This is a genomic window from Nocardia sp. NPDC052316 (genome assembly GCF_044547795.1).
Classification (GTDB): Bacteria; Actinomycetota; Actinomycetes; order Mycobacteriales; family Mycobacteriaceae; genus Nocardia.
The window spans coordinates 1,084,924-1,140,268 of sequence record NZ_JBIUBB010000001.1 but is presented as its reverse complement, the minus strand read 5'-3'; the positions used below and the strand labels follow the sequence as shown (position 1 = coordinate 1,140,268).

Annotated in this window: 55 protein-coding genes and 2 pseudogenes (2 of these 57 running past the window's edge); 31 read left to right on the top strand and 26 right to left on the bottom strand. The window is 67.5% G+C overall.

Annotation, left to right across the window (positions count from 1 at the left end):
• From rpsL to tuf, 4 genes are all read left to right on the top strand, one after another.
• Nucleotides 1-84, top strand: the final stretch of a protein-coding gene (rpsL, locus tag ACIHA7_RS05145; RefSeq protein ID WP_019049359.1) for a 30S ribosomal protein S12. 291 nt of this gene lie to the left of the window's left edge; only the last 84 of its 375 coding nucleotides appear in the window; its start codon lies off the left edge, out of view; it ends in the stop codon at nt 82-84.
• 1 nt (nt 85) lies between these two features.
• On the top strand, nt 86-556 hold the full coding sequence (gene rpsG, locus ACIHA7_RS05140) for a 30S ribosomal protein S7 (RefSeq protein WP_040739280.1): 471 nt from the start codon (nt 86-88) through the stop codon (nt 554-556).
• Nucleotides 557-694: 138 nt separating this feature from the next.
• On the top strand, nt 695-2,797 hold the full coding sequence (gene fusA, locus ACIHA7_RS05135; protein ID WP_107659458.1) for an elongation factor G: 2,103 nt from the start codon (nt 695-697) through the stop codon (nt 2,795-2,797).
• A 116-nt stretch (nt 2,798-2,913) separates the two neighbouring features.
• Nucleotides 2,914-4,104, top strand: a complete 1,191-nt coding sequence (tuf, locus tag ACIHA7_RS05130; protein ID WP_135233549.1) for an elongation factor Tu — start codon at nt 2,914-2,916, stop codon at nt 4,102-4,104.
• Between the two features lie 67 nt (nt 4,105-4,171).
• On the opposite strand, the gene ACIHA7_RS05125 is transcribed toward tuf, so the two are convergent.
• The 3 genes from ACIHA7_RS05125 to ACIHA7_RS05115 form a co-directional block, all read right to left on the bottom strand.
• Nucleotides 4,172-4,606 carry a type II toxin-antitoxin system VapC family toxin gene (locus tag ACIHA7_RS05125; protein WP_397285699.1) on the bottom strand — a complete coding sequence of 145 codons (435 nt, stop codon included), beginning with the start codon at nt 4,604-4,606 and terminating at the stop codon, nt 4,172-4,174.
• The gene (locus ACIHA7_RS05120; RefSeq protein WP_397285697.1) at nt 4,603-4,857 is read right to left on the bottom strand and encodes a type II toxin-antitoxin system Phd/YefM family antitoxin; all 255 of its coding nucleotides are present in this window, start codon (nt 4,855-4,857) and stop codon (nt 4,603-4,605) included. The genes ACIHA7_RS05125 and ACIHA7_RS05120 overlap by 4 nt, the downstream gene beginning before the upstream one ends.
• Nucleotides 4,858-4,922: 65 nt before the next feature.
• Nucleotides 4,923-5,588 (bottom strand): hypothetical protein, encoded by a 666-nt coding sequence (locus ACIHA7_RS05115; protein WP_397285695.1) that lies wholly within the window; start codon nt 5,586-5,588, stop codon nt 4,923-4,925.
• Nucleotides 5,589-5,737: 149 nt separating this feature from the next.
• On the opposite strand from ACIHA7_RS05115, the gene ACIHA7_RS05110 reads away from it, so the two are divergent.
• Nucleotides 5,738-6,568, top strand: coding sequence for an alpha/beta fold hydrolase (locus tag ACIHA7_RS05110; RefSeq protein ID WP_397285693.1), 831 nt, complete (start codon nt 5,738-5,740; stop codon nt 6,566-6,568).
• A gap of 31 nt (nt 6,569-6,599) precedes the next feature.
• Here the strand turns inward: ACIHA7_RS05110 and ACIHA7_RS05105 are convergent, their stop codons facing one another.
• The 3 genes from ACIHA7_RS05105 to ACIHA7_RS05095 all read right to left on the bottom strand — a co-directional run bounded on the left by ACIHA7_RS05105 (nt 6,600) and on the right by ACIHA7_RS05095 (nt 8,668).
• Nucleotides 6,600-7,556 (bottom strand): type IV toxin-antitoxin system AbiEi family antitoxin domain-containing protein, encoded by a 957-nt coding sequence (locus ACIHA7_RS05105; protein WP_397285691.1) that lies wholly within the window; start codon nt 7,554-7,556, stop codon nt 6,600-6,602.
• 87 nt (nt 7,557-7,643) lie between these two features.
• Nucleotides 7,644-8,309: a TetR/AcrR family transcriptional regulator gene (locus tag ACIHA7_RS05100; RefSeq protein ID WP_397285689.1), complete on the bottom strand. Its 666-nt coding sequence runs from the start codon at nt 8,307-8,309 to the stop codon at nt 7,644-7,646.
• A complete protein-coding gene (locus ACIHA7_RS05095; RefSeq protein WP_397285687.1) occupies nt 8,309-8,668 on the bottom strand; it encodes an SPW repeat protein in 360 nt (119 codons plus the stop codon). Before ACIHA7_RS05095 ends, ACIHA7_RS05100 begins: the two co-directional genes overlap by 1 nt.
• A gap of 152 nt (nt 8,669-8,820) precedes the next feature.
• On the opposite strand from ACIHA7_RS05095, the gene ACIHA7_RS05090 reads away from it, so the two are divergent.
• The 3 genes from ACIHA7_RS05090 to ACIHA7_RS05080 all read left to right on the top strand — a co-directional run bounded on the left by ACIHA7_RS05090 (nt 8,821) and on the right by ACIHA7_RS05080 (nt 11,669).
• The gene (locus ACIHA7_RS05090; RefSeq protein ID WP_397285685.1) at nt 8,821-10,032 is read left to right on the top strand and encodes an NAD(P)/FAD-dependent oxidoreductase; all 1,212 of its coding nucleotides are present in this window, start codon (nt 8,821-8,823) and stop codon (nt 10,030-10,032) included.
• Between the two features lie 106 nt (nt 10,033-10,138).
• Nucleotides 10,139-10,900 (top strand): glutamate racemase, encoded by a 762-nt coding sequence (locus ACIHA7_RS05085; RefSeq protein WP_397285683.1) that lies wholly within the window; start codon nt 10,139-10,141, stop codon nt 10,898-10,900.
• Nucleotides 10,901-10,928: 28 nt separating this feature from the next.
• Nucleotides 10,929-11,669 carry a DNA alkylation repair protein gene (locus ACIHA7_RS05080; RefSeq protein WP_397285681.1) on the top strand — a complete coding sequence of 247 codons (741 nt, stop codon included), beginning with the start codon at nt 10,929-10,931 and terminating at the stop codon, nt 11,667-11,669.
• 7 nt (nt 11,670-11,676) lie between these two features.
• Here the strand turns inward: ACIHA7_RS05080 and ACIHA7_RS05075 are convergent, their stop codons facing one another.
• The gene (locus tag ACIHA7_RS05075) at nt 11,677-12,732 is read right to left on the bottom strand and encodes a 2Fe-2S iron-sulfur cluster-binding protein (protein WP_397285679.1); all 1,056 of its coding nucleotides are present in this window, start codon (nt 12,730-12,732) and stop codon (nt 11,677-11,679) included.
• Nucleotides 12,733-12,795: 63 nt separating this feature from the next.
• The gene (gene mftR2, locus ACIHA7_RS05070; protein ID WP_397285677.1) at nt 12,796-13,419 is read right to left on the bottom strand and encodes a mycofactocin system transcriptional regulator MftR2; all 624 of its coding nucleotides are present in this window, start codon (nt 13,417-13,419) and stop codon (nt 12,796-12,798) included.
• 375 nt (nt 13,420-13,794) lie between these two features.
• Here mftR2 and mftA point away from each other — a divergent pair.
• The 7 genes and pseudogenes from mftA to ACIHA7_RS05035 all read left to right on the top strand — a co-directional run.
• Nucleotides 13,795-13,857, top strand: a pseudogene (gene mftA, locus ACIHA7_RS05065) (mycofactocin precursor MftA); the annotation flags it as partial.
• 15 nt (nt 13,858-13,872) lie between these two features.
• Nucleotides 13,873-14,067: pseudogene (gene mftB / locus ACIHA7_RS05060) on the top strand (mycofactocin biosynthesis chaperone MftB); the annotation flags it as partial.
• A gap of 51 nt (nt 14,068-14,118) precedes the next feature.
• Nucleotides 14,119-15,426: a mycofactocin radical SAM maturase gene (mftC, locus tag ACIHA7_RS05055; RefSeq protein ID WP_397286520.1), complete on the top strand. Its 1,308-nt coding sequence runs from the start codon at nt 14,119-14,121 to the stop codon at nt 15,424-15,426.
• Nucleotides 15,427-15,656: 230 nt separating this feature from the next.
• On the top strand, nt 15,657-17,057 hold the full coding sequence (gene mftF, locus ACIHA7_RS05050; RefSeq protein WP_397285675.1) for a mycofactocin biosynthesis glycosyltransferase MftF: 1,401 nt from the start codon (nt 15,657-15,659) through the stop codon (nt 17,055-17,057).
• A 33-nt stretch (nt 17,058-17,090) separates the two neighbouring features.
• Nucleotides 17,091-18,584, top strand: coding sequence for a mycofactocin system GMC family oxidoreductase MftG (mftG, locus tag ACIHA7_RS05045; protein ID WP_397286518.1), 1,494 nt, complete (start codon nt 17,091-17,093; stop codon nt 18,582-18,584).
• A 731-nt stretch (nt 18,585-19,315) separates the two neighbouring features.
• Entirely contained in the window at nt 19,316-19,534 is a 219-nt protein-coding gene (locus ACIHA7_RS05040; protein WP_397285673.1) for an MbtH family protein, read from the top strand.
• A gap of 121 nt (nt 19,535-19,655) precedes the next feature.
• Nucleotides 19,656-19,817 carry a hypothetical protein gene (locus tag ACIHA7_RS05035; RefSeq protein ID WP_397285671.1) on the top strand — a complete coding sequence of 54 codons (162 nt, stop codon included), beginning with the start codon at nt 19,656-19,658 and terminating at the stop codon, nt 19,815-19,817.
• A 75-nt stretch (nt 19,818-19,892) separates the two neighbouring features.
• Here the strand turns inward: ACIHA7_RS05035 and ACIHA7_RS05030 are convergent, their stop codons facing one another.
• Nucleotides 19,893-21,239 (bottom strand): helix-turn-helix domain-containing protein, encoded by a 1,347-nt coding sequence (locus ACIHA7_RS05030; RefSeq protein ID WP_397285669.1) that lies wholly within the window; start codon nt 21,237-21,239, stop codon nt 19,893-19,895.
• Nucleotides 21,240-21,497: 258 nt separating this feature from the next.
• Here ACIHA7_RS05030 and ACIHA7_RS05025 point away from each other — a divergent pair, with 258 nt between their 5' ends.
• Complete coding sequence (locus tag ACIHA7_RS05025) at nt 21,498-21,686, top strand: hypothetical protein (RefSeq protein WP_397285667.1); 189 nt, start codon at nt 21,498-21,500, stop codon at nt 21,684-21,686.
• Between the two features lie 50 nt (nt 21,687-21,736).
• Here the strand turns inward: ACIHA7_RS05025 and ACIHA7_RS05020 are convergent, their stop codons facing one another.
• The 3 genes from ACIHA7_RS05020 to ACIHA7_RS05010 all read right to left on the bottom strand — a co-directional run bounded on the left by ACIHA7_RS05020 (nt 21,737) and on the right by ACIHA7_RS05010 (nt 24,247).
• Nucleotides 21,737-22,609 carry an aldo/keto reductase gene (locus tag ACIHA7_RS05020; RefSeq protein WP_397285665.1) on the bottom strand — a complete coding sequence of 291 codons (873 nt, stop codon included), beginning with the start codon at nt 22,607-22,609 and terminating at the stop codon, nt 21,737-21,739.
• Nucleotides 22,610-22,678: 69 nt separating this feature from the next.
• Nucleotides 22,679-23,374: a type 1 glutamine amidotransferase domain-containing protein gene (locus tag ACIHA7_RS05015; RefSeq protein ID WP_397285663.1), complete on the bottom strand. Its 696-nt coding sequence runs from the start codon at nt 23,372-23,374 to the stop codon at nt 22,679-22,681.
• Between the two features lie 51 nt (nt 23,375-23,425).
• Nucleotides 23,426-24,247 (bottom strand): carboxymuconolactone decarboxylase family protein, encoded by an 822-nt coding sequence (locus ACIHA7_RS05010; RefSeq protein WP_397285662.1) that lies wholly within the window; start codon nt 24,245-24,247, stop codon nt 23,426-23,428.
• A gap of 131 nt (nt 24,248-24,378) precedes the next feature.
• Between ACIHA7_RS05010 and ACIHA7_RS05005 the strand changes: the two genes are divergently transcribed.
• Nucleotides 24,379-25,509 (top strand): serine hydrolase domain-containing protein, encoded by a 1,131-nt coding sequence (locus ACIHA7_RS05005; protein ID WP_397285660.1) that lies wholly within the window; start codon nt 24,379-24,381, stop codon nt 25,507-25,509.
• Between the two features lie 69 nt (nt 25,510-25,578).
• On the opposite strand, the gene ACIHA7_RS05000 is transcribed toward ACIHA7_RS05005, so the two are convergent.
• Entirely contained in the window at nt 25,579-26,481 is a 903-nt protein-coding gene (locus tag ACIHA7_RS05000) for an oxygenase MpaB family protein (protein ID WP_397285658.1), read from the bottom strand.
• A 287-nt stretch (nt 26,482-26,768) separates the two neighbouring features.
• Here ACIHA7_RS05000 and ACIHA7_RS04995 point away from each other — a divergent pair, with 287 nt between their 5' ends.
• From ACIHA7_RS04995 to ACIHA7_RS04945, 11 genes are read left to right on the top strand one after another with little or no spacing between them, the layout of a single operon-like run.
• A complete protein-coding gene (locus tag ACIHA7_RS04995) occupies nt 26,769-26,993 on the top strand; it encodes a hypothetical protein (RefSeq protein WP_397285656.1) in 225 nt (74 codons plus the stop codon).
• The gene (locus tag ACIHA7_RS04990; protein ID WP_397285654.1) at nt 26,993-27,181 is read left to right on the top strand and encodes a hypothetical protein; all 189 of its coding nucleotides are present in this window, start codon (nt 26,993-26,995) and stop codon (nt 27,179-27,181) included. The genes ACIHA7_RS04995 and ACIHA7_RS04990 overlap by 1 nt, the downstream gene beginning before the upstream one ends.
• 13 nt (nt 27,182-27,194) lie before the next feature.
• A complete protein-coding gene (locus ACIHA7_RS04985; protein WP_397285652.1) occupies nt 27,195-28,049 on the top strand; it encodes an MlaE family ABC transporter permease in 855 nt (284 codons plus the stop codon).
• Between the two features lies 1 nt (nt 28,050).
• Nucleotides 28,051-28,914: an ABC transporter permease gene (locus tag ACIHA7_RS04980; RefSeq protein ID WP_397285650.1), complete on the top strand. Its 864-nt coding sequence runs from the start codon at nt 28,051-28,053 to the stop codon at nt 28,912-28,914.
• Nucleotides 28,915-28,922: 8 nt separating this feature from the next.
• On the top strand, nt 28,923-30,287 hold the full coding sequence (locus ACIHA7_RS04975; RefSeq protein ID WP_397285648.1) for an MCE family protein: 1,365 nt from the start codon (nt 28,923-28,925) through the stop codon (nt 30,285-30,287).
• A 2-nt stretch (nt 30,288-30,289) separates the two neighbouring features.
• Nucleotides 30,290-31,312 carry an MCE family protein gene (locus ACIHA7_RS04970; protein ID WP_397285646.1) on the top strand — a complete coding sequence of 341 codons (1,023 nt, stop codon included), beginning with the start codon at nt 30,290-30,292 and terminating at the stop codon, nt 31,310-31,312.
• Nucleotides 31,309-32,334, top strand: a complete 1,026-nt coding sequence (locus ACIHA7_RS04965) for an MCE family protein (protein WP_397285644.1) — start codon at nt 31,309-31,311, stop codon at nt 32,332-32,334. The genes ACIHA7_RS04970 and ACIHA7_RS04965 overlap by 4 nt, the downstream gene beginning before the upstream one ends.
• A complete protein-coding gene (locus tag ACIHA7_RS04960; protein ID WP_397285642.1) occupies nt 32,334-33,434 on the top strand; it encodes an MCE family protein in 1,101 nt (366 codons plus the stop codon). The genes ACIHA7_RS04965 and ACIHA7_RS04960 overlap by 1 nt, the downstream gene beginning before the upstream one ends.
• Complete coding sequence (locus ACIHA7_RS04955) at nt 33,431-34,513, top strand: MCE family protein (protein WP_397285640.1); 1,083 nt, start codon at nt 33,431-33,433, stop codon at nt 34,511-34,513. The genes ACIHA7_RS04960 and ACIHA7_RS04955 overlap by 4 nt, the downstream gene beginning before the upstream one ends.
• Entirely contained in the window at nt 34,510-35,688 is a 1,179-nt protein-coding gene (locus tag ACIHA7_RS04950) for an MCE family protein (protein WP_397285638.1), read from the top strand. The genes ACIHA7_RS04955 and ACIHA7_RS04950 overlap by 4 nt, the downstream gene beginning before the upstream one ends.
• A gap of 11 nt (nt 35,689-35,699) precedes the next feature.
• A complete protein-coding gene (locus tag ACIHA7_RS04945; RefSeq protein ID WP_397285636.1) occupies nt 35,700-36,326 on the top strand; it encodes a hypothetical protein in 627 nt (208 codons plus the stop codon).
• On the opposite strand, the gene ACIHA7_RS04940 is transcribed toward ACIHA7_RS04945, so the two are convergent.
• From ACIHA7_RS04940 to ACIHA7_RS04900, 9 genes are all read right to left on the bottom strand, one after another.
• Nucleotides 36,327-37,571, bottom strand: a complete 1,245-nt coding sequence (locus tag ACIHA7_RS04940; RefSeq protein WP_397285634.1) for a TetR/AcrR family transcriptional regulator — start codon at nt 37,569-37,571, stop codon at nt 36,327-36,329. It abuts the gene before it with no gap.
• Between the two features lie 181 nt (nt 37,572-37,752).
• Entirely contained in the window at nt 37,753-38,997 is a 1,245-nt protein-coding gene (locus ACIHA7_RS04935) for a TetR/AcrR family transcriptional regulator (RefSeq protein WP_397285632.1), read from the bottom strand.
• Nucleotides 38,998-39,206: 209 nt separating this feature from the next.
• Entirely contained in the window at nt 39,207-40,547 is a 1,341-nt protein-coding gene (locus ACIHA7_RS04930) for a cytochrome P450 (RefSeq protein ID WP_397285630.1), read from the bottom strand.
• Nucleotides 40,548-40,640: 93 nt separating this feature from the next.
• Nucleotides 40,641-42,590, bottom strand: a complete 1,950-nt coding sequence (locus tag ACIHA7_RS04925; protein WP_397285628.1) for an acetoacetate--CoA ligase — start codon at nt 42,588-42,590, stop codon at nt 40,641-40,643.
• A 29-nt stretch (nt 42,591-42,619) separates the two neighbouring features.
• Entirely contained in the window at nt 42,620-43,432 is an 813-nt protein-coding gene (locus ACIHA7_RS04920; RefSeq protein WP_397285626.1) for an HpcH/HpaI aldolase/citrate lyase family protein, read from the bottom strand.
• Complete coding sequence (locus ACIHA7_RS04915; RefSeq protein ID WP_397286516.1) at nt 43,429-43,887, bottom strand: MaoC family dehydratase; 459 nt, start codon at nt 43,885-43,887, stop codon at nt 43,429-43,431. Before ACIHA7_RS04915 ends, ACIHA7_RS04920 begins: the two co-directional genes overlap by 4 nt.
• 41 nt (nt 43,888-43,928) lie before the next feature.
• Nucleotides 43,929-45,089, bottom strand: a complete 1,161-nt coding sequence (locus ACIHA7_RS04910) for an acyl-CoA dehydrogenase family protein (protein ID WP_107659422.1) — start codon at nt 45,087-45,089, stop codon at nt 43,929-43,931.
• On the bottom strand, nt 45,086-47,173 hold the full coding sequence (locus ACIHA7_RS04905) for an acetyl/propionyl/methylcrotonyl-CoA carboxylase subunit alpha (protein ID WP_397285623.1): 2,088 nt from the start codon (nt 47,171-47,173) through the stop codon (nt 45,086-45,088). Before ACIHA7_RS04905 ends, ACIHA7_RS04910 begins: the two co-directional genes overlap by 4 nt.
• A gap of 5 nt (nt 47,174-47,178) precedes the next feature.
• On the bottom strand, nt 47,179-48,777 hold the full coding sequence (locus ACIHA7_RS04900; protein ID WP_397285621.1) for a carboxyl transferase domain-containing protein: 1,599 nt from the start codon (nt 48,775-48,777) through the stop codon (nt 47,179-47,181).
• A gap of 143 nt (nt 48,778-48,920) precedes the next feature.
• Here ACIHA7_RS04900 and ACIHA7_RS04895 point away from each other — a divergent pair, with 143 nt between their 5' ends.
• Complete coding sequence (locus tag ACIHA7_RS04895) at nt 48,921-49,514, top strand: TetR/AcrR family transcriptional regulator (RefSeq protein WP_397285619.1); 594 nt, start codon at nt 48,921-48,923, stop codon at nt 49,512-49,514.
• A 9-nt stretch (nt 49,515-49,523) separates the two neighbouring features.
• Here ACIHA7_RS04895 and ACIHA7_RS04890 read toward each other — a convergent pair whose 3' ends face one another.
• On the bottom strand, nt 49,524-50,270 hold the full coding sequence (locus tag ACIHA7_RS04890; RefSeq protein ID WP_397285617.1) for a 3-hydroxybutyrate dehydrogenase: 747 nt from the start codon (nt 50,268-50,270) through the stop codon (nt 49,524-49,526).
• Nucleotides 50,267-51,655: an MFS transporter gene (locus tag ACIHA7_RS04885; protein WP_397285615.1), complete on the bottom strand. Its 1,389-nt coding sequence runs from the start codon at nt 51,653-51,655 to the stop codon at nt 50,267-50,269. The genes ACIHA7_RS04890 and ACIHA7_RS04885 overlap by 4 nt, the downstream gene beginning before the upstream one ends.
• A 140-nt stretch (nt 51,656-51,795) precedes the next feature.
• Between ACIHA7_RS04885 and ACIHA7_RS04880 the strand changes: the two genes are divergently transcribed.
• A complete protein-coding gene (locus ACIHA7_RS04880) occupies nt 51,796-52,710 on the top strand; it encodes a LysR family transcriptional regulator (RefSeq protein WP_397285613.1) in 915 nt (304 codons plus the stop codon).
• 16 nt (nt 52,711-52,726) lie between these two features.
• On the opposite strand, the gene ACIHA7_RS04875 is transcribed toward ACIHA7_RS04880, so the two are convergent.
• Nucleotides 52,727-53,461, bottom strand: coding sequence for an ABC transporter ATP-binding protein (locus ACIHA7_RS04875; RefSeq protein ID WP_397285611.1), 735 nt, complete (start codon nt 53,459-53,461; stop codon nt 52,727-52,729).
• A gap of 31 nt (nt 53,462-53,492) precedes the next feature.
• On the bottom strand, nt 53,493-54,551 hold the full coding sequence (locus ACIHA7_RS04870) for an ABC transporter permease (protein ID WP_397285609.1): 1,059 nt from the start codon (nt 54,549-54,551) through the stop codon (nt 53,493-53,495).
• A gap of 130 nt (nt 54,552-54,681) precedes the next feature.
• On the opposite strand from ACIHA7_RS04870, the gene ACIHA7_RS04865 reads away from it, so the two are divergent.
• Nucleotides 54,682-55,345: the 5' portion of a sensor histidine kinase gene (locus tag ACIHA7_RS04865; RefSeq protein ID WP_397285606.1), read on the top strand. The gene runs 533 nt beyond the window's last position; 664 of the gene's 1,197 nt are visible here — the first part of the coding sequence; its start codon is at nt 54,682-54,684; its stop codon lies off the right edge, out of view.

The following is a 55,345-nucleotide window of genomic DNA, read 5'->3' as shown; positions in this document are numbered from 1 at the left end:
ATCCGTGGCTCGCTCGACACCCAGGGTGTGAAGAACCGCAAGCAGGCCCGCAGCCGTTACGGCGCCAAGAAGGAGAAGAGCTGATATGCCACGCAAGGGCCCCGCACCCAAGCGTCCGCTGATCAACGACCCGGTCTACGGGTCCCCGCTGGTCACTCAGCTGGTCAACAAGATCCTGCTGGACGGCAAGAAGTCCACGGCCGAGCGCATCGTCTACGGCGCGCTGGAGCAGGCGCGCGAGAAGACCGGCACCGATCCGGTCGTCACCCTCAAGCGCGCGCTGGACAACGTCAAGCCCGCCCTCGAGGTCAAGCCCCGCCGCGTAGGTGGCGCCACCTACCAGGTGCCGGTCGAGGTTCGTCCGGGCCGCTCCAACACGCTGGCCCTGCGCTGGCTGGTCAACTACTCCCGCGCTCGCCGCGAGAAGACCATGGTCGAGCGTCTGGCCAATGAGCTCCTCGATGCCAGCAACGGCCTCGGTGCTTCGGTGAAGCGCCGTGAGGACACCCACAAGATGGCCGAGTCGAACCGGGCCTTCGCGCACTACCGCTGGTGACGTCTGCCCGGCCCATCGTCTGGGGTCGGGAGGCACACTGTCGGCGCGGCACCAACCTGCCGCTTCCGGCGTTGACATAGAGACGACCACAGGGTCGTCCCCGAAAATCCCATCTAGCTACGAGCGGGGAAGATTTCCGTGGCACAGGACGTGCTCACCGACCTGAACAAGGTCCGCAACATCGGCATCATGGCCCACATTGATGCGGGCAAGACGACCACAACCGAACGCATCCTCTTCTACACCGGCATCACCTACAAGATCGGTGAGGTCCATGACGGCGCGGCCACCATGGACTGGATGGAGCAGGAGCAGGAGCGTGGTATCACCATCACCTCCGCGGCTACCACGTGCTTCTGGAACGACAACCAGATCAACATCATCGACACCCCCGGGCACGTCGACTTCACCGTCGAGGTGGAGCGGTCGCTGCGCGTGCTCGACGGCGCCGTTGCGGTGTTCGACGGCAAGGAAGGTGTCGAGCCGCAGTCCGAGCAGGTGTGGCGTCAGGCCGACAAGTACGACGTGCCGCGAATCTGCTTCGTCAACAAGATGGACAAGCTCGGCGCGGACTTCTACTTCACCGTGCAGACCATCAAGGACCGCCTCGGTGCCAAGCCGTTGGTCATCCAGCTGCCGATCGGCGCTGAGGACACCTTCGAGGGCATCGTCGACCTGGTCGAGAACAACGCCAAGGTCTGGCGGGGCGAGACCAAGCTCGGCGAAGAGTACGAGGTCGTCGAGATCCCCGAGGATCTGAAAGAGCGGGCCGAGCAGTACCGTCAGGAACTGCTGGAGACCGTCGCGGAGTCCGACGAGGCGCTGCTGGAGAAGTTCTTCGGCGGCGAGGAGCTCTCGCTCGAGGAGATCAAGGGCGCGATCCGCAAGCTCACGGTCAACTCCGAGATCTACCCGGTGCTCTGTGGCTCGGCGTTCAAGAACAAGGGCGTTCAGCCCATGCTCGACGCGGTCATCGACTACCTGCCCTCGCCGCTGGACGTGGAGGCCACCACCGGCCACGTGCCCGGCAAGGAAGAGGAGCTGCTGACCCGCAAGCCGAGCGCCGACGAGCCGTTCGCGGCCCTGGCGTTCAAGATCGCGGTGCACCCCTTCTTCGGCAAGCTGACCTACGTCCGGGTGTACTCCGGCAAGGTCGACTCCGGCGCCCAGGTCATCAACTCGACCAAGGGCAAGAAGGAGCGTCTTGGCAAGCTGTTCCAGATGCACTCCAACAAGGAGAACCCGGTTCCGGCCGCCTCGGCGGGTCACATCTACGCGGTGATCGGCCTCAAGGACACCACCACCGGTGACACCCTGTGCGATCCGCAGAACCAGATCGTGCTCGAGTCCATGACCTTCCCGGACCCGGTCATCGAGGTCTCCATCGAGCCGAAGACCAAGTCGGACCAGGAGAAGCTGGGCACCGCGATCCAGCGTCTCTCGGAAGAGGATCCGACCTTCTCGGTCAAGCTCGACCAGGAGACCGGCCAGACCGTCATCGGCGGCATGGGCGAGCTCCACCTCGACATCCTCGTCGACCGCATGCGGCGCGAGTTCAAGGTCGAGGCGAACGTCGGCAAGCCGCAGGTGGCCTACCGCGAGACGATCACCAAGAAGGTCGAGAAGCTCGAGTTCACCCACAAGAAGCAGACCGGTGGCTCCGGCCAGTTCGCGAAGGTCATCATCGCCCTCGAGCCGTTCATCGGCGAGGACGGCGCGACCTACGAGTTCGAGAACAAGGTCTCCGGTGGCCGCGTGCCGCGCGAGTACATCCCTTCGGTGGACGCCGGTGCGCAGGATGCCATGCAGTACGGTGTGCTCGCGGGCTACCCGCTGGTGAACCTGAAGGTCGTTCTGCTCGACGGCGCGTACCACGACGTCGACTCGTCGGAAATGGCCTTCAAGATCGCCGGCTCGCAGGCCCTGAAGGAAGCGGCCCGTAAGGCCGGTCCGGTGATCCTCGAGCCGCTCATGGCGGTCGAGGTCATCACGCCCGAGGAGTACATGGGCGATGTGATCGGCGACCTGAATTCCCGCCGTGGCCAGATCCAGGCCATGGAGGAACGCAGTGGTGCCCGTGTCGTCAAGGCGCTGGTTCCGCTCTCGGAGATGTTCGGTTACATCGGTGACCTGCGGTCGAAGACCCAGGGCCGAGCGAACTACTCCATGGTGTTCGACTCGTACGCGGAGGTTCCGGCCAACGTGTCGAAGGAGATCATCGCCAAGGCGACCGGCGAGTAATACCGATGTCGGGGCAGGTGCAAGACTTGCCCCACATCCGCCGGGCGTCAGTACGACCCCAGTAATAACCGCACTGCTGCAACTGCACGCACCAACAAGTCCAGGAGGACACCACAGTGGCGAAGGCGAAGTTCGAGCGGACGAAGCCGCACGTCAACATCGGCACCATCGGTCACGTCGACCACGGCAAGACCACGCTGACCGCAGCGATCACCAAGGTGCTGGCTGACAAGTACCCGGATCTGAACGCCGCGTTCGCGTTCGATCAGATCGACAAGGCGCCGGAGGAGAAGGCTCGTGGTATCACGATCAACATCTCCCACGTCGAGTACCAGACGGAGAAGCGCCACTACGCGCACGTCGACGCTCCGGGTCACGCTGACTACATCAAGAACATGATCACCGGTGCGGCGCAGATGGACGGTGCCATCCTCGTGGTCGCCGCGACCGACGGCCCGATGCCGCAGACCCGCGAGCACGTGCTGCTCGCCCGTCAGGTCGGCGTGCCCTACATCCTGGTCGCGCTGAACAAGTCGGACATGGTCGACGACGAGGAAATCCTCGAGCTCGTCGAGATGGAGGTCCGCGAACTGCTGGCCGCCCAGGAGTTCGACGAGGACGCGCCGGTCGTGCGCGTCTCCGGTCTGAAGGCGCTCGAGGGCGACGAGAAGTGGACCGAGTCGATCGTTGAGCTGATGAACGCTGTCGACGAGTCGATCCCGGACCCGGTCCGCGACACCGAGAAGCCGTTCCTGATGCCGGTCGAGGACGTGTTCACGATCACCGGTCGTGGCACCGTCGTCACCGGTCGCGTCGAGCGCGGCATCGTCAACGTGAACGAGGAAGTCGAGATCGTCGGCATCAAGCCGACCTCGACCAAGACCACGGTCACCGGTATCGAGATGTTCCGCAAGCTGCTCGACCAGGGCCAGGCCGGCGACAACGTCGGTCTGCTGGTTCGTGGCATCAAGCGCGAAGATGTCGAGCGTGGCCAGGTCATCGTGAAGCCGGGCACCACCACCCCGCACACCGAGTTCGAGGGCCAGGCCTACATCCTGTCCAAGGACGAGGGCGGCCGGCACACGCCGTTCTTCAACAACTACCGTCCCCAGTTCTACTTCCGTACGACTGACGTGACGGGCGTTGTGACCCTCCCCGAGGGCACCGAGATGGTTATGCCGGGCGACAACACCGAAATGTCGGTCGTGCTGATCCAGCCGATCGCCATGGAAGAGGGCCTGCGTTTCGCGATCCGTGAAGGTGGCCGCACCGTCGGCGCCGGTCGCGTCACGAAGATCATCAAGTGATTTCCTGAATCACTGAACTGAACGGCGTCGCTCCGAAAGGAGCGGCGCCGTTCGGCGTTTCGGGAAACTAATCCGCTGGTGCGTTGGTGTCGAAGGTGGCCACGCCCAGGGACTTCCAGGCTGCCAATAGCCGACTGTCGCCTGAGGCGGCGACAGTGTCGGTGTCTTCCATCTGCTCGGCGGAGGCGCAATGGACCGCATCGTATCCACGCAGTGCTAGCTGGTCGGCCAGCTCCGCCGCGCGCAATACCAGCGCATCGTCCACCTCGGTGATCTCGATCTGTGGCCAGAGTTGATCCAGGAGTCGCAAGCAGGCTGCGTGCTCCTCGTCGTTGAGGCGGGTCATTCGATGGGCCTGGGCAAGAGCCGCGGCGGTCTCCACGTAAAGCAGCCGACTCGACACCACGGCATCGGCATCGTCCCAGAACCTACGGCAGGATTGGCTGCTCGACTCGCTGACCAAGAGGGGCACAAAAGCGGAGGTATCGAGGTATCCGATCATCGGCGCTGGTCATCGATGAGTTCACTGACCGAACCGTGTCCCTGGACCGGCTCGGGTGAGGGCTGTTTGCGGGCACGTGCAGGTTGAATCCGGCCTTCTTCCCGGAGTTGCTCCAACCTGGTGAGTCGTCCGACGGGGACGATCCGAGCGATCGGTTGACCATGATCAGTGACCGTTACCGTCCGTCCGGCGCGAACCTCTGCCAGATGACGGCTCAAGCTATCCCGTAGTTCGCGTACGCCGACGTCCACCGCTGCCTCCTAGTGGCTACATTTATATAGGCAATTGTAGCCACAGTCGGTTCGGCTGTGGGCGATCAGCAGGTGTAGGTGCGGCCGACTGAGGAGTCGGGGGTTGGTTGGGTTTCGCGGAGGCAGCCGAAGGGGACTATGGCGTCGTCGCTCATGTGCACGCCGGTGCGGGTGGTGGGGTTGACGCAGGTGAGGCCGTCGGTGGCGATGCGGCAGGTGTAGTCACCGAAGGTGAGTTTGCTGTCGTAGGGGAGGGTTTGGCCGTCGCCGTGGATGAAAAGACCTGGGTCGCCGCGGAATTGGCCGACGGTCAGGGTTTTCGCTGAGTAGTTGACGTAGCCGCCGTCCCAGTTGCCGAAACCCTCGTGCGGCTTGGGGACGGGGTTCTTCAGTTTCACTACACAGTTGAATCCGTCGAGCTGGTAAGCGGTTCCAGTGATGCAGCTGATTTTTCCGGACGGGCTGATGAAGGCGATATCGCTCTTCAGGTCGGCGGCGGCGCCGGTGCCCGTGCTCGCGGAGTGGTAGCGGCTCGCGTCGACCTCGGTGCCCGCCTGTACCCAGGCGATCCGGTCCTTCAACCGGCTTTCCGGGCTCGCCGGCGTCGAGGTCGGCGCGGCCGTGGTCGAGGTCGCCGGTGGTGGTCCGGGGGCGGGCTGTGGTTGACCCGAGGTGGATTGGGAACAGGCGCTCAGCGCCAAGATCAAGGCAGCGAGTGCCGCGATTCGCATGGCTTCCAGACTAGCCATTGTGGCGCAACATGTTCCGGCCACGGTCGGGCAGGGAGGTGATTCGATGACCTCCGAGGTTATCGCGCAAGGTCGGCCCGGTCCGTTAGCGTCGAAAATGTGAACAACACCGGATCATTCGGAGGAACGCGATGAGCAAGTCGAACCTCGCTGAGCTCGACATCGTCGAGGGGGCGCTGCGGCATGGGCTGCCGTACCTGGCGCTGGGTGCCGGGCGGCCGCTGGCCTTCCTGCGCTGGTTCACGCCGGATCACGCGAATCCGAGCGGCTGGATGCGGAATTCCGAGATCAAGATGCTGACGCCGCTGGCCCGGCGCTTTCGCGTCTACGCGGTGAATCGGGCGCCGGGAATGGTCGAGGGCACCACGATGGGTGAGATCGCGGCCCAGCACGCGGACGCGTTGCAGGCGGAGTTCGGCGAACCGGTGGATGTGCTCGGTGTGTCGTCCGGTGGGTCGTTGGCGCTGCAGCTGGCGGCGGATCACCCGGGCACCGTCCGCCGCTTGGTCATCGCCTCGTCCGGTTACCGCTTGGATCCGCTCGCCAAGCAGGCCCAGATCCGCTACGGCGAAGCGGCGTTCGCGGGTCGGCGCGCACTGCATCACATGGCGCCGATCGCCACCTCGTCGCGGGTGCTCGCCCGGCTGGCCGGTGTGGGCATGTGGCTGATCGACCCGCTGGGCCGCCCGAAGAACCCGGCGGACACCCTCGCCTTCGTCCGCGCCGAGGACGGATTCGACCTGTCCGACCGCCTCGCGGAGATCACCGCGCCGACGCTTGTTCTCGGCGGCGAACGCGACGCGGCCTACAGCACCGAGAACTTCCGCCGCACCGCCGACGGCATCCCCAACTCCCGGCTGATCATCTACCCCGGTACCAGCCACATGGGTGTCGTCAAGCATGCTCGCTTCGTTCCGGATGTCAGCGAGTTCCTCACCTCCGCAACCCCTCTCGCGCCCTGACCGCATTGGCGCACGAATCGCCGTGCGCGGCTCAACTCCGCAGCGTCGGAATCCAATGCCCGGTGCGATGCGCCCGTCGCGCGACCTCGGCGGCAGCGCGGATGCGTTCGGCGAGCTGAACAGGATCATCCAGATCGGTCCAGGTCCACCGGACCACGGCCCACCCGAGTGCGCGTAATTGGTCGTCCCGGTCCGGTGCCGCCACTGTCCACTGCGCGGGCAGGCGTGCACCACCCAATGCACTGTGCTGCTCGCTCTGCCCCTCGAATTCACCGATCACACCCAATTCGTCGAACAGAAAGTCGACCCGTCCGACGCACACCGCATCATCGGTGCAGACCCGCGCCTGCAATTCCGGCGCGGGCAATCCGCTCTCCTGAAAGGCCACCCGGCTGCGCGACTCACCGACGCTCTCGCTGCGTCCGTCCAGGAACTCGATGGCCCGAGCGGCTTGGCGCGCGCCGCGGCGGTGTGCCGCTCGCCGGAGATGTTCGCCCAATTCGCCGACGGTGGTGAGCCCTTGGCGCAGCGCGCTGTCGCCACAGACGACCGCGTATTCGAAACCCACTGAGCGCGTGATATCGAAGATCGTCCGCGGCACGGTGGTTACCCGAACCCCATTGATCAGGGTGATCTCGTCCGGTGCTATTTGGGCCGAATGCAGGACCAGCTGTTTCCGGATCCGCCCGCCGGCGATTCTGTCGCGCGTGACGTGTGCCCGTTCGAGCGGGATCGACCAGGTCGGCAGGCCGTGCAACACCAGCGCCGAACAGTGGCTCGCCACAGCGTCATCGGACATCGCCTCGCACATCGCGAGCACCAGCATCAGATGGCGGCCCGCCGGGGTGAGCGCGGGCTGCGGCGCGTTCACATAGTGTCCGGCGCGGATCCGCTGCCATTGTCCGGAGCGGCAGAGGCGCTGCAATTGGCTGTCGGACATGCCGGCGGCCAAGGCCTGCCTGCGCGAGATCAGTTGCGGTGCGTCCATATCGCGATCCTGACCGAAGCCTGCGCTCCGCAATACCCACCATCCGCCGAATGTGGATAACACGCACCCTGGGGATAACTTCGGAGGTCAGCCGAGCTGTGTCATGCCCGCGGCGACCACCTGAGCGACATTCAGAACGTCTTCCGCCGACGGGATGGGCACACCGTCCAGCGCGTGTAACCGGTCGGTGCTCGCGATGGCGAACATGGCCGAGACCCAGGCCGCGGCGCAGGCGCGCAGCGTGCCGGGGCGCACCGGGGCCGGCGCGCTGGCCTGCAGCACCCGCGCGGTGACATCCAGCAATTGGTCACGCAGGTGGCGCAATTGGCGCCGGACATCGGGGTGCGTGTCGGCCTCGCGCCACATGATCACCCGTAGCACCGAGGAGTGGTGGTCGCGCAGATTGAGGGCGGCATCGAGGGCGACCAGACTGGCGGCGGGATCGCCGGGCGCGACCACGGTGTCGATGTCGTCGATCGGGTGCATCGGCACCCGCTCGTCCATCAGCGCCGACAGGATCGAGTCCTTGGTCGGGAAGTAGTAGAAGACAAGGCCTTTCGGGACCTCGGCGGCGCCTGCGATGGCCGCTGTCGCGGTGGCATCGAATCCCTGTGCCGCGAAGAGCTTTTCGGCGGCGTCCAGAATGAGTTGCCGGGCGTCGCCGTCGACTTTCGCACTGCGCCGCCGCCCGGCCCTCGGTTCCTTGCCCGGTCGCTGAGCCGCGGCTCGGCGACCGGGTTTCGGCATCTGCATCAGTGGTGGGTCGCCGCGCCGTGCAGCCGTCCCGACACCGTCGGCAGCGCCGCTACCGCGACCACCGCCGTCACTACCCCGACTACCCATGCGGTCCAGGATGCGCCGCGGTAATCGGTGAAGTCCATGGCCCATGGGGAAATGAACAGCAACACGCCGAAAAGACCCATCGCGTAGTCGGCGCTGGTGCCGAGCGTGGGCCGGTACATCTGCGTGAGGCCGGTGAGCGCGATGAGCACGCCGAGCACGATCAGCGACCACATCGCTTTGTCGGTGGTGACCAGCCACAGGGGTGAGAGCGCGGCGAAGATGCCCAGCACTACGGCGAGCAGGTCCTGTGCGCGGCTTTCGGTGAACATGGTGTGCCTCCTAGGGCTCAGGAATATGTCCTTCCTTCGGTATAGACCTGATTGACCGCCCGATCAATAACTAAATGGCTACGATTGCCTGCCACCGCCGAGTGATCGGGTTCACTCCGGCACTCAACCAAGCAGACGTTAGGGTGAGCTGCGTGTCACCTTCCGCAACAGACGCCGCGCCGATCGTGATCGTCGGTGCCGGGCTCGCCGGTCTGCGCACCGCCGAGGAACTGCGCCGTGCCGGGTACGAGGGCGGGCTGATCCTGCTCGGCGACGAGGCCCGCCTGCCGTACGACCGGCCGCCGCTGTCCAAGCAGTTCGTCCGCGGCGAAACCGACGACACCACCTTGCGCCCCGGCGAGTTCTTCGCGGAGAAGCGGATCGACCTGCGCCTGGACGCCGCCGCGACCGGCGTCGACACCGCCGCGCGGCAGGTACGGCTTGCCGACGGCTCGACCCTCGACTACGACCAGCTGATCATCGCCACCGGTCTGCGCCCGCGCCTGCTGCCCGGCCTGCCCGACGCACAGGGCGTGCACGTGCTGCGTGGTCACGCCGACGCCACCGCACTGCGCGCCGAATTGGCCGAGGCCACAACGGCACTCGTGGTCGGCGCGGGCTTCATCGGCTGCGAGCTCGCGGCCAGCTTCCGCAGCCGCGGCCTCGCGGTGGTGCTGGTCGAGCCGCAACCGACTCCGCTCGCCTCGGTCCTCGGCGAGCAGGTCGGTGCCCTGGTGGCCAGGCTGCATCGCGACGAAGGCGTCGACCTGCGCTGCGGCACCGGCCTGGACACGCTGCTCGCCGACGACGGCCGGGTGCGCGGCGCCATTCTCGCCGACGGCTCCGAGGTGGCCGCCGATCTGGTGGTGATCGGCATCGGCTCGCGCCCGGTGACCGAGTGGCTCACCGACTCCGGCATTGCGCTGGCCGATCCGGCGGCGGGCGGTGGGGTACTGGCCGACGAGGTGGGCCGCACCTCGGCCGACCGGGTCTGGGCCGTCGGTGACGTCGCGGCCTGGCTGCACGACACCGGCCACCGTAAGCGGGTGGAACACTGGACCAATGCGGGCGAACAGGCCCGCCTGGTGGCCTGCGCGATGCTGGGCGCCGCCCCGCCGACCGCGGCCAGGGTCCCGTACTTCTGGAGTGACCAGTACGAGGTGAAGATCCAGGCCCTCGGCACACCGGCGGCCACCGACGACGTGCATCTCGTGGTCGACGACGGCCGCAAATTCCTCGCCTACTACGCGCAGGACGGCAAGCTCACCGGCGTAGTCGGCGCGGGCATGACGGCCCAGGTGATGAAGTCCAGGGCCAAGATCGCCGCGGGCGCGCCGGTGTCGGAACTACTTACCCCCAGCTGAGTTCGGCTGCGCCCGGCGCGGGATAGGGCCGCTGCTGGGTCGCCCGACGGCCGATCGGGCCGCTGCCGCGCGGGACCCGGCCGGGCACTGTAATACGGTTGTCTCTGTGATCGTCGCGCTCATCGATTCGGGGCTCGGGCTGCTGCCCACATCCGCTTGGCTGCGCAAGCTGCGGCCGGACGTGGATCTGCTGCTGCAATTGGACCCCGACGGCGCACCGTGGGGACCGAAACCCGAGCAGTGGACGATCGACCGCGTGGTCGAGACCGCCAGGACGTCGATCGGGCTCGGCGCCGAAGTGATCGTGATCCCGTGCAATACCGCCAGCGTCGCCGCGTTGGAGCACGTGCGGGTGGAGGTCGGCCCCGATGTGCCGGTCATCGGCACCGTGCCCGCGATCAAGCCTGCGGCCGCGGTCTGCCGCTCGGTGGCGGTCTGGGCGACCGCCGCGACCACCGCGAGCCGGTACCAGGCGGACCTGATCGCCAAGTTCGGCGGCGACGCGGATGTGGTCGGGGTGGCCTGTCACGGGCTCGCGGACTCGATCGACCGCGGTGATCTGGTCGCGGCCCGCGAGTCCATCGCCCGCGCCGTCGAGCAGACTCCGGACGACGTCGAGGGTGTAGTCCTCGGCTGTACCCATTACCCGTTGGTGATCGACTCCATCGTCGCCGCCCTGCCCGACGGTGTCCGGCTCTTCGACAGCGCGCAAGCCGTTGCCGCGCAGACCATCCGGCGGATGGACGCGCTCGGCCGCCCGACACCAGGCAACGGTGCGGTGATCGTGCGCAACAGCGGACGGCCGGGTGCCTTGCCCGCCAGCGCTGCCAGTTTCGAATCCGGCAGAATCCTGGGTGCCCAGGGGTGAACCGCTGCGCCCGAAGGAAGTTCGCTCGATGACCGAGGTCGCGCCGACCGCCGCGGACGTGCAGGCGGCGCTGGTCGCCGTCGCGGATCCCGCGGACGCGATCCACCTACAGCGGTTCTTCAAGACCGGGCCGGGGGAGTACGGCGAGGGTGACGTCTTCATCGGCGTGCGCGTACCGGTGACGCGCGGCATCGCGAAACGCTTTGCGGCACTGTCCCTGGACGAGATCGACGTGCTGCTGGACAGTCCCGTGCACGAGGATCGGCTGGCCGGCCTGGTCATCCTCAACGCCCGGTTCGCCAAGGCATCCAAGCCGAACACCTTCGACGACGTGGCCCGCGCCGAGATGGTGCGGCGTTACCTGGCGGCGGTGCGCCGCGGCCGGGTGAACAACTGGGACCTGGTCGACGTGTCCGCCGAGAACATCATCGGCCCTTGGCTCTCGGACAAACCCCGCGACTTGCTGTTCGAGCTGGCCGAGGCGGATTCGCTGTGGGAGCGCCGGGTCGCCCTGCTGTCCACCTTCGCGTTCATCAAATCCGGTGACGCCACCACAACGTTCGAGCTCGCCGAGCGCCTGCTCGACGACCGGCACGACCTCATCCAGAAGGCGCTCGGCTGGATGCTGCGCGAGGTCGGCAAGCGCATCGATCAGCGGCTGCTGACCGGCTTTCTCGACCAGCATGCGGCTCAATTGGGCCGTACCGCACTGAGTTACGCCACCGAACACCTCGACGCGGAACTGCGCGCGCACTATCGCGCGCAGTAGCGGGGCGTCAGAACTGGATCTTGAGGTGATCGGTCACCGGATGTGCTTGGCAGCCCAGGATGTAACCGTTCTCGATGTCCTCCGGGTCGAGGATCTCGGCGTTGTCCATCTCGACCGCGCCCTCGAGCACGGTGCACGCGCACGAGCCGCACTCGCCTTCCTGGCAGGAGTACGGCACGTCGAGGCCCTTGGCCAGCATGATGTCCACCAGCGTCTGCTTGCGCGGCCACTTCAGCTCGTGCACCTCGCCGTCGAGTTCCACCTCGACCGTCGCCGCACCGGCGGCTTCCTCGTCGGACACCGCGACCGGCGCCTGGTCCGCGAACGGGTCTCCTGCGAGGGAATTGAACACTTCGGCATGTGTGCGCGAGCGCGGCACGCCGAGCTGAGCGAGCGCGTCGTGCACCCGATCCATGAACGGTTTGGGTCCGCACATGAAGGCCTCGTACCCCTGGTACGGGGCGACCAGGGCGGCGAGTCCCTCGGTGGTCGGCAGCCCCTGCAGATGCTCGAGCCAGTGGATGACGGTGAGCCGCTGCGGATGTTTGTCCGCGAGCTCGCGCAGCTCGTCGGCGAAGATCACCGCGTCGTGGTCGCGATTGGCGTATACCAACACGACTCGGCCGCTGCCCCTGGCCAGCGCCGACTTCAGGATCGACATCACCGGCGTGATACCGCTGCCCGCGCCGAACAGCAGCAGGTCGGCGTCCAGATCCTTGGGCGTGAAAACCCCTGAGGGCGGCAGCACTTCGAGCGAGTCGCCCGCTTTGACGTTGTCGCACAGCCAGTTCGAACCGTAACCTTCCACGGTTCGCTTGACGGTGACCTTCGGCCGGTCGTCGGTGTAGGGCGAGCTGGCCAACGAATAACAGCGAGCCACCGAGCCGGTCAGGTCACTGGGGATGCGCAGCGTGAGGAACTGGCCGGGCTGGTAGCGGAAGCGATCGGCCAGTTCGTCCGGGACGTCGAAGACCAGCGAACAGGTATCGGTCGTCTCGGTGATCACCGCGGCTACCCGCAGCACGACCGAACGCGAGCCATGTGGAACCTCGACTGTGGTCATGTCGTCCTCTCGAACCCCTGGCATGGCGCATCCGCAGCGCCAAAACTAGAACGTGTTGCAGTTTTATCGTACGTCGGACTTCGGTTGCCGGACAAGCTGAGCCTCCAGACCGGCGACCAGCACCTCCATGCCGAAGTCGTAGGCGTACTTGCCGCGCAGGTCCGCCATGTATTTGGTGGCCCGCTCGACCGCGTCGGGCAGCGCGACGTCCGACAGCGGCGCGCGATCGCGCGGGTTCACCCGGCTGCGGCCGAACAGGTAGGTGTGGATGGTCGCGTACGCGGCGAGCACGTTGCGGTCGGTGAAGCCTGCCTCGAGCAGGATCTCCATGATGGCGGCGATCAGATCCAGCTGTTTGCCGAGCATCTGCTCGATCAGCACATCGCCGAGGCCGGGGTGCTTGCGCAGCTTGTCGTCGATCTGGTCGATCAGATCGCGCAGCCGATGCTGCCACGGGCCGGATTCCGGTGGTGGCGTGCGAACTCCGGTCAGTGCGGCGGTGGCGACCAGGTCGAGCAGTTCGCGCTTGTCGGCGACGTAGTAGTACGGCGCCATCGGCGAGACGCCGAGTTCGCGGGACAGTCGCCGCATCGACAACTTCTCCACACCGTCCTCGCGCACCACGCGCAGCGCCGCCTCGACGATCTCGGACTCCGACAGGGTATTGCCGCCTCCGCTCGCCTGCATTCGTCCGACTCCCATGCCACCTCTACCACCGCGGGCGCGATTCGCCCGTCCGTCCTGTTCAGCTACTTCCCACCCGAAGTCTATGCGCGTCCACCGGACCCGGGTGGGCGGGACGGCCCTGCCGGTGAGCATCCGCGTCGGGCTCGACCGGGCCCGGCCATGTGCCGGGCGGCCGGGGCTGCGGCGAAGTCGATGGGAAGAACCTGTTCCATTTTGTCAGCGAATGACGTTATCGTGTGACGGCGGCTACACCGGTGGCCGCCGTCACGGATCGCTCGCTCGGAGGTAGACATGCCGGAATTCGGATCGAACGGACACACCGACACCGACCACTCGGGACCGGTCGGCACCGTCGAGGCACACGAGGACGCCGCACCGCTGGTCGAGGAGACCCTCATCGAAGAGGTGTCCATCGACGGTATGTGCGGCGTCTACTGACAGGGAGTGGCGACCATGCTCGATCTCGATACCCGATGGCAGTTGCATCCGAGGGTGGCCTTGCGGCCGGAACCCTTCGGCGCGCTGCTCTACCACTTCGGCACCCGCAAGCTCTCCTTCCTGAAGAGCCCGCGGATCGTCGAGATCGTGCGGTCGCTGCCGGAGCACGGCACCGCGCGCACGGCCATGCGGGCGGCGGGCGTCACCGACGCGAATGCCGCGCAGTATGTGAAAGCCCTGACACAGCTGGTCGATTCCGACATGATCGTCGGTGCGCCGGCCGATGCCCCGCCGGCGCCCGCCGCTGTGAGCACGGCTCCGGCATCGTCGACGGCGGGGGTGGTCCCGCCGTCCGACACGGCGGTGCGCCTGGTCGATCGGTTCGAAACCGGCCTGGCCGCACCGATCTGCCTCACCTGGGAACTGACCTACGCCTGCAACCTGTCCTGCGTGCACTGCCTGTCCTCGTCCGGCCGCCGCGATCCTCGCGAGCTCAGCACCGAGCAGTGCAAGGCACTGATCGACGAGTTCGAGCGCATGCAGATCTTCTACGTGAACATCGGCGGCGGCGAACCGACGGTGCGCCCGGACTTCTGGGAGCTGGTCGATTACGCGACGGCACACCATGTCGGAGTGAAGTTCTCCACCAATGGAGTTCGGATCACCCCGGAGGTCGCCACCAGGCTCGCCGCGAGTGACTATGTCGACGTACAGATTTCGCTGGACGGCGCCGACGCGGCGGTGAACGACGCGGTGCGCGGACCCGGCTCTTACGACATGGCCATCCGCGCGCTGGAAAACCTTGCGGCAGCGGGGTTCCGGGACGCCAAGGTGTCCGTCGTGGCGACCAGGCACAATATCGGTCAGCTCGACGAGTTCCGGGCGATCGCCGAAAAGTACGGTGCCACCTTGCGTTTGACCCGGCTGCGGCCGTCCGGTCGCGGCGCGGACGTCTGGGACGAGCTGCATCCGACGCAGGACCAGCAGCGGGTGCTCTACGACTGGCTGGTGCGCAACGGCGAGGGCGTGCTCACCGGCGACTCGTTCTTCCACCTGTCCGCGTTCGGGCAGGCGCTGCCCGGTTTGAACATGTGCGGCGCGGGTCGGGTGGTCTGCCTGGTCGACCCGCTCGGTGACGTGTACGCCTGCCCGTTCGCCATCCACGACCGGTTCCATGCCGGAAATGTGGTGTCCGACGGCGGTTTTCGCGCGGTCTGGCACGACTCGGCGCTGTTCGCCGAGCTCCGTGAGCCGAGCGGCGGCGGTGCCTGCGCGTCGTGCAGCCACTACGACTCGTGCCGCGGCGGCTGCATGGCGGCCAAGTTCTTCACCGGCCTGCCCGCCGACGGACCCGACCCGGAGTGCGTCCAGGGTTACGGCGAGGCAGCGCTGGCCGACCCTGCCCGGTTGGTCCCGCGCTCGTCGGTCGACCACTCCCGGCGGGTGACGCCGCGCACCGGTGCGCGCAAATCCGCGCCGGTGCCGTTGACGCTGTCCGTGACGCGCCCGAGCGTATTTCCACCTGAACGCCGACCCGCGCGGGCCTGCGATGAGAACCCGCTCGCCTGATGTCATGGGAGTAGCCAGTCGGATGCTGCCCGCTGCGCGGCGGGCGGCTTCCGGTCGCGACCGGCCGATTGCCGTCGCGTTGCCGGATGCTGGATTCGGACGCGGCTCGACGCTTCGTCGTCTGTCGCAACACGTGTCAGGGGAGCGAACGACCCGGTTTGATGCGGAATTCTGTCCTTTTAACCGGACTGATGATGCTCGCGCGCGAATCTCCGCCTAGCATGCCAGGAATGCGCCATGATCGCCTGCCCGACGGATTCGGGGTGCGGATTGATCCACGGGTACGCGCATACTCCGGAGGCCGGGTACTGATCGGCGGCTCGCCCGCTCGGTTGCTGCGACTTGCCCCGGAGGCCGCCGAGATGATCGGCGACGGGTACCTCGAGGTGACCGGCCCGAAGTCCGCGACCGTTGCCAGACGGCTGCTCGACTCCGGGGTTGCCAACCCGCGTCCCCGGTTGCTGCCGTCCCCCGAGGACGTCACCGTCATCGTGCCGCTGCACAACAACGCCGACGGACTCGCCAGGCTGCTCGCCGCGCTGCGCGGGCACAACGTCATCGTGGTCGACGACGGCTCGGACCAGCCGGTGCAGATCCCGCGCGATCGGGGCACCCGCTGCCGGGTGACCGTCCTGCGCCACGACGAGAGGCAAGGGCCCGCCGCCGCGCGCAATGCCGGATTGAAGGCCGCGACAACCGACTTCGTCGCGTTCCTCGACTCCGACGTGGTGCCCCGCAGCGGCTGGCTGGAGGTGATGCTCGGGCACTTCAGCGATCCGGAGGTGGCGCTGGTCGCTCCCAGGATCGTCGCGCTGGACCCGGAGTCCAATGCCCTCGCCCGCTACGAGCACACCCGCTCCTCGTTGGATCTGGGCAGGCGAGAAGCCGCGGTGCAGTCGCACGGCCTGATCTCCTACGTGCCCAGCGCCGCACTGCTCGTGCGCCGCCGGGCACTGCTGGCCCAGGACGGCTTCGACGAGTCGATGCTGGTCGCCGAGGACGTCGATCTGTGCTGGCGGCTCGAGCAGGCGGGCTGGCGGCTGCGCTATGAGCCTGCCGCGCACGTCGCGCACGATCACCGGGTGTCCTTCCGGGCCTGGTTCGGCCGAAAGATGTTCTACGGCACGGGTGCGGCGCCGCTGGGTGAGCGCCACCCCGGCATGGTCTCGCCGTTGTCACTGCCCTCCTGGACGATGGTGGCCGCGTTCCTGTTCGCCACGCTGTCGAAGTGGGGACTGATCGGCGGCCTGCTCACGCTGCTCACGGCGTTGGTTCGACTACGCCGGGTCTTCGCGGAACTGGACAACCCGACGCGGATCGCCGCCATCTACCTGTCCCGTGGTTTCTTCGCCGGTCTGTGGCGGCTGGCCTCGGCGATGTGCAGGCACTACTGGCCGGTGACGCTGCTGGCGATGCTGGCATCGAAGCGGATTCGGCGCATCGCGATCACCATGGCGGTCGCGGACGGTCTCGCGGACTGGTTCACCCACCGCGACGCCGGCGGCCTCGATCCGGTGCGGTACGTGGCCTACAAGCGGCTCGACGACATCGCCTACGGCACCGGACTCTGGGTGGGTGCCTTCCGGGCGCGCAGCCCGGAAGCGCTGAAACCCACTGCGCCGTCGCACTGATCGCCGAGCGAACACTGATCGGACTTGGCACGGATGACCGACACGCTCATCGTCGGGGGTGGTACCGCGGGCTGTGTGCTCGCGGCACGGCTGAGTGCCGACCCGGAGCACACCGTCCGGCTGCTTGAGGCCGGCTCGATCGGGATCGCGCCGGACGGTTTTCCGGCGGCGTTGCTCGATGCCACCCGCCTGCCGATCGGCGCGGACGCGGCGTGGTTGTGGCGTTACCCGGTCACGCTCGCCGACGACGGTGTTGCGGTCATGGGAAACATTGTGCGCGGCAAGCTGTTCGGTGGCTCGGGTGCGGTCAACGGCAGCTACTTCGTGCGCGCGACCGCGGCGGACTTCGCGGCATGGAGCCGGGTGCTCGGCTCGTCGACCGCATGGTCGTCCGACGCGGTGCTACCCGGGTACCGCCGCTCGGAGCGTGACCTCGACTTCGGCGACCAGCCCTGGCACGGCCGGTTCGGGCCGATTCCGGTACACCGCACCAAGTACCCGGTACCGCTGAGCGAGCGCTTCGCCACCGCCTGTGCGGCACTGGGGTTTCCGGAGATAGCCGACCTGAACCAGCCGGGGGGCGCCACCGATGGCGTCGGCCCGGTGCCGTGCAGTACCGAGGACGGCGAGCGGGTCAGCACCGCGGCGGCCTACCTGCTGCCCGCGCTTGGCAGGCCGAACCTCACCGTGCAGGCCGCTACGTCGGTTCTGCGCCTGCGCTTTCGCGACAACCGCGCGGTCGGCGTCGACGTGTGGCACGACGGCCGGGCCGACACCCGCTGGGCGGATCGCATCGTGCTGAGCGCAGGCGCGATCGAATCCGCCACGCTGCTGCTGCGTTCCGGCATCGGCGACCCCGAACAGCTGCGGGCACTCGGAATCCCGGTCGTGCACGCCGCACCCGTCGGCGCCTGGTTCACCGACCATCCCGAGATCGGTCTCGAATACCGGCCCGGCCCGGCCGGACGGGCCACCGTCCCGCTGGAATACGTGCTGGAGCTGGACGACGTCGAGATCCGGCCGTACACGGCTGCTTTCACGCCCGGCGCACAGCGCCTCGGCGTCGCGCTCATGCGCCCGAGTTCGGCAGGGGTACTGCGGCTGCGGTCGGCCGATCCCGCGGTACCGCCGGTGATCGAGCATCGGTACCTCTCGGCCGAGCACGATCGGACCAGGCTGCGCGCCGCCGTCGGGACGGCAACGGAGGTTCTGCACGAGATGTCGGCGGCACTGCGCACCGACCCGATGCCGCCGCAGCCAGCGGCCGCCGCGGCGTGGTTACACGCGAATCTGGGTACCTCGCAACACCTGTCGGGCACCTGCCGCATGGGTCGGGCCGACGACGAGCAGGCGGCCGTCGACGAGTACGGCCGGGTGCACGGCGTAGTCGGCTTGACGGTGGCCGATCTGTCCGTCGTCCCGGTGCCGCTGAGCCGCGGCCCGCAGGCCACGGCGGTGTTGATCGCGGAACGCCTCGCCGATGATCTGTGCCGGTCCAGCGGTTCTGGAACGTCACAAAGTCTTTAACGGAAAATCGTCCAGCTTATTGATCCAACGCCTAATGTTCGCAATGCACGAGTCACTTCCGTGCGAGGTAGCTGGCAGCCGGGGCGCGTTGCGCAGCGGCGGTGAAGTTGGAGGAACGTTGTCGACCGTCATCGTTTCGCCATATGGGCAGCCTCTGGTGCACCATACGGAGTTGTGCGGGTTCAGCGCGCGGCCCCGGCGCCTCCCCAGACCGCAGCGCCGAGTGAGCTGTATCTGTCGGGGGTACAGCTCGCTCAGCGGCGGCCAGGTGCGCTGGAAGGTCGCTCGCCCCGCCCGAATTCCGGCAATCGGTGTCGAATCGCCCGACTTGTCGGTGTGCGCCAGTACCCTGGTGGAGGGCGTGACCGAGTTCGATCCGCAGCTCGCGATCATCGACGGCCGACCGGTCACTACAGACTTCGTCGGTGCCGGACACAGGGAAGGTCCGGCACCGACGGGGATTCCGGCGCACAGTGCCCGCCCCACCTCCGATCCGCACGGCGCATCCGCCGTCGGGGTCGCCGCCGAAGCCTTGCGCCGCCCCCGCCGTCGTGAGTTCGGCCACACCATATTTCGCGTTACCCGCCGCCGGCGCCGTGCGCTGCCGGGTGGAACGCCGTCGACCGCTGCGGCCGCACGCGGCGCGATGCGACCGAACCGCAGGCCCACTTCGGTGTATCGGCACCGCACAGACCCCCCAAACCTGACCCAACCAGGAAAAAGGAAACCCGATGAACAACCCTTTCGACGACGATGGCGCCCAGTTCTACGTGCTGATCAACGCCGACGGCGAGCACTCGCTCTGGCCGATCTTCGCGGCCGTCCCCGGCGGCTGGACCATCGCTTACGGGGCCGCCGCCCGTAAAGCCTGTCTGCACTACGTCGAAACACACTGGCTCGATATGCGTCCCAAATCACTCATCGAGGCCTCCGCCACCGAAAGTTCCTGAGCTCCCACCGAACCCCGAAACCACCCGTATAGGCGGGGAGCGCCGGTCAACATCCCCCCTGCAGACCGGCGCGCCCCGCCCCCTGCTCGTACTTCGCTGCGCCCCAGTGCATCATGGACGTATGACGAATCAACGGTCCACCCCCAGTCTGCCGGAGACGTTGATCGAAGCGGCCCACCGCTGGGAGGCCGGGCGACCGACTCCCGCGCAGACGCAACAGATCAGCGGCTGGCTGGATGCGATCATGCACCGCCGCCGCCCGCAGGACGCCGCGAAGTCCTAGCGCCGCACCGGCGCCCGGCAGCGGTCCGCACCGATAAGCGAATCGAATGGTGAGCGGGCGTCGAACGACGGTCGGCTATGCCTTCGTGTGAGCCGACTCGATGATCGAGCGGGCCTGCTGGCGCCACTCGGCGACCGCGCGCCCGCGAAAGCCGTTGAGTGCCGCGTCGAACTTCCCGGCCCGCTTGGTGACGGTCAGCCCGATATAGGTGTTGTTACTGGTGATCGCTTGTGTCGCAACGGAACACGCCTCGTCGATCTCGCCCGCGCTCAGCAACGCGGTGGCATGTTCGAACCGCACGAGGGCGGGCTCCATTGTTTCCTGCGGGTCGTACAGGGCGAGTGCATGAGCCGCGGCCTTTGCGGTTTCGGTGGCACGGCCGAGATTGGAGTAGCCGATCGCCTGATAGAAGGCCAGCTTTTCCGGGCGGTAAGAAAAGATGCCGACCGTAAGCTCCTCTTGGCCAACATTTTCCAATGCGCGGCCGGATTTCTCGATACACCGGACAAACTGGACGGCATTTCCCAGGCTGGCGTGGGCGCGGGCCGCCATTCCCCACAGCCAGGCGGCCGCCGGGCCGTGTGCCGGATTTTCTTCGAGACGTCCGCCGAGCAAGTTCAAGACTTCCTTCGGCTTGTCACTATAGGTCGGTAAATATGCGAGACCGGCCAGCGCGATATCCTCGGAATAACGATCACCGATGTCCTGCGCGGCGTGGATCGCGGTGCCGTACCAGAGTCGCGCTTGTCCGAAATGTCCTTCGTTGAACAGGATTTCGCCGACGACGTTGGCCAGCCTGCCCGCGGTGCGCACCAGCCGGACCTGATGGTGGGTGGCCTGGCGCTGCGCGAGAGTGCCACGGACGGTACGGAATTGCTCGAGGGTGGTGTGTAGCAGCTCGTGCGGCGGCACCTGAACCACTCGTTTGCCGAGCGCCTCGGCCGACTGCTCCAGCAGTCCGAGCCGTCGTTCGCTGATCGATCCGGCGTCCAGGGTGGCCAGCATTTTCTCCGGCTCGGCCGCGACCAGGTCGGCGGCCTTGCCGGTCAGGCCGACCCCGATGCAGGCCAATAACTCTCGCCTTCTCACGTCGTCATCCTCGACTTCCTTGTCGAGCCCGATGTCCCTACCGAGCTGGGTTTCCGTATCGGGCGCCGAGTCGGCGGCTTCGCTGTCGAAGCCGGCCCCCCGGCCCGCGGTGACGGCCCGCTCGAATCGTGCGACGACGACCGGATCGGCTTCTGACACGACCCGGTCGAGCAGACGTTGGCTTGCGGCATGCATCCGGGTTGTCCGGCCGTTTTCCCACAAGACCACGGTGCGCGGGGTGACGCCCACCAGACGCGCGAATTCGTACCGACTTCGCCGCATCGCGGCGCGAAGCGCACGGACATCCTCGCCCGTCCAGTCGATCTCAACCATAGGTCCCGCTTCCTCGCACCAGGCTGATACAAACGGAAACTACCCGCATTTACCGCATTCGGGACTGTTATCCACCGAATCGCAACATGCACGCTGAATCAGCACCCGGCGCCGGGGTTCTGCCCAAACCCGTACCAGGGCGCCGGCATTCCAGAATCCGACGCACGGTCCCGACACGGCCCGATCCATCCGTGTCGCGCGCGATTCCGGGGGCGCCTTTCGGTGCCGGGTGCACTGACGTTTACGCAGAGGTGAACTATGGACGTATTGCCCTCGGATGTGCGGGAATTGTGGCTGGTGCAGAGTCGCGACTGCGCACAGGATCCGGTGGGCCTCAGCTACGAACGAGCGCTGTTCATCCGCACCGTGCACGGCGGCCACGGCGCCCACTGTCGCCAATACCTCGCCGCCTCGGCCCGCTGTTTCCGCAGGGCGGCCGAGAGGTGAAGCAAGGCGGGCCCGGCCGAAGCCGGGCCCGCCTTGGTGTCGGGGTGAGTTCAGGCGGCCGCGGACAGCGCCTCGAACTCCTTGTCGGTCAGCGTGATGCGCGCGGCGTCGGTGTTCTCCTCGAGGTGCGCGATGCTGGAGGTGCCCGGAATCGGCAGCACCACCGGCGAGCGGCGCAGCAGCCAGGCGAGCGCGAGCTGGGCGGGGGTCGAGCCGTGGTCCTCGGCGATCGCGTCGAGCGGGCCACCCGGCCTGGCGAGTTCGCCGGTGGCGATGGGGAACCAGGGGATGAACGCGATGTTCTCCTGCTCGGCGTACTCGAGCACATCCTCGTCGGCGCGGTTGGCCAGGTTGTACAGGTTCTGCACCGAGACGATGGTGGCGATCTCGCGGGCTTGCCGCAGCTGGTCGACGCTCACCTGCGAGACGCCGATGTGGCGAATCTTGCCCTCCTGCTGGAGCAATACCAGCTCGCCGAGCTGGTCGGCCAGCGGCACCTGCGGGTCGATGCGGTGCAGCTGATAGAGATCGATCTGCTCCAGGCCCAGGTTGCGCAGGCTCAGTTCGGTCTGCTGGCGCAGATATTCGGGCCTGCCGACCGGACGCCAGTCGCCAGGGCCGCTCCGGGTCAGCCCGCCCTTGGTGGCGATCACCAGGTCATCGGCGTAGGGGTGCAAGGCCTTACGAATGAGCTGTTCGCTGACGAACGGGCCGTAGGAGTCGGCGGTGTCGATGAAGGTGACGCCGAGCTCCACGGCTCGGCGCAGCACCCGGACCGCCTCGTCGGGATCCTTGGGGTCACCCCAGACGCCGGGGCCGGTCAGCTGCATGGCCCCGTAGCCGAGCCGGTGCACGGGTAGGTCACCGCCGAGCGCGAAGGTGCCGGATGCCGCGGCGGGCCGCGCGTGCAGGTTGGTGCTCATGGGTTCGGTTCCTTCCGAAGGGGAATTGCGCGAGAGCGGGCGAGCCGGTGTGCGGTCAGCAGCGGAACCTCAGCCGAGCGCCCGCAGCAGTTCCTGTGCCACCGCCGCGGACGAGGCCGGGTTCTGCCCGGTGATCAGGTTACGGTCGACGACGACCTGCGGCGCCCACGGCTCGCCCTCGCGGAAATCGGCGCCGAGCTCGACGAGCCGATCCTGCAACAGCCACTTGGCCTTGTCGGCCAGGCCGCCTTGGCGCTCCTCCGCGTTGGTGAAGCCGGTGAGCCGGTAGCCCGCGAACGGATTGGTGCCGTCGGCGCCGGTGGCGGCGAGCAGCGCGGCGGGGCCGTGGCACACCACCGCGAGCGGTTTGCCGGATGCCAAGGTGGCGGTGAGGAGTTCGCCCGATTCGGCGTTCACCGCGAGATCCTCCATCGGGCCGTGGCCGCCGGGGTAGAAGACCGCGGCATAGTCGGCGAGGTCTACCTCGGACAACGTGACGGGGTGTTTCAGCTCCGCACTCGCCGCGAGCACCTCGGCTCGTTTGTCGGCGCCCTCCTGCCCGCCGTTGAACTCGGGCGCCAGGCTCCCCTTGTCGACCGGCGGCACCACCCCGCCCGGGGTGGCGACGACGATCTCGTGGCCCGCCGCCTTGGCCGCCTCGTACGGCACGGCGAACTCTTCGGCCCAGAAGCCGGTGGGGTGCGGGGTGCCGTCGGCAAGTGTCCAGGTGTCGGCACCGGTCAGTACGAACAGTATTTTCGCCATACGGTCGACAGTACGAGCGTCTCCGTAGACTGGCCAATGGGAACGCCGATATCAGACATCGGAATTCTGATCGCTGTTTCGCTCGGCGAAGACCGTGCGTGCCACCGCGATTCCGTTGAGCGCGGCCGGGAAACCGACATACCCCACCATCTGGATCAGCACCTCGACGACCTCCGCTTCGGTACCACCGACATTGAGCAGGCCATGGATGTGGACCGCGAGTTGCGGTGCGACACCGAGTGCGGTGCACATGGCGACCGTCACCAGTTCGCGGGTCTTCAGGTCGAGTTCGGGGCGGGAGTAGATGTCGCCGAACGCGAACTCGACCAGGAGGCGGGCGAAGTCCGGGGCGATGTCTTGCAGCGCGGCGATGACCTGTTCGCCCGCCGCTCCGTCGATCGCGGTCAGGGCGGCCGAACCGCGCTCGAACCGGTCGCCGGCCGGGGCCGAGGCGGTGGCGCGCTCGGCGGGCAGGTCGGTCCGCGCGGCGAACACCTCCTTGGCGGCGGTCAGGCCGTTCAGCGCGGCCGGGAAGCCCGCGTAGACGCTGGCGTGGATGATGACCTCGACGATCTCTGTGCGGGTGCAGCCGACATTGAGCGCGCCGTCGATGTGGAACCGCAGTTGCGGCGCCGCGTTGCCCAGCGCGGCCAGCGCGCCGACCGTGGCCAACTCCCGCTGCCGCAACGTCAGCCCGGGGCGGGAGAGGATGTCGCCGTAGCCGAACTCCACGGTGAGGCGGCCCAGATCAGGAGCGATATCGGCCAGGCTGTCCAGTGCGGCGGGGTACTCCTCGCCGCTGATCTGCCTGAGCAGCGCGATGCCGCGGTCGTAACGATCATTGGTGCTGGTGGAGAGCTGAATGCTGGTCATGCGACGACTGTAAAAGTTGGAGTGCGCTCCAACGCAAGTGCTGACTCATCCTTGTAGGGGAGGTGAGATCAGGGGGATATCGGGGTCTGTCCCCGATGTGGCTGTGACCGTCCGATCCTTAGCGTTCAGGCATGCGCTGTGCACCGATCATCGTCGCCATCTCCGCCGTCGCCCTGCTCGCCGGGTGTACCTCGGAGTCGAAGCCCGAGACCGCGTCCGGTGGCGTGCCGGAGAACAAGATTCGCGCCGTGCAGGCCGACATCGACGGCATTGTCGCGTCGGGGGTTACCGGGGCGATCGCCACCGTCACCGACAACGGCAAGACGGTGGTGCTCACCAGCGGTGTCGCCGATAGGGACACCGGCGCGAAGATTCCCACCGACCCCGCCCAGCACGTCAGGGTGGGCAGTATCGCGAAAACCTTTGTCAGCGCGATCGTTTTGCAGCTCGTCGCGGAGGGCAAGGTGCGGCTGGACGAGCCGGTGGACACCTATCTGCCCGGTCTGCTGCGCGGGGAGGGGATCGACGGGCGGGTGATCACCGTGCGTCAGGTGCTGCGTCATCAGAGCGGACTACCGGAGGTGGCCGCGGATCCGCGCGTCGACGAGTATCGCGCGGCTTTGGAGAACCGCATCATGACGCCCACCGAGGGCATGGCGATCGCGCTACAGCGGCCTGCCGACTTCGCGCCGGGGACCCGGTACGAATACAGCAACACCAACTACTACGTCGCGGCTATGCTCATCGAAAAAGTCACCGGCGCAACGTATGTCGACGAACTGAACCGGCGCATTCTGCAGCCGCACGGGCTGGCCGACACCTATCTGCCCGCGCCGGGCGATCGCGAGATCCGCAGCCCGCACCCCAAAGGCTATGGGGTGGTGGACGGCAAGGTGACCGACGTGTCGCGCATCGAACCGTCGGTACCGTGGGCGGCCGGGGGGCTGATCTCGACGGGGGCCGACTTGAATCGCTTCTATTCGGCGCTGGTCGCCGGTCGGGTGGTCCCCGATCCCCAACTGCGCGAGATGCGCGACGGCGTGCTGATGGACGCGAAGTCTCAGATGCACTATGGCCTCGGCTTGGGTGTCCTCACCTTGCCTTGCGGCGCCGAGTTTTCCGGACACTCGGGCGGTATCTACGGCTTCGTCAGCTGGTCCGGTGCGACGTCGGAGGGGCGCGCGGTGACCTACACGTTCACCAAGGATCCGGAGGCGATGCCGGACCTGGTCGGCCTGCTCGGCCACGCGCTCTGCCCGTAATCGTTCGTGCGAATCGAGGGGTCTCCGCCGTCCGGGCTGATCGCCTGGACGGCGGAGTCATGTGCTCGCTCAGATGAGCTTGCGCTGCTTGCGGATTCGACGGCGCACGTCCGCGAGCAACGCGTGGGTGCCGCCGTGCCGGAGGAAGCGCGGGATGAATCGGTTCACGAAGGCGACGAACACGAACAGATGCTCGAAGCGCCGTTGATCGGTGGCCGTCCATCGCACCTGGAGCTGTTCGCGGAAGACCGGTGCGAGGAAGCCGATCGTGAGGAACTTCAACAGATTTCGGAACGGCAGCCGCAGGTACCAGTGGATCATCCGCAGCTCAAGTAGATCGGTCAGATAGCCGCGCACGTATTCGTCGATGGCGACCTGCTCGCAGGCCTCGTTCCAGTACCGGTCGAAATCCGCGCGAGTCGCGGGCCACATGTCCTCGGTCACCTGCAGGGTGGTGCCCAGCGTCGAGGACGACACGTAGAACGCCTCGGCCTGCTCGTCGCTCATCCGGCCTTGCAGCAGTTGGTAGGTGTCCTCGAAGCCGATGTACAGGCAAGCGGCGACCCACAATTGGAGATTCCGGTCGAAGGCGTTGTACTTCACCGGCGCGCCGGGCGCCGAACGCACCTGCCGGTGTGCGACATTCACCGCCTCCCGGTAGGCGAGGCGCTCCGCTTCGGTGCCGAGAATGGCGACCGCCAGATACTGCGTCGTGGTGCGCGCCCGCTTCCACGGATGGTGCATCAGCGAGCCGGACTCGACCTTGCTCTCCGCGACGCCGTACCCGACGCCAGGGCGCGCCAGCTGCATCACGACATTGGCCGCGGCGCCGGCGAAGGACCAGAAGTCCAGCGCGTCGGAGAGTTTGATCGCCCGCTTCGTGGTCGGCCGGTGCGTGGTGCCGATCTGGATCCGGGTGCGTTCCTTGGACAGCGGGTGGGCGGCGTGGTCGGAGGAGTGAGCGGCGGTCATGGGAGTCCTTTCGTGTCCGGAATCGACTCCGCGTGGCGTAACAACCTGTGAACTGTTGATAACTTAAGCCGAGCAGGATCTGCGCGTCAACGGGTTGTACTGCAGGGGGAAAGTCTTGCGCGTACAGCAATGAATCTACGCCGAACGCTTCCATTGCTGGCGGAATCGTGCGTAACATACGGCCCCATACCGGACCGTGTGGCGTCCGGAACGGATCCAACGGTGGATCCCTTGTGGGTCCCGCCGTGGGCGGCCGGTCGCGTCGACCGGCACGCGAAAGGACACGCATGCTCAAGAGGCTGGATCGGATATTCAGCTACGAGATGAAGGTCTCGGAGTTCCTGGGGACGCTGATCATCCTCGGCATCCCGTACGGCCTGATCGGTGTGGTCTGGACGCTGACCCACACCAGCCACCTACGCGGCATGCACGGCATCGACGTGGTCATCTCGTTCCTGGGTTCGATCGTGTGCTGGCCCGTGCTCACCTTCTCGAATGTGTGCATGACCTGATGATGATTCTCGTCTGGCTGATCGACGCCATGGTGATCGGCGTGAAGGTGCTCGCGGGGCACACGCGGGTCAATCCGGTGCTGCGGTTCGGGTTGTGGTTGGTCGTGCTGAGCGCCGTCGTGGCCGGTGCCGCCGTCCTGGGCTTGCTGCTCGTGCTGCTGCAGCGGCAGCTGAGCGGCACCGCGTGAGAGGCGGCCATCGATGACCAGCATCCAACGGCCGCCGGGCCGTACCGATCTCGAGCAAGCCGTCGACGACCTCAGAGGTCTGTGGCAGCGGCACCCCCAGCGGTCGCTGGAGACGCTGGGCAGGCAGGTGCGACTGGGCCGCGACGCCGTGCTGGAAATGTTCCGCGCACTGCTCACCCGCCGATTCCCGTTCCAGGAATTCATCAAACAGTGTGCGTTCATGTCGAGCGTGTCGGCGGCGCCGACAGTGTTCGTCGCGATACCGGTCGCGGTGGTGGTCTCGATTCAGATCGGCGCCCTGGTGAGTCAGGTCGGCGCGACCACCTTCATCGGCGCCGTCAGCGGGCTCGGCATCATTCGCCAAGGCGCGCCGCTGGTCACCTCGCTGATGATCGCCGGCGCGGTCGGCTCGGCCATCTGCGCCGATCTCGGGTCACGCACGATCAGGGAGGAGATCGACGCCATGAAGGTGATGGGCGTCGATCCGATCCGCAGGCTGGTCGCACCGCGGCTCGCGGCGGCGGTGCTGGTGAGCATGCTGCTGTGCGGATTCGTGGTCTTCGTCGGCTTCGCCACCGGCTACCTGTTCAACGTGTACGCCCAGGGCGGCACGCCGGGCTCGTTCATCAGCAGCTTCGCCTCCTTCGCCGTGGCGAACGACATGATCGTCGCGTTGCTGAAGGCCGCCATCTTCGGCGCGCTCACCGCGATCATCGCCTGCGACATCGGCCTGCACACCAGGGGCGGGCCCGGCGGCGTCGCCAACTCGGTGAACGCGGCGGTGGTCAATGCGGCGCTGATGCTGTTCGCCACCAACATCATCATCACGCAGGTGTACAACACGCTGTTCCCGGCGAAGGTGATCTGAGATGGGCTCGCGTTATACGCCACCGGCGTTGCAGCCGTTCCGGGTGGTCGGCGAGTTCGCGCGTGGACCGGTGCGCGCCAATCGGCGCCTCGGCCATCAGGCCATCACTTTCGTCGCGGCGGTCGCGGCAATTCCGTTCACACTGAAGCACTATCGCAAAGAGGTGCTGCGGCTCACCGCGGACGTCGGATGGGGCAACGGCTCGCTGGTCGTCGGCGGCGGCACCGTCGGCGTCGTCATCATCCTGTGTGGATTCGGCGGGATCACCGTCGGCATGGAGTCCTACACCGCGCTGAACCTGCTGACCATGAACCCGCTGACCGGTGCCATCTCCGGGTTCGCCACCACCCGCGAGATCGGGCCGATCCTGGCGACGCTGGCCTTCGCCATCCAGGCGGGCTGCCGTTTCACCGCGCAGTTGGGCGCGATGCGGATCTCCGAGGAGATCGATGCGCTGGAATCCATCGCCATCCGTCCGCTCCCGTACCTGATCACCACCAGGATGATCGCGGCGACCTTGACCATCGTCCCGCTCTACAGCGTGGGTCTGGCGGTCGCGTACCTGATGACCAAGCTGTCGGTGCTGTTTCTCGGCGGCACCTCGGCGGGCACCTACGACCACTACTTCTTCCAGTTCCTCAACGGCGCCGACGTCTTCTTCTCGGTGCTCAAAGTGATGGTGTTCGTGCTGATCTCGACATTTCTGCAGTGCTACTACGGATATGTGGCCACCGGTGGTCCGGAGGGCGTCGGCCATGCGGCCGGGCGCGCGATCAAGATGGTCATCGTCGTTATGGTTTTCGCGAATCTGTTTCTCACGCTGGCGATCTGGGGCATCGACCCGGGCATCCGGATCTCGGGATAGGGGCCGCGATGATCATCGATCCCAGCGGCCGTGGGCCGAGCCCGCGGCAGCTCTCCCTCGCGGGCATCGCGCTCACCGCGGTGCTGCTGCTGTTGCTGTACCTGCTCGGACTGCGCTACACCGGCCGTTTCGAGGACAACGTCGGCGTGGTCGCCGTGCTCACCAGCACCGGTGACGGGTTGCCCGCGAACGCCGACGTGAAGTTCCGCGGCATGATCGTCGGCTCGGTGGCCGACGTGCAGGTCGTCGCGAAAGGGGAACGGCAGCGCGCCGAGTTGAACCTGAAACCCGCTGTGGCGGCGCTGGTTCCGGCGTCGGTCAAGGCCAGGGTCATCCCCAACAACATCTTCGGTGTGACGGCGATCGAGCTGGTCGACAACGGGCAGACGAGGGAGACGTTGCGCGCGGGGGCGGAGATTCCCGAGGACACCAGCGAGGGCACCGTCCAATTGCAGACCACGCTCAGCGTGCTGCGTGACGTGCTCGATCACATCCAGCCGGAGAAACTGGGCCGGGTGCTCGCCACGCTCGCCGACGCCCTCGACCCGGCCGCGCGGGTACCCGGCTCCACCATCGAGCGGCTGGACACCTGGCTCACCGAGGTGCACGCGATCCCGGGGATCGGCAATCTGCTCGGTGATCTCGGCCGCGCCGCGACCGCGCTGAGCACGTCCGCGCCGGAGCTGGTTGGTGTGCTATCGGAGTCGGTGACCACCGCGCGCACCCTTACCGAGCGGCGCGACCAGCTCGTCGCGCTGCTCACCAACGCGGGCGGGGCGGTCGATTCGGTGAATTCGCTGTTCGCGCGCAACCCCGATGCGGGTAAGGAGGTGGTCTCCGGTGTCGGCGAACTGTTCGGCAGCCTGGCCGAGGATTCGGACGCGCTGCCGCAGACGGCGGCCAATCTCAATGTGTCCCTGCGGAAATTGCGCTCGGTGTTCGGCTTCGGGCCGAGTCGCCAGATGGTCTGGAAGATGGACGTGTCCTTCACGCCGTTTCAGCAGTACACGGCTGCGGATTGCCCACGGTACGGCAGCATGGCCGGGCCACGCTGCGGCGGTAGCTCGGTGCCGGAAGTCGCACCGTCCCAAGAGTATCCGGAACAGCTGGCACCGCAGTGGTTGGATGCGGCGGGCCCCGCGCCGGTCGTACCCAAGCTGCCGAGCATTCCTGGAATTCCGATGATCCCCGGGTTGACCGCCCCCGTCGCGGCGAAGGATCCGGCACCGAATACCTCGGGCGCCAACGGCTTACGCGGCCTGGACGCGGTCGCGGCGATCGTCGGCGGTAAGCCGACCGCGGCGCAGTATCTGCTGCTGTCGCCGCTGCTGGCAGGCGGCTCGGTCATCCCGGCGGACGAGGGCGGTAGCTGATCATGAAATCAGGAAAGGCGCTGGCAGGCTTCAGCCTCTTCGCCGTGGTAGCGATCGTGCTGACGTACACGATCTGGTCCACCCTGCAACGCTCGGTCACCGGCGACACCGACTCCTACTCCGCGACGTTCTCCGATGTGCTCGGCCTGCGGGTCGGCGACGACATTCGGATGGCGGGGGTGCGGGTCGGCCGGGTGGACGCGATCGACTTCGACGGTGACTACCGAGCCCGCATCGAGTTCCGGATCCAGCGCAGACAGCGGTTGACCAGTACCACCAAGGCCATGGTGCGCTACCAGAACCTGATCGGGCAGCGCTATATCGCGCTGGTACCCGGCCCGGGCGGCGGGCAGCCGCTGGCGGCGGGTGCGGCGATACCGCTCGAGCGCACCGAGCCGTCGTTCGATGTGTCCGCGTTGCTGTCCGGGTTCGAACCGTTGTTCAGTGTGCTGCAGCCGGATCAGATCAATTCGCTGTCGGAGACGCTGATCCAGGCTTTGCAGGGCAACAATGTCTCGTTGAGCGCGTTGATCACCCAGGCCGCTGAGCTGGCCGGCACCTTCGGGCAGCGGGACCAGATTCTCGGCGACGTGATCGGCAACCTGAGCAGTGTCATCGCGGGGCTAGCCCATCGCAGCGGGGAACTGGAAACACTGATCACTCAAGCGCGTTCGCTGGTCGAGTCGCTCTACGCGCAAGGCGAGTCGTTGAAGGGGTCGGTCGATCAGGTGGCCACCTCGACCGACTCGCTGGCGCGGCTGATCGCTCAGGTGAAGCCGAATATCGCTCGGGCGCAAGACGATGCGACCAGCGGTGTGGCACTGCTGCTGCTCAACGGCGCCTCGCTGGACCAGGCGGCCGTCGAACTGCCGAGCCTGCTCAACGGCATCGCCAGATTCACCAGCTACGGCGCTTACGGCAATGCCTACATCTGCCGTCTCGATGTCTCGCTGTGGGGTGTGCTGCTGCCGCCGGGACTCTTCTCACAGGTAGGCGGCGATTCGCAATCGGAGGTGTGCCGATGATGACACGAGCGCGATCGCTGATCGGGCGCGCCAGGATGCCGCGCAACCGGCTGCTGTGGCTCGGGCTGCTCGCGGCGGGTTCGGTGGTGCTGCTGCTGGTCGGCTCCAGCGTGCTGTCCCAGGCACGGTTGGGGGACAAGACCATTCAGGCTGAGTTCGCCCAGGCGGCCGGGCTGCGGGCGGGTGCGTCGGTGGATGTGTCCGGCATCGAGGTGGGCTCGGTGCGCGCGGTGCGCCTCGACGGCGCGAAGGTGCTGGTCGACTTGCGGGTGCGCCGGGATCTGCGACTCGGCCCGGACGCGCACGCGGCCATCAAGATGACCACGATCCTGGGCAAGCTGCACGTCGAGCTGGTGCCGGGCAATGGAAAAGGCCTGCCCGGCAACCGGATTGCGCTGGCGAACACGTCGGTGCCGTACAACCTCAGCAAGGTCATCCGTGATCCGGTGTACAAGTCGTCGTTCGAGCGGATCGAGCGGATCGATCCGGCCAAGCTGCGCCAGTCGCTGGATCTGCTCACCAGGCAGATGGGTGATTCGCCGCAGCTCACCGTCGAGGCGTTGAACAGCATCGGCGCGCTGGCCAAGGTGATCAACGACCGCCGCGACGAGGTCGATGTGCTGTTGAAGAGCATGGATCAGGTCGCGCAGCTGGTGTCGGACAACCGCAACAGCGTGCTGCTGCTGCTCACCCGCGGCGAGGCCATCGGCAATGCCGTCGCGGTGCGACAGGGCATGTTGAAGTCGTTGCTGGACAACGTCGCCGAACTCTCCCGGCTGCTCCAGGAGATGGGTCTGGAGAACAACGATCAACTCGGGCCGATGATCCAGAGCCTGAACACCATGTCCGAGGGCCTGGAAAAGAACCGGGAAAACCTCGACTCGCTCTACGAGATCATGCCGGTTGCCTTGCGGCAGTTCAACAATGCGCTCGGCAACGGACCCTACGGCGACGTGTGGGCGCCGTGGATCTTCCCGGACAACTGGCTGTGTTTCGCCGGTGCGGTACAGGGGTGCAACTGATGAAGATAGGTACTTTCCTGAAAACCGCGGTGCTGTGCTGGGTCGCCGCGGTGGCGTCCGGGTGCTCGCTGCTGCCGGACAGTCTGAGCGGGCTGCCGGATCAGTATCTCGGCGAGCATCTGCGGATCAGCGCCGACTTCGAGAACGTCGCCGGTCTGTACGCGGGCAACGATGTCGCGGTCCTCGGGGTCCCGGTGGGCCGGGTCGACACGGTGACGGCCAGGGGCAGCTACGTCGAGGTGACCATGTCCATCGACAAGAACGTCAAGGTGCCGGCCGACGCGATCGCGGCGCTGGTGTCGCCGCAGCTGATCACCAACCGGCACGTCGAACTCGCGCCCGCCTACGAGGGCACCGGCCCGGTGTTGGCCGACGGCGCGCACATCCCGCTCGAGCACACCCGCACACCCGTGGAGCTCGATCGGATCCTGGAGAATTTCGACCAACTGGGTCGAGCGTTGCAGGGCGACAACGAGTCAGGGCCGATGGCGAGCCGGGTGCTTTTCCCGCTGCTCGACGGCAACGGGGACAAGCTGCGCGAGACGCTCGACGCCATGTCCTCGGCGTTCGAGGTCAGCCTGGCCAACGGCGACCAGATCTCCAACACCATCGTGAAACTCAACGAGATCACCCAGATCATCGCCGAGAACGACCAGACGGTGCGGGACTTCAGCGGCAGGCTCACCGAGCTGGTGCAGCTGATGGGCGAGCAGGCGCCGGGCCTCCAGGCGGTGCTGACCCAGCTCAACGACTTCGTCACCAACACCTCCACCGTGGTGGGCACCAACCGCGAGCAATTACTCGGCGCGCTCAACCGTTTCACGGCCCTCACCGGGCAGATGCGGGCCAACGCGCGGGCGGTCACCGAGATCGCCGATGTGACACCGCTGTTCTTCCAGAACCTCGCCAACGCGACCAGCCGCGAGCATCAGGCGCTGCGCCTGCACGGCCTGCTGGACAAGGCGGTGCTCGACGGTGAGGCCCTGTCGGTGTTCTGCGAACGGGTGCAGATGCGCCTGGATGGTTGCCGGACCGGCAAGATCCAGGATTTCGGCCCGGACTTCGGGCTCACCGCCGCGCTGCTCGGACTTACCAAATGAGGACGCGGGCGCTGGCCACGCTGTGCGTCGCCGTTGCGGTCGGCGCGGCCTCGGGCTGCGCGGTGACGGTGGACAATGTGCCGCTGCCGAAGCCGGGTATCGGCGGTCCCGGCTACACCTTGCACGCGGTGTTCCGGGACGCGCTGAACCTGCCCGCCAACGCGCATGTCAAGGTCGGTGGCTCCGATATCGGCATGGTGTCCGCGATCAGCACCACGGACTTTCTCGCGGACGTGGAGATGCAGATCCGCCAGGATATTCAGCTACCGCGGGGGACCACCGCCGAGCTGCGCCAGGCCACGCCGTTGGGCGACATGTACGTCGCGATGACGCTGCCCGCAAAACAGGACGGCGGCGAGCTGCTGCGGCCAGGGGACACCATCGCCCCCGAGCACACCGCGACCGGTGCCTCGGTGGAGCAGCTGATGATGTCGGTCTCGTTGCTGCTCAACGGCGGCGGGCTCAACCAGGCGGCGCGGATCACCGCCGAGATGAACTCCATGTTCGGCGGGCGCGCCCCCGAGCTGTCGCATCTGATCACCGAGATGACCGACGTGCTCGCCGCACTCAATCGGCGCACCGCCGACATCGATGGCGTGCTGACCGGGCTCAATACGCTGACCGGTGAGTTGGCAAGGCGCAAAGCGGAATTGGGTGCCGCCGCGGACACCTTCCCGCCGCTGATCGGTCTCGTTGCCGAAAACAACAGGGCCATCGCCGATCTCATCGCCAAGGTCTCGGTGACCATGGCCGCGCTCGGTGACTTCACCGACACCACCGGCCCCGACTTCCTCAGCTTGTTCGACAGTATCCAGCGGTTGATGTCCGGCTTCACCAAGATGGGTGACGATCTCGCGGGCGCCCTCGACGGGCTGCACGCCATCTACCCGTCGATCTCGGCCAGCCTGGACGGCCCGGTGCTCGCGGTCGCGGCCACCGTGTCCTATCTCAGTGTCGGTGCGCTGACCGACCCGAAGGGCAGCAGGCCACCCGAGATCGGTGATGTGCCGGCCTTCATCGGCAGCCTGGCGCAGGTGATCGAGAAGGTCATCGGTCGGCTGCAAGGCGGTGGGCGATGAACCCGCCGATCTGGCGATGGCTGGTCCGGCACCGGATCGCGGTGGCCAATATCGGCTTGATCATGGTGCTCGTGCTCGGCGCGTCGTACCTGGGCGTCTATGTGCTGCGGATCAATCCGTTGCCGAGCACGTACACGGTCCGGGTCGAGTTGCAGAACTCCGGCGGTCTGGCACCGAACAACGACGTCACCTTCCGCGGTACCCGCGTCGGCCGGGTCGAGGATGTCCGCATCTCCGGCGACGGTGTCGCCGCGATCGCCGAAATCGACAAGACCGCACGGATTCCGGTGGGTGGCACGGTCGCCGTCGGCAGGCTCTCCGCGGCGGGTGAGCAGTATCTGGACTTCCGGCCGGAGGCCGACAGTGGCCCCTATCTGACCGACGGCTCCGTGATCGAGCGCGCACGGACGACGGCGCCGGTGACGATGCAGTCGGTGTTCGCGAGCATGAGCGGGTTGATCGGCGGCATGAATCCCGCACGGCTCAACGTGATCGTGGACGAACTGGACAAGGCGCTGGCCGGTGGCCCGGATCGGCTGCGCAACATGATCTCCGGTATCAGCCGGGCCATGGCCGGATTGACCGACCTACTGCCGCAGACCAGGCAACTCATCGAGAACCTCCAGGTGATCGCCGAGACGACCAGCCACGCGCAGCCGGACCTGACCACCTTGACCACCGGTTCCAGCGCGCTGTTCCAGCAGTTGAGCGCCGCGGATCAGGAAGTGCGCAAGTTCCTCGACCTCGGGCCCGGCCAGCTGGCCACCCTCGGCGGCATCGTGCGCGACACCGAGGATCCGATGACCAACCTGGTCACCAACTTCGTCGCGATCACCAAGGCCGCGAAGCTGCGGGCCCCTGCCATCGCGGCGCTGTTCCCGGCGCTGCGCACGGGTTCGGAGGCGATCGGCATTCCGGCCCATGACAACGCCTACCACACCCTGGTCGACCCGTGGCCGCGGCCGAGCTGTGACTACGACACCGTGCCCGTGGTGCCGACCACGAAGACCGTCGACACCAGGGTCCGGCTCTACAACTACTGCGTCACGAGCAATCCGGCTCTGCAGGTGCGTGGTTCGGCCAACGCGCCGCGACCGAACGTGCCGGACAACGGATCCGGGCCGCCGCCCGGCGTCACCGGCGATGAGCTGTCCCGACCGGCACCTGGCAGATAGAGGAGCGCACCATGACCGACAACGAACTACCCGAGGATTCCGCCGCGTCGAGTGATGCTGCTGCAGAGCAGGACTCGGTTCGGACGGCGCCCGACGAGTCTCGGGCCGGCCGGTTCGAGCGGTTCCGTCCGGGCCGCGTCGGTAAACTTGCGCTCGGCGTAGCGGCAGCCGTATTGCTCTGCGCTGCAGTCACTTCCAGCGTCGTATTTTATGTGCAGAACAACGGCAACAAAGCTACCCTTGCCGCCAACGCGGACGCACGCGCCGCCGCCTGCGCTTACGCGCCCATCCTGGCCGACTACGACGCGAAGAAGCTCGACGCCTACTTCGCCGCCGTGCTCGACGGCGCGACCGGCGACTGGAAGAAGCAATTCGACAGCACCAGCCAGGAATTGCGCGAGGTGCTCACCCAGGGCGAGGTGGTGTCGAAGGTCAACGACGTCCAGTGCGCGATCAAGACCGGTGACGAGCACTCCGCCGAGGCCATCGTGGTGATCGGGCAGACCATCACCAGCATGGGCACCCAGGGCAAGCCGGCCCCCGGGCAGCTGTCCATGGTGATGCGCCTGGAGAAGGTCGACGGGCGCTGGTTGGTGAACAAGGTGAATTCGCCGCTGGCCCCGCCGCAGCAGCCGTAGCTACTCGGCGTCGCGTCCGAACAGCACGACCCGCATGAGGTGGACCACCCGTTGCCGCGAGCACGCCGGATCCGTGGAGCCGAAGCGCTGGCCCAGATCGACCACCAGTGCCAAGGCCGCGTGCACCAGCAGTCTGGCGTCGGCGGCGGCGAGTTCGGGGCGGACGCCGACGAGCAGCTTCGCCCACTCTTCGACGTTGAGCCGCTGGATATTTCGCAGTGCCGTCCGAGCGTCGGCGGGCACGTTGCTGATCTCGGCGTAATAGACGAAGGTCAGCTCGCGTTCGGCGAACGAACCCGCCACGTACAGCTCGATCAGCGTGTTCAGTGCCTGCTCGGGGCCGTCCGCGGCGGCGACCGCCGGGCCGATCGCGGCCGAAACCCGGTCCGCCGCACGGCGGAACGCGGCCGCCAGGATGTCGCCCTTGCTGCGATAGAAGCGGTACACCGCGGAGGAGGCGGGCAGCCCGGCCGCGGTGGCGATGTCCTCGACGCTGACGTTCGGATAGCCGCGTTCGTGGAACAACTCGATCGCGCGCGCGAGCAACAGCTCGTGCTTGAAGGTCAACGGAATCTCGGTGACCGCAAGGGGTTCGGGGTGTTCCGCGGCCGGCGGCAGTACACAGCCTGCGGCGGCGCGGCACGCGGCGCCGAGCAGTGCGGTCAACGCGCGCACCGGGATCGACACGTGGTGGTCGCCGATGCTGCTCAGCACGCTCAGCACCGCGGCCGACAGCACGGACCGATCCGCCGTGGCCAGCTCGGGCCGGGCCTCGCCGAGCAGCGACATGAGGACCGAATGCACCGTCGTCAGCTGGTTGTCCAGGATCGCGGCGTCGGCGTCGTCGAGGTAGCGGCGCTGCCAGCGCAGCAGCGCGGCGCTGCGGCGATTGGCGATCGAGGACGCGATGAGGGCGTCCATGACGCGCCCGAGCCGTAATTCGGCGGGCAGCCCGCGCGCCGAGTCCGGCAGGCGCACCGCCGCCTCGCTGAGCGCGCCGAGCCGCAGCGCCTCCTCGCGGAACAGCGCGTACTTGCTCGGGTAGTGGCGGTACAGCGCGGCCGAGCTGATGTCGAGCCGGGACGCGATGTCCTCCATGCTCACGCCGTGGTAGCCGAGCGACCCGAACGCCTCCGCGGAGGCGGCCGCGATCTGGGCCCGTCGATCCCGCGGCCGCCGGCGAATCACGCGCGGCGCTGTCCCGTCGGACGCCTTGTCCGCGGCGCGGCCTTCCTGGGCACCCATGCGGCGATGGTAGCCCAATCGGTCGCTCGGTACGGGGGCCTTCGCATGCTCGAATGCAAACTGAATGGTAGATCACAATGAGAGCGGGATAGGGGCGACTACCTGTAGCTCTTTGATTTCACCTATGTGGAATTCCGCGTAACATAAACGACCGGTTGGTACCTCTGCCGAGCCGGTCTGCTCACGCCGCGGCGGGACGCCCGAACAGGACCAGCTGCATCAGCAGCCGCACCCGCCCCTGCGCCGCCATCGGCTGATTGTCGAAGGCTCGGCCGAGGTCGACCACCAGCGCGAACGCGGCGTGGATGAGGAACCGCGCCTCGGCGGGCGACAGCTCCTGGCGCACCTCGCGCAACAGTCGCGCCCACTCTTCGACGCTGAGCCGCTGGATGTTTCGCAGTACCGTGCGTTCCTCCGCGGGCACATGCTGGAACTCGGTGAAATACACGTAGGTCAGCGCGCGCTCGGCGAACGACCCCGCGACGTACTGGTCGATCAGGGTGGTCAAAGCGCCCTCCGGGCTCGACGCGCTCGCCACCGCCGGGCCTACCGCGCCCGAAACCCGTTCCGCGGCACGGCGAAAGGCCGCGGCGAGCAGGTCGCTCTTGCCGCGGTAGAACCGGTACACCGCCGAGGCCGCGGAGAGTCCGGCGGCGGTGGCGATGTCCTCCACGCTGACATTCGGGTAGCCGCGCTCATGGAACAGCTCCACCGCTTTACGCAGCAGCAGTTCGTGTTTGAACGAATCCGGGATCTCGACCACCTGCAGCGGCTCGGCGGGCTGCTCCGCGGGCAACTGTGCTCCGACGATCGGCTGGCACGCCGAACCGAGCAGTCGGGCAAGGGATTTCGTCGGCAGCGTGGCGTGGTGGTCGGCGATGCTGGTGATCGTGCTCAGCAAGGCCATCCGCAGTACCCGGGTGTCGTCCTCGGTCAGTTCCGGGCGCAGCTCGGCGAGCTGGCTGCCGAGCGCGCCGAGCACGGTGAGCTGCTGGTCGTTCAGCGTCGTCACATCGTCGGGCTCGAGGTAGCGGCCCTCCCAGCGCACCAGGGTGACGGTCGGCCGATTCTCGATCGTGACGGTGATCAGCGCGTCGAGCACGTGCCGTAACCGCTGATCGGGCGACCACGCGGCGGCTTCGGCGGGCAGCTCCACCGCCTCGGTCATCGCCCGGCCCACCCGCAGCAACTCCTCGCGGAACAGCGCGTACTTGCTCGGGTAGTGGCGATACAGCGCGGCCGAGCTGATGCCGAGTCCGGAGGCGATGTCCTCCATGCTCACACCGTGATAGCCGAGCGCGCCGAACGCGGCGGCCGAGGCCGCGGCGATCTGGGCCCGTCGATTCTTCGGCCTGCGCCGGACCTCGCGGGGTGCCGAGTCGCCGGTGCTCGCCTTCCGCGCCGTACGGCGATTGTCGACACTCATGCGGACATCGTACTGATCAGGGCTGGTGAGACGGGCTACGGCTCGGCACGGGTGCCCCGCGGAACCGCTCGGGTGCCCCAGGTCACGCCGAAAAAGCGCACTACCTGCCGGAAAGCGGCGTGCGGCCGCGAGACCTGTAGGCGGGATTCGTCAATGTGATCGCTGCCACAACTGTGCAGCAACCACGCAGTGTCGAGTGCGCAGGTCCTTCACGCGCGTGGCGTGATGACCAGGCACGCCTTGCCTCTGGGGACCGTGGTGATGTTGCGGGTCTTCCCGCGTTCGGGTTCCGTGCCGGCGGGCAGCGAAAGAGAATGCCGCACAAGGATTTCCCGCAGGACCGCAGTGCTCTCCATGAGCGAGAAGCCCGCACCGATGCAGCGCCGGACCCCGCCACCGAACGGGAACCAGGTGTTCGGCGCCACCTCACCGGCGAGGAAACGCTCCGGCCGGAAGACGGCGAGGTCGGGGTAGCTGTCGGGGTTGCGGTGGGCGAGCAGGATCGAGGTACTCACCACGGTGCCCGCGGGCAGTCGCTTGCCGCCGATCGTCATATCCCTGGTCAGTTTTCGGTTGGTTCCGTTGATGACGACGTGCAGCCGCATCGCCTCTTTCATCACCGCTTCGAGGTATTTGTCGTCGTCGGTGCGCGCGGCCGCGCAGGCCGATTCTTGGATGCCCGGATGGGCCGCGAGCTCGTACAGCGCCCAGGACAGCGCCGACGCGGTCGTCTCGTGCCCGGCCAGCAGCAGGGTGATGAGCTGATCGCGCAGTTCGGCGTCGGTGAGCGGCGGGTCGTGGTCCGCGCCGGTGCCCGCGTGCAGCAGCCGGGACAGCACATCGGTGCGCTCGGCCAGATCCGGTGCCAGCCGTCGGGCCGCGATCTCGGCGTAGAGCAGGGCGTCGACCGCGCGCAGATTGTCAGCGAATCGTTTCCACGGTCCGACCCGGCTGAGCAGGTTGGCCTTGAAGCCGAGGAATACCAGCGGATTCAGGTTCACGATCTGCTTCAGTCGCGGACCGAGTTCGGCGCGGGTGTGTGCGTCGGTGACCCCGAAGACCACCTGCACGATCACCTCGAGGGTGAGCGCGTTCATCCGGTCGAGCGTGACGAGCGTGGAACCCGGTGTCCAGCGGTCGATCTCGGCGACCGCGATGTCGGCGACCAGGTCGCGGTAGGCGCGCAGCGCCGAGCCGTTGAAGGCGGGCATCAGCAGCCGCCTGGCCCGCGCGTGTTCGTCCTCGTCGGTGAGCAGCAAGGAGTGGCTGCCCATCACGTGGCCGAGGATCTGGTTGCCCTCGCCCGCGTGCAGGTCGTGCGGGTTGCCCGCGAAGATCTCCTTGATGTGCTCCGGGCGGGAGAACACCACGGCATGGTCGGCGAACGGCGGGATCCGCAGCGTGAAGACGTCACCGTACCGGCGCGCCAAGGCGGGCACGAACCGCTGCCGATCGACCTGGAACAGGATGCTCTGCACGATGCCGGGCAGTCGCGACCCCGGTGGATAGGCGGCGACCTCGTCGCGCGCTCGGACGTCCTGTGCGGCCACGATGCCACCTCCGCCGGGGTAAGGGACGAGCCTGTCCACCACCACGCTAGGAGATACGCGGGCGGGGGTCTATGGAAAAGCTCGGATCGGGCGCTAGCCTCCGGCGTTCGGGCGGACGGCCGCGTACCAATCGAGCAGGTCCGGGTTGTCGACGGCACTGCGCTCGACGACGCGGGTGGCGTCGGCTCCTTGGAAGAGTTTCTTGATCGGCACCTCGAGCTTCTTGCCGGTCCGGGTGTGCGGAATGCCGGGGGCGACCAGGATTTCGTCGGGTACGTGGCGCGGGGAGACCTCGGTGCGGATGGTGGTGTTGATGCGGGTCTTCAGCTCGTCGGTGAGTTCGGCGCCGGGCGCGAGTACCACGAACAGCGGCATCCAGTAGCCGCCGTCCGGCTGTTCGGCGCCGATGACCAGCGCCTCGGCGATCTCGGGGAGGCGCTCGACGGACTGGTAGATGTCGGCGCTGCCCATCCGGATGCCGTGGCGGTTGAGGGTGGAGTCGGAGCGGCCGTGCACGACGATGGAGTTACGGTCGGTGATGGTGATCCAGTCGCCGTGCCGCCACACTCCGGGGTACATGTCGAAATAGGCGTCGTGGTACCGCTTTCCGTCGGCGTCGTGCCAGAACCGCACCGGCATGGACGGCATCGGCTCGGTGATGACCAGCTCGCCGACCTCGCCGCGGACCGGCCGGCCGGTGCCGTCGAAGGCCTCGATCGCGGCGCCGAGGAAGCGCGCGGACAGCTCGCCGGGCCAGGCGGGCACGGTGCGCACGCCACCGAGGAAGGCCGACACCACGTCGGTGCCGCCGCTGATCGAGTTGACCTGGACGTGGTCACCGGTGTTCTCGCCCAGCCAGAGTGCCGACGAGGTGGGCAGCGACGCGCCGGTGATGCCGACCGCGCGCAAGGCGGACAGGTCGTGCTCGGTGCGCGGCACGGCGCCCGCCTTGATGCAGGCGAGCACGTAGCCGGGGCTGGTGCCGAGCATGGTCGTGCCGGTCTCGGCGGCGATGCGCCACAGCGCATCCGGCGCCGGATAGGTGGGGCTGCCGTCGTAGCAGACGACGGTGGCGCCGACCAGCAGGCCGGAGATCTGGAAGTTCCACATCATCCAGCTCGGGCTGGTGTACCAGAAGAAGGTGTCGTCGGGCCCGATATCGGTTTGCAGGGCAACGGCTTTGAGGTGCTCGAGCAGCACACCGCCGTGCCCGTGCACGATGCCCTTCGGCAGCCCGGTCGTGCCGGAGGAGAACACGATCCACAGCGGATGGTCGAAATCGACCGTCTCCGTCTCGATCACCGCGGGCGCGGCCTCGTCGTGGGCGATCGCGTCGCGCCACGGCGTCGCGTCCGCGACCGCCAGCCCCAGCTGTGACACGGCGATCGTGGCGCGCAGGCTGCCGAGACCGGCTTGCAGCGCGGCGATGTCGGCGCGCTTGTCATGGGTTTTGCCGCCGAAGCGGTAGCCGTCCACGGTGATCAGCACGGTGGGCTCTAGCTGGCCGAGCCGATCCAGGGCGGCCTTGGGCGAGTAGTCCTGACCGCAGGCGGTCCACACCGCGCCGATGCTCGCCGTCGCCAGGAACGCGATGACGGTTTCCGGGATGTTGGGCAGGTAGCCCGCCACCCGATCGCCGGGCTGCACTCCCAGGTCCCGCAGGGTTCGGGCCAAGGCCGTCGTGTGGTCGATCAATTCGACCCAGGACACCTCGCGCCGTTGCGCGTCCTCACCGACGGCGACGATCGCGGGACGGTCGGTGCGGAACTGGCGAACCACCTGATCGACGTAGTTCAACCGCGTGCCGGGAAACCATTGCGCGCCCGGCATTTTAGCGTCGGCCAGCACCTCGCCCGCGATCTCGCCGAGCTCGAAGTAATCCCACACCGCACGCCAGAACTCCGCGATCTCCTCGACGGACCACTGCCACAGTGCGTGGTAGTCGGGCACATCGACGCCGGTGCGTGCCGCGACGAACCGCGCGAAGTCGGTGATCCTGGCGTCGGCGATATCCTGCTCGGTCGGCACCCACTGTGGTTGCACCGCAATCCTCCTGGCTTTCGAACTCGGGTTCAGGCGCGCTCGGCGCGCCGCACGATCTGCTCGGCATGGCGTAAGACGGGGGCGTCGACCATGCGGCCCTCGAAGGCGAACACCCCGCGATGCTTCGGCACCTCGTCGAGTACCCGCCGCGCCCAGTTCAGTTCGGCCGCCGTCGGGGCGTATGCCGCGCGAACGACCGCCACCTGGCTGGGGTGGATGGCGACCTTCGCGTCGAATCCGACCGCGACCGCGTCCAGCGCCTCGGCGCGCAGGCCATCGAGGTCGCGGATATCGAGATACACCGAGTCGAGCGCGAACTTGCCGTACGCCTTGGCCGCGAGCAGTGATGTGGACCGAACATGGCGCGCCACATCGCGGTAGCTACCGTCGGCGTGCCTGCTGGAGTTGCCGCCAAGGCCGGCGACGAGGTCCTCGGCGCCCCACATCACGCCGATCGCCGTGGGCATCGCCATCGCTCGGTCGACCGTCAACGCGCCGAGCGGCGATTCGATCAACGCGATCACGTCGTACTCGGCCAGCGCCGAGATCTGTTCGGCGGATTCGCATTTCGGCAGCATGATGCGTCGGTAGCCGGTGTCGGCCAGCGCGGCCAGGTCGAGGGCGTGCTCGTCGGTGCCCGCCGCGTTGACCCGGACCACCGTGGTCTCGGGAGCCAGCGGTGTCTCGACGAGTGCCTTGCGCGCCGCCGCCTTGTCCGCGGCCGCGACGCCGTCCTCCAGGTCGAGAATCACCACATCCGCCGCCGCGGCGGCCTTTTCGTAGCGATCCGGTCGATCCGCCGGGCAGAACAGCCAGGCGGGTCCGGGCAGCTGCCACGTCACGGCTGTCCGCCTTCTGGTCGCAGACGGATCATCGCGGCGCGAACCGCCACGGCCACCACGGTGCCGTGCTGGTTGCGCGCGGTGTGCCGGAAGGTGACGATGCCCTCGCCCGGCCTGCTCTTCGACACCCGCTTGTCCAGCACGACGGTCTCGGCGTAGACGGTGTCGCCGTGGAACAGCGGAGCAGGGAACTTCACCTCGCTGAAGCCGAGGTTGGCGACGGTGGTGCCCTGAGTCAGGTGCGCCACCGAGAGGCCGACCATGGTGCCGAGGGTGAACAGCGAGTTGACCAGGCGCTGATGGAACGGCTCCTGGGCATCGCTGTAGGCCGCATCGATGTGCAGTCCTTGTGGATTCATGGTCAGCGTGCTGAACAGCACGTTGTCGGTCTCGGTCATGGTGCGGCCCGGCCGGTGCTCGTACAGCACATCGGTCTCGAGCTCCTCGAACCACATGCCGGTCTGTACTACCCGGCGCAAACCCTCGGTCACGTCGGTCACAGCCCGAGCTCCCGTCCGATCAGCATCAACTGCACCTCCGTTGTGCCCTCACCGATTTCGAGGATCTTGCTGTCCCGGTAGTGCCTGGCCACCGGGTACTCGTTCATGAACCCGTAGCCGCCGAAGATCTGGGTAGCGTCCCGGGAATTGTCCATCGCCGCCTCGCTGGCCACCAGTTTGGCGATCGAGGCCTGCTTCTTGAACGGCTTGCCCGCCAGCATCAGTGCCGCGGCGTCATAGTAGGCGGTGCGCGCCGTATGGGCCCGCGCCTCCATTCTGCCGATCTTGAAGGCGATGGCCTGGTTACGGCCGATGGCCTGGCCGAACGCCTCGCGTTCCTTCGCGTAGCGCACGCTCTCGTCGACGCAGCCCTGCGCGGCGCCGACCGCGAGCGCCGCGATGGCGATGCGGCCCTCGTCGAGGATGCGCAGGAAGTTCGCGTAGCCGCGGCCGCGCTCGCCGAGCAGGTTGTCCTGCGGCACCCGCACGTCGGTGAAGCTCAGCGGGTGGGTGTCCGAGGCGTTCCAGCCGACCTTGTTGTAGGCGGGTTCGGCCACGAAGCCGGGGGTGTCGGTGGGCACCAGGATGGTGGAGATCTCCTTCTTGCCGCCGACCTCGCCGGTCACCGCCGTCACCGTGACCAGCGTGGTGATGTCGGTGCCGGAGTTGGTGATGAACTGCTTGCTGCCGTTGATGACCCACTCGCCGCTGTCGGCGATGGCGGTGGTCCTGGTGCCGCCCGCGTCGCTGCCCGCGCCGGGCTCGGTGAGCCCGAACGCGGCGAGAGCACGGCCACTGGTCAGCTGCGGCAACCACTCCAGCTTCTGCTTGTCGTTGCCGTAGCGGTAGATCGGCATCGCACCCAGGGAGACGCCGGCCTCCAGCGTGATCGCCACACTCTGGTCGACCTTGCCGAGCTCCTCCAGGGCCAGGCACAGCGCGAAGTAGTCACCGCCCATGCCGCCGTACTCCTCGGGGAACGGCAGGCCGAACAGGCCCATCTCGGCCATGCCCGCGACCACCTCGTAGGGGAAGGTGTGGTTCGCGTCGTGCTCGGCGGCCACTGGGGCGACCACCGTGCGCGCGAAATCGCGCACCGTCATGGCCAGATCGCGGTACTCCTGCGGCAGTGCGCCGGTGGACAGGAAGTCGGTCATGCTTGGTTTCCTTCTGGCTCGGCGGTATTCGAGTCTTCTCCGGCCTTCCGGTCGGCGCCGGAATCCGGTGGCGGCGCGGGCGCTTCGGCGGCGGGCGTCGCGATGATGCGGGCAAGTACCTGGTCCAGGCGCACCTGAGTGCCCGGCGCGACCAGGATTTCGACGGTTCCGGCGATCGGAGCGGTGAGCGAATGCTCCATCTTCATCGCCTCCACGATGACGATGGGGGCGCCCGCCGCGACGGTGGCGCCGTTGTCCACCTGCAGCGCGATCACCGAACCCGGCATGGGGCTGGTGATCTCGGCGTCGCCGACATGCTCGGTCGTACCGCGGACACTGGCCTCGGCCACCTCGCGCAGCATGGCGATGCCGGTGGGTCCGGCCAGCCACAGCCGCCCGTCGTATTCGGCGACCCGGTATTCCTGCCGGATGCCGTCCAGGGTCAGCGTCAGCAGGTTCTCGGCGAAAGCCGCTGTGACCGAGACGGATCGGCCCTCATCGATGCGAGCGGTCGCGGCGGCAGGGGTGCCGGTGAGGTACACGTGCTCGATGCGGTCGCCGCCGGCCAGCCGGATCGGGGTCGGCGCGGCGTCGCCGATGCGCCAGCCGGACGGGACCTGCCAGGGATCGTTCACCGTGGTCGGCCAGCGGCGCAGCCACCGGTAGGCGGCCGCGGCCAGGAATAGGTCGTCATCGACGGGGGCCGGGTGGAAGTCGGCAACCCGGCGATCCAGCAGGCCGGTATCCAGCTGGCCTGCGGCGACATTCGGGTCGGCGAGCAGAAAGCGCAGGAACTCGATGTTGGTGGTCACCCCGAGCAGCACCGTATCGCCCAGTGCGCGATCGAGTTTCGCGATCGCGGACGTCCGGTCGGCGCCGTGCGTGATGACCTTGGCCAGCATCGGGTCGTAGTCGCTGCCGACCACGGTGCCGACGCGCAGGCCCGAATCCACCCGGACCCCGACGCCGTCCGGCTCGGACAGGTCGAGCACCGTGCCGCCGGTGGGCAGGAACCCGCGACCGGGATCCTCGGCGTACACCCTGGCCTCGACGGCGTGCCCGATCATCCGGATCTCGTCCTGCTCCACCGCGAGCTTCTGCCCGGCCGCGACCCGGACCTGGCACTCCACCAGGTCGACGCCGGTGACCAGCTCGGTGACCGGATGCTCCACCTGCAGCCGGGTATTCATCTCCATGAAGAAGAACTCGTCCGGCCGATCGGCGGAGACGATGAACTCCACCGTGCCCGCGCCGACATAGTCGACGCTGCGCGCGGTATTGCAGGCGGCCGCGCCGATCCTGGCCCTGGTCGCCGCGTCGAGCAGCGGGGACGGCGCCTCCTCGATCACCTTCTGGTGCCTGCGTTGCAGGCTGCACTCGCGTTCGCCCAGGTGCAGCACGTTGCCGAACTGGTCGGCCAGGACCTGCACCTCGATGTGCCGCGGCCGGGTGACGAAACGCTCGAGGAACAGCGTGTCGTCACCGAACGCGGCGGCGGCCTCGCGGCGTGCGCTGCGCAGCGCGTCCGGCAGCTGTGCCGGATCCTCGACCAGCCGCATGCCCTTGCCGCCACCACCGGCGGAGGGCTTCACCAGCACCGGGTAGCCCACCTCGTCGGCCGCCTCGATCAGGTCGGCGTCGGTCAGGCCCGGCCTGGCGATGCCGGGTACCACCGGCACATTGAACGCGGAAACGGTGTTCTTCGCCGCGATCTTGTCGCCCATCACCTCGATCGCACGGGCGGGCGGGCCGAGGAAGACGATGCCCGCGTCCGCGAGCGCCGCGGCGAAAGTGGCATTCTCGGAGAGGAATCCGTACCCGGGATGCACCGCCTGTGCGCCGGTGCGCACGGCGGCGGCCACTACCTTGTCGATCGCGAGATAGCTCTCGCGGGCGGCGGCCGGACCGAGCCGCACCGCCGTATCGGCCTCGTGCACATGCCTGGCGTCGGCGTCGGCGTCGCTGTAGACCGCGACCGAGCGAATTCCCATGGCGCGCAACGTGCGGATGACGCGCACCGCGATCTCGCCGCGGTTGGCCACGAGCACGGTGTCGAAGCCGACGGGATGAGATTTGTTCAGCATGACACTCACATCCGGAAGACGCCGTAGGAAACGGGTTCGAGCGGCGCCTGGGCGCAGACCGAAAGGGCAAGCCCGAGAACGGTTCTGGTGTCCGCGGGGTCGATCACGCCGTCGTCCCAGAGTCGGGCCGTCGAATAGTAGGGATTGCCTTGGCTTTCGTACTGCTCGCGGATCGGGGCCTTGAACGCCTCTTCGTCCTCGGCCGACCAGGGCTGCCCCGAGCTGTCGAGTTGATCGCCGCGCACCGTCGCCAAGACGGAGGCGGCCTGCTCGCCGCCCATCACCGAGATCCTGGCATTGGGCCACATCCACAGGAAGCGCGGCGAATACGCGCGCCCGCACATCGAATAGTTGCCCGCGCCGTACGAACCGCCGATCACCACGGTCAGCTTCGGCACCCGCGCGCAGGCCACCGCGGTGACCATCTTGGCGCCGTGCTTGGCGATGCCGCCTGCCTCGTAGTCGCGGCCGACCATGAACCCGGTGATGTTCTGCAGGAACAGCAGCGGGATCTTGCGCTTGTCGCACAGTTCGATGAAGTGCGCGCCCTTCATGGCGGATTCGCTGAACAGCACGCCATTGTTGGCCACGATGCCGACCGGGTGGCCGTGGATGCGCGCGAAACCGGTGACCAATGTCTTGCCGTACTCGGCCTTGAACTCGTGGAAGGCGCTGTCCCCGTGCGGGTCACCGTCGACCAGGCGCGCGATCACCTCGCGAACGTCGTACGGCGTGCGCAGATCGACCGGCACCACGTCGTACAGCTCCGACTCGGGTGCGGCGGGCGCGACCGTCGGCAGCACCTCCCATGGGCTCGCCGGGCGCGGGCCGAGGGTCGCGACAATGCGGCGCACGATGCGCAACGCGTCCCGATCGTCCTCGGCCAGGTGGTCGGTGACACCCGAAGTGCGCGAGTGCAGTTCGCCGCCGCCGAGCTCCTCCGCGGTGACCACCTCGCCGGTCGCCGCCTTCACCAGCGGCGGGCCACCGAGGAAGATCGTGCCCTGATTGCGCACGATCACCGCCTCGTCGCTCATCGCAGGCACGTACGCGCCGCCCGCGGTGCAGGAGCCGAGCACCGCGGCGATCTGCGGAATCCCCTTGGCGCTCATGGTCGCCTGGTTGTAGAAGATGCGCCCGAAGTGCTCGCGGTCCGGGAACACCTCGTCCTGTTCGGGCAGGTAGGCACCGCCGGAATCGACCAGATACAGGCAGGGCAGCTGGTTCTGCAGCGCGATCTCCTGGGCGCGCAGATGCTTCTTCACCGTCATCGGGTAGTAGGTGCCGCCCTTGACGGTGGCGTCGTTGGCCACGATCACGCACTCGCGGCCGGATACCCGCCCGATCCCGGTGATGATCCCGGCGCCGGGAGATTCGTCGCCGTACATTCCGGTCGCGGCCAAGGGGGAGAGCTCGAGGAACGGGCTGCCGGGGTCGAGCAGCTGATCCACCCGCTGGCGCGGCAGCAGTTTGCCGCGCGCCACATGGCGGTCCCTTGCCTTCACGGGCCCGCCGAGCGCCGCGGCGGCGAGCCGGGCGCTCAGGTCGTCCACCAGCGCCTTGTGGGCGACTCGGTTGTCGACGGCCTCTTCGGTAACGGTCATGACGTGATCCTCCAATCAGCGTCGCGAAGCGACTCGATGAGGGGTGGTGGTCGGGTGACGGGTGCGCCAGTTAGTCGCCGATAACTGGAATCCAGGTTAATCTTGGTTAACCGAGATGTCCAGATAAGGCGAAAGGAGCGCGTGTGACCAGCACTGACCCCGTCACGCTCACCCGCCGCGAACAGCTGAAGGCACAGCGACGGCAGCAGCTCCTCGATGCAGGCGCGCGGCTCATCGCGGACCGTGGCTTCCTCGGCATGCGCCTGGACGACCTCGGCGCGGCCGCCGGTATCAGCGGGCCCGCCGTCTACCGCCACTTCCCGAACAAGGAAGCGCTGCTGGTCGAGCTGCTCGTCGGCGTCAGCCAGCGGCTGCTCGACGGCGGTAAGGCGGTGGTCGCGCGCACCGCCGGTCCGGCCGAGGCGCTGGCCGGTCTCGTCGACTTCCACCTGGACTTCGCGCTCGGTGACCCGGAGCTGATCCGCATTCAGGATCGCGATCTGGAGAACGTGCCCGCGGCCGCCCGCCGGGAGCTGCGCCGCACCCAGCGCCAGTACGTGGAGATCTGGGTCACCGTGCTGCGCGACCTGCACCCCGGACTACCCGAGGAGACGGCGCGGGTGCAGGCCCACGCCGCCTTCGGACTGATCAACTCCACACCACACAGCGCAACCACGGCGACCGCCGTGCGCGCCAGGCCCATCCTGCGCCGGATGGCGCTGTCCGCCCTGGGGTGAAACGCTCGATCATCGAGCGCTCCACCCGCCGTCCATGGTGTAACTCGCGCCGGTCACCATGCCCGCGTCCGTAGAAGCGAGCCAACCCACCAGCGCGGCAACCTCTTCCGGTTCGACCAGCCGTTTGATCGCGCTCTCGGTGAGCAGGATCTTCTCCAGCACTTCCTGCTCGGGAATGCCGTGCGCCTTGGCCTGGTCGGCGATCTGCTTGTCCACCAGCGGGGTTCGGACATAGCCCGGACTGACACAGTTGCTGGTGACGCCGTGCCTGCCGCCCTCCAGCGCGGTCACCTTGGACAGGCCCTCCAGGCCGTGCTTCGCGGTCACGTAGGCGGCCTTGTACTCCGAAGCGCGGATCCCGTGCACCGACGAGATATTGATGATCCGGCCGAAGCCCTGCCGGTACATGTGCGGCAGGGCCGCCCGGACGAGCAGGAACGGTGCTTCGACCATCAGGGCGAGCAGGTTGCGGAACTGCTGCGGAGCGAAGTCCTCGATCGGGCTGATGCTCTGCACGCCTGCGTTGTTCACCAGGATGTCCACCGCGAGGTCGAGGGCTTCCAGTGCCTCGACATCGAGAAGGTCTACCGCCCAAGACTTTCCGCCGAGCTCGCGGGCCAGCGCCTTGGCGCCCACATCGTCGATATCGGCGATGGTGACCAGCGCGCCACGGGCGGACAGCTCCCGCGCGCAGGCGGCGCCGATGCCACTGGCGCCACCCGTGATCAGTGCGGAGCGGCCTGCCAGGTCACTCATTTGGCGGCCACCGTGGCGGGCCGCGCGGCCAGGTTCTCGGCGTCGGCGAGGTCGATGCTTTCCAAGGTCACACCTTTCGTTTCCCGGGCGATCAGCACCGCGACCGCGGTGATCGCCGCGGCGATGGCCAGGTAGATCGCGATGGGTACCGCGGACTTGTAGGTGTTGAGCAGCCGGACTGCGATGATCGGCGCGAGTGAACCGGCCACGATCGAGGTGACCTGATAACCAAGGGACACACCGGAATAGCGCATCCGGGTCGGGAACATCTCCGCCATGATCGCGGGCTGTCCGGCGTACATCATCGCGTGGAACACCAGGCCGATGATGATGGCGAACATGATGAGCCCGTAGTGCCCGCTGTCCATCATCGGGAAGGCGAAGAAGCCCCAAGTGCCCGCGGTGAGGGCGCCGACCAGATACACCGGCCGCCTGCCGAACCGGTCGGAGAACCAGCCTGCCACCGGGACCGCCAGGAAGTGCACGGCGTGCGCGGCGAGCAACCACCAGAGGATGACCGAGGTGTCGACGTGTACCTGCACCTTGAGGTAGGTGATGGTGAACGTGACGACCAGGTAGTACAGGATGTTCTCCCCGAAACGCAGCCCCATGGCGGTGAGCACGCCGCGCGGGTAACGCTTGACCACCTCGACGACGCTGAGCGAGGTCGCCTTGATCTGCTCCACTTCCTGTTGCGCGGCCACGAAAATGGGGGCGTCGGTCACCTTGGTGCGGATGTAGTAGCCGACCAGCACCACCACCGCCGACAGCCAGAACGCCACGCGCCAGCCCCAGCTGAGGAAGGCGGCGTCGGACAGCCAGGTGGTCAGGATCAGCAGCACCGCCGTCGCGAGCAGGTTGCCCATCGGCACGCCCGCCTGCGGCCAGCTCGCCCAGAAACCGCGGCTGCGACTCGGACTGTGTTCGGCCACCAGCAGCACCGCGCCGCCCCATTCACCGCCGACCGCGAAGCCTTGGATGAAACGCAGGGTGACCAGCAGTGCCGGCGCCCAGTAACCGATCTGGCCGAACGTCGGCAGACAGCCCATCAGGAAGGTGGAGGCGCCCACCAGGATCAGGCTGAATTGCAGCAGTTTCTTGCGGCCGTACTTGTCGCCGAAATGCCCGAAGACGATGCCGCCCAACGGGCGTGCGGCGAAGCCGACCGCGTAGGTGACGAAGGCGGCGAGAATCGCGTCCAGATCGCTGGTGCCCTTGGCGAAGAACACCTTGCTGAACACCAGGGTCGCGGCCGTGCCGTAGAGGAAGAATTCATACCATTCGACGACCGTGCCCGCCATCGACGCGGCTACCACCCGTCTCAAGCCGGTCGGCACCCCGCCGGGCTCGCCGCCCGTCGGCCACAATGCACTGCGCACGCTCATCGAACTCTCCTTCGTGCCGGGGGTCACATCGCGGTAGAGATGTGATGGCCCCCACAAATCTCGGCTGCAACGAAGTATTAGTGCAGATGGGTGTGACCGCAATGACTAGTTGTGCAGTAGCGATCTGCGATGATGCAGATATGCGGGATGTGTCAGCTGGGTCGGCCCGGCGGCCGAGCGCCGATGACCTCCTTGTTCTGCTGGCCGTCGGCCGGTCCGGACGCTTCGTGTCCGCAGCCGAAGAGCTCGGTATCAACCACACGACCATCTCCCGGCGCATCGCCGCGCTCGAACACACCCTCGGTGGGCGCGTGCTGACCCGGGCGGCAGGCGGCTGGGAGCTCACCGAACTCGGCAGGGAGGCCTTGGCGGCAGCCGAGATCGTCGAGTCGGCCGTCAAGTCGCTCGCCGCCGACGGCAGCCGGGTGCTCGAAGGTGCGGTGCGGATTTCGGCGACCGATGGCTTCAGCGCCTATCTCGCTGCCCCCGCGGCCGCCGAGGTGCAACGCCAGCACCCCAAGATCACCGTCGAAATCGTGGCCACCACAAGACGAGCGTCCACCCAGCGCTCCGGCCTGGACCTCGAGGTGGTCGTCGGCGAACCCCAAGTCCGCCGCGCCACCGCCACCCGCCTGGCCGACTACTGTCTCGGCCTCTACGCCGCGCGAGACTATCTCGCCGAACACGGAGCCCCGACCCGCGTCGAAGACCTGATCCAGCACCCCCTCGTCTACTTCATCGACTCCATGCTCCAAGTCGACGACCTCGACCTGGCCTCGAGCTTCGCCCCCGCCATGCGCGAATCAGTAACTTCGACAAACGTTTTCGTGCACGTAGAAGCCACCCGAGCCGCCGCGGGCATCGGCCTGCTCCCCTGCTTCATGGCCGACCGCCACCCCGACCTGACCCGCGTCCTCCCCCAAGAAGTCTCCGTCAAACTCGCCTACTGGCTAGTCGCCCGCTCCGAAACCCTCCGCCGCCCCGAAGTAGCCGCCTTCATCACCGCCCTCCGCACCAAGGTCCACCGCGAGCGCGTGGCCCTCCTGGGCGGCTAGACCTCGGTCGCGTCATTCACCGAGTGGTTTGGGTGAGGTGGCCGTCGAGCAGGTGGTAGACGGCGTTCATGCGGTGGAGGTGGGTTTGGTCGTGGGTGACGAGGAGGGTGGCGGCGTGATGGGTGCGGGCTACGGTGAGGATGAGATCGATGATGGCGGCGCCTCGTTCGGTGTCGAGGGCGCTGGTTGGTTCGTCGATTACCAGTAGGGACGGGTCGTTCATGAGGGCGCGGGCTATGTTGACGCGTTGGCGTTGGCCGCCGGAGAGTTGGGCGGGGCGCTTGGATTGTTGGTCGGTCAAGCCGACTGATTCGAGGAGTTCTGTTGCCTTGTCGCGGGTTTCGCGACGCTTTGATGCGGGGGTGTAGACGCGCTGGCCTAGGTGGATCATTACCTCTAGTTGCTCGCGGGCGGTCAGGGCGGGGATGAGGTTCGGTTGTTGGAAGACGATGCCGATGGATGAACGGCGCAGGACGGCGGCCTCGCGGCGGCTGACGGTGGCGAGATCGGTGGTGCCGCTGGGGGTTTCGAGGGTGATGTGGCCGGAGTCGGGGCGGATCAGAGTCGAGGCGACGGCGAGGAGGCTGGATTTGCCGGAGCCGGAGGGGCCGGTGATGGCGGCTACGGTGCCGCCGGTGACGCGCAGGCTCACTCGGTCGAGCGCGGTGAGGCGGCTCATGCCGTCGGGGTAGGTGAGGGTGACGTCGGCGATGTCGAGGGCGGTGGTGGTGCGGGTTTCGGTGGCGGTCATCTCGAAAACTCCAGTGGCTCAATGCTGATGGTCAGCGTCCCGCGCCGAGGGCGGTCAGTGGGTCGGTGGTGAACAGGAAGCGCAGCGCGAAGGCCGCGCCGAGCAGGCCGAGCACGATCAGCGCCGCAGCGGGCAGCAGTGTGGTGGCCGGGCTCAGGACGAACGGGAGGGCGTCGCCCAGGAAAGCCGCTGCGGCGACGGTGATTCCGAGTCCGACGGCGACACCGGCGGTCAAAACGATCGCGGCCTGGGCGAGGGCGTCGTGGACCAGCGATCCGGAGGTGGCGCCGAGTGCCTTGAGGGTGGCGATGTCGGGCATCCGCTGGACGGTCCACACCGTGAAGAACGCGCCGATCACCAGGGCCGAGATGGCGAAGAGCAGCACCGTCATCAGGGTCAACGAGCCGTTCTCGGCTTCGTAGGCGCTGAGCGCGGACAGCGCGCCGGACGAGCTGGTGGTCTGGGTGTGTGCGGTGGCGTTCACGGCCGCCTGGTCGGCGACGCCGGACACCGCGAGTACGGTGGCCGCGCCCGAGCGCGGGCTCATCGCCTGCCAGTCGGACAGGGTTGTCCACACCACCGGTGTGTGGCTGTACCAGTCGTCCCCGTGCACCCCGGCCACGGTGAAAGCGCGGCCGGCGATGGTGACGGAGTCGCCCGTGCCCGCACCGAGATCCTTGGCCGCGCCGGCGCTGAGCACCACGGTGCCGTTCTCGGTTGCCGATCGGTTGCCGAAAGCCGTTCCGGTGGTGCCGAAGAACGCGACCTGCACCGAAGCCTGTCCGCGCGGATCGACCTTGCCGTGGCTGATGCCGATCGGGTCGACGGTGCCGTCCGGGCCCGCCGCGGCCTGCCAGGCGGCGACCTGTTCCGCGGTGAGCGTCGAGGCGTCGAACGACGCCGCGCCGCCGGTGTCGGCGAAGACGACGGTATCGCCGGGCAGCGACTCCACGGCGGAGATGTTCTGGTGCGCGAGCCCCGCCGTGAGCCCGCTCAAGAAACTCACGAGCAGCGCCACCAGGGTGACGACCAGCGTGATGAGCAGGAAGCGGCCGCGGGCGGCGCGCAGGTCTCGCAGTGCTACGAACATGTCTTCACTGTTCCGCGCGGCGGGCCCGCGGCCATCGCGCGCGCGGAGGAAAGGCGCACCATCGAACGGTGGGTGGCGTTTTACACCTTTCGATGGATGCCCGCCCGGTTGCCGCACATAAGCTGGCAAGGTGCACTCGTCACCGCTCACCCCCGTCTTCACCGCCCTGCGGCTCGGGCTGCATGTGCTGGTGACGGCCCTGGCGGTAGTGATCGCCGTACGCGCGCTACTGCCGGGCGCGCCGCACCCGATTCCGGTGGTTGCGTTGACGGCGGCCTTCCTCGTGACGTACTTCGCGGGCCACCTACTGAGCGAGCGCCGCGGCGGGATTGCAATCTGGTTGGTCGCTCTAACCGGATGGTGGCTCGGCCTGGTGCTACTCGCTCCCGACGCGGGTTACCTGGCGTTCGGGCTGTTCTTCCTCTATCTACATCTGCTCCCGCGCCCATGGAGCCTGCTCGCGGTGGCGGCGGCCACGGCCATCGCGGTGGTGGGCTTCGGGGCGCACCGCGGCTGGTCGGTGGCGGGCGCGATCGGCCCGATCCTCGGCGCGGCGGTCGCCGTCGGCATCGGCCTCGGCTACCAGGCGCTGTTCCGTGAGTCCGCCGAACGACAGCGGTTGATCGATGAATTGCTCAGTACCCGAGCGATACTCGCGGATCAGGAACGGACGGCGGGCAAGCTGTCCGAGCGTGAACGCCTGGCCAAGGAGATCCACGACACGGTGGCCCAGGGGCTGAGCAGTATTCAACTGCTGCTGCACGCCGCAGAACAATCGGCGCCGGAGCATCCTG

Coding starts and splice junctions, on each gene's coding strand:
- rpsG (WP_040739280.1), top strand. CDS start 86: ATGCCACGCAAGGGCCCCGCACCCAAGCGTCCGCTGATCAACGACCCG.
- ACIHA7_RS05125 (WP_397285699.1), bottom strand. CDS start 4,606: ATGATCGGATACCTCGATACCTCCGCTTTTGTGCCCCTCTTGGTCAGC.
- ACIHA7_RS05115 (WP_397285695.1), bottom strand. CDS start 5,588: ATGCGAATCGCGGCACTCGCTGCCTTGATCTTGGCGCTGAGCGCCTGT.
- ACIHA7_RS05110 (WP_397285693.1), top strand. CDS start 5,738: ATGAGCAAGTCGAACCTCGCTGAGCTCGACATCGTCGAGGGGGCGCTG.
- ACIHA7_RS05105 (WP_397285691.1), bottom strand. CDS start 7,556: ATGGACGCACCGCAACTGATCTCGCGCAGGCAGGCCTTGGCCGCCGGC.
- ACIHA7_RS05100 (WP_397285689.1), bottom strand. CDS start 8,309: ATGCAGATGCCGAAACCCGGTCGCCGAGCCGCGGCTCAGCGACCGGGC.
- ACIHA7_RS05095 (WP_397285687.1), bottom strand. CDS start 8,668: ATGTTCACCGAAAGCCGCGCACAGGACCTGCTCGCCGTAGTGCTGGGC.
- ACIHA7_RS05080 (WP_397285681.1), top strand. CDS start 10,929: ATGACCGAGGTCGCGCCGACCGCCGCGGACGTGCAGGCGGCGCTGGTC.
- ACIHA7_RS05075 (WP_397285679.1), bottom strand. CDS start 12,732: ATGACCACAGTCGAGGTTCCACATGGCTCGCGTTCGGTCGTGCTGCGG.
- mftR2 (WP_397285677.1), bottom strand. CDS start 13,419: ATGCAGGCGAGCGGAGGCGGCAATACCCTGTCGGAGTCCGAGATCGTC.
- mftC (WP_397286520.1), top strand. CDS start 14,119: ATGATCGTCGGTGCGCCGGCCGATGCCCCGCCGGCGCCCGCCGCTGTG.
- mftF (WP_397285675.1), top strand. CDS start 15,657: ATGCGCCATGATCGCCTGCCCGACGGATTCGGGGTGCGGATTGATCCA.
- mftG (WP_397286518.1), top strand. CDS start 17,091: ATGACCGACACGCTCATCGTCGGGGGTGGTACCGCGGGCTGTGTGCTC.
- ACIHA7_RS05040 (WP_397285673.1), top strand. CDS start 19,316: ATGAACAACCCTTTCGACGACGATGGCGCCCAGTTCTACGTGCTGATC.
- ACIHA7_RS05035 (WP_397285671.1), top strand. CDS start 19,656: ATGACGAATCAACGGTCCACCCCCAGTCTGCCGGAGACGTTGATCGAA.
- ACIHA7_RS05030 (WP_397285669.1), bottom strand. CDS start 21,239: ATGGTTGAGATCGACTGGACGGGCGAGGATGTCCGTGCGCTTCGCGCC.
- ACIHA7_RS05025 (WP_397285667.1), top strand. CDS start 21,498: ATGGACGTATTGCCCTCGGATGTGCGGGAATTGTGGCTGGTGCAGAGT.
- ACIHA7_RS05020 (WP_397285665.1), bottom strand. CDS start 22,609: ATGAGCACCAACCTGCACGCGCGGCCCGCCGCGGCATCCGGCACCTTC.
- ACIHA7_RS05015 (WP_397285663.1), bottom strand. CDS start 23,374: ATGGCGAAAATACTGTTCGTACTGACCGGTGCCGACACCTGGACACTT.
- ACIHA7_RS05010 (WP_397285662.1), bottom strand. CDS start 24,247: ATGACCAGCATTCAGCTCTCCACCAGCACCAATGATCGTTACGACCGC.
- ACIHA7_RS05005 (WP_397285660.1), top strand. CDS start 24,379: ATGCGCTGTGCACCGATCATCGTCGCCATCTCCGCCGTCGCCCTGCTC.
- ACIHA7_RS05000 (WP_397285658.1), bottom strand. CDS start 26,481: ATGACCGCCGCTCACTCCTCCGACCACGCCGCCCACCCGCTGTCCAAG.
- ACIHA7_RS04995 (WP_397285656.1), top strand. CDS start 26,769: ATGCTCAAGAGGCTGGATCGGATATTCAGCTACGAGATGAAGGTCTCG.
- ACIHA7_RS04990 (WP_397285654.1), top strand. CDS start 26,993: ATGATGATTCTCGTCTGGCTGATCGACGCCATGGTGATCGGCGTGAAG.
- ACIHA7_RS04985 (WP_397285652.1), top strand. CDS start 27,195: ATGACCAGCATCCAACGGCCGCCGGGCCGTACCGATCTCGAGCAAGCC.
- ACIHA7_RS04980 (WP_397285650.1), top strand. CDS start 28,051: ATGGGCTCGCGTTATACGCCACCGGCGTTGCAGCCGTTCCGGGTGGTC.
- ACIHA7_RS04975 (WP_397285648.1), top strand. CDS start 28,923: ATGATCATCGATCCCAGCGGCCGTGGGCCGAGCCCGCGGCAGCTCTCC.
- ACIHA7_RS04970 (WP_397285646.1), top strand. CDS start 30,290: ATGAAATCAGGAAAGGCGCTGGCAGGCTTCAGCCTCTTCGCCGTGGTA.
- ACIHA7_RS04965 (WP_397285644.1), top strand. CDS start 31,309: ATGATGACACGAGCGCGATCGCTGATCGGGCGCGCCAGGATGCCGCGC.
- ACIHA7_RS04960 (WP_397285642.1), top strand. CDS start 32,334: ATGAAGATAGGTACTTTCCTGAAAACCGCGGTGCTGTGCTGGGTCGCC.
- ACIHA7_RS04955 (WP_397285640.1), top strand. CDS start 33,431: ATGAGGACGCGGGCGCTGGCCACGCTGTGCGTCGCCGTTGCGGTCGGC.
- ACIHA7_RS04950 (WP_397285638.1), top strand. CDS start 34,510: ATGAACCCGCCGATCTGGCGATGGCTGGTCCGGCACCGGATCGCGGTG.
- ACIHA7_RS04945 (WP_397285636.1), top strand. CDS start 35,700: ATGACCGACAACGAACTACCCGAGGATTCCGCCGCGTCGAGTGATGCT.
- ACIHA7_RS04940 (WP_397285634.1), bottom strand. CDS start 37,571: ATGGGTGCCCAGGAAGGCCGCGCCGCGGACAAGGCGTCCGACGGGACA.
- ACIHA7_RS04935 (WP_397285632.1), bottom strand. CDS start 38,997: ATGAGTGTCGACAATCGCCGTACGGCGCGGAAGGCGAGCACCGGCGAC.
- ACIHA7_RS04915 (WP_397286516.1), bottom strand. CDS start 43,887: ATGTGGTTCGAGGAGCTCGAGACCGATGTGCTGTACGAGCACCGGCCG.
- ACIHA7_RS04910 (WP_107659422.1), bottom strand. CDS start 45,089: ATGACCGACTTCCTGTCCACCGGCGCACTGCCGCAGGAGTACCGCGAT.
- ACIHA7_RS04905 (WP_397285623.1), bottom strand. CDS start 47,173: ATGCTGAACAAATCTCATCCCGTCGGCTTCGACACCGTGCTCGTGGCC.
- ACIHA7_RS04900 (WP_397285621.1), bottom strand. CDS start 48,777: ATGACCGTTACCGAAGAGGCCGTCGACAACCGAGTCGCCCACAAGGCG.
- ACIHA7_RS04890 (WP_397285617.1), bottom strand. CDS start 50,270: ATGAGTGACCTGGCAGGCCGCTCCGCACTGATCACGGGTGGCGCCAGT.
- ACIHA7_RS04885 (WP_397285615.1), bottom strand. CDS start 51,655: ATGAGCGTGCGCAGTGCATTGTGGCCGACGGGCGGCGAGCCCGGCGGG.
- ACIHA7_RS04880 (WP_397285613.1), top strand. CDS start 51,796: ATGCGGGATGTGTCAGCTGGGTCGGCCCGGCGGCCGAGCGCCGATGAC.
- ACIHA7_RS04875 (WP_397285611.1), bottom strand. CDS start 53,461: ATGACCGCCACCGAAACCCGCACCACCACCGCCCTCGACATCGCCGAC.
- ACIHA7_RS04870 (WP_397285609.1), bottom strand. CDS start 54,551: ATGTTCGTAGCACTGCGAGACCTGCGCGCCGCCCGCGGCCGCTTCCTG.